56 protein-coding genes and 2 pseudogenes (1 of these 58 cut by a window edge) are annotated in these 55348 nt (G+C 71.7%); 28 read left to right on the forward strand and 30 right to left on the reverse strand.

What is annotated here, in order from left to right; all coding sequences use genetic code 11:
• Nucleotides 1–317: transposase (locus BMY19_RS23260; RefSeq protein ID WP_139215684.1), on the forward strand; the 317-nt coding region annotated here is incomplete at its 5' end.
• Nucleotides 318–330: 13 nt separating this feature from the next.
• Here BMY19_RS23260 and BMY19_RS23265 read toward each other — a convergent pair.
• The gene (locus BMY19_RS23265) at nt 331–1902 is read right to left on the reverse strand and encodes an ABC transporter substrate-binding protein (RefSeq protein WP_056524301.1); all 1572 of its coding nucleotides are present in this window, start codon (nt 1900–1902) and stop codon (nt 331–333) included.
• A 229-nt stretch (nt 1903–2131) separates the two neighbouring features.
• Nucleotides 2132–2500 carry a hypothetical protein gene (locus BMY19_RS23270; RefSeq protein WP_139215685.1) on the reverse strand — a complete coding sequence of 123 codons (369 nt, stop codon included), beginning with the start codon at nt 2498–2500 and terminating at the stop codon, nt 2132–2134.
• 811 nt (nt 2501–3311) lie between these two features.
• Between BMY19_RS23270 and BMY19_RS23275 the strand changes: the two genes are divergently transcribed.
• From BMY19_RS23275 to BMY19_RS23285, 3 genes are all read left to right on the forward strand, one after another.
• A complete protein-coding gene (locus BMY19_RS23275; protein WP_091682176.1) occupies nt 3312–4211 on the forward strand; it encodes a LysR family transcriptional regulator in 900 nt (299 codons plus the stop codon).
• 227 nt (nt 4212–4438) lie between these two features.
• Nucleotides 4439–5890, forward strand: coding sequence for an aspartate ammonia-lyase (gene aspA, locus BMY19_RS23280; protein ID WP_100253099.1), 1452 nt, complete (start codon nt 4439–4441; stop codon nt 5888–5890).
• An 82-nt stretch (nt 5891–5972) separates the two neighbouring features.
• Complete coding sequence (locus BMY19_RS23285; protein ID WP_056524126.1) at nt 5973–7322, forward strand: dicarboxylate/amino acid:cation symporter; 1350 nt, start codon at nt 5973–5975, stop codon at nt 7320–7322.
• Nucleotides 7323–7457: 135 nt separating this feature from the next.
• Here BMY19_RS23285 and BMY19_RS23290 read toward each other — a convergent pair whose 3' ends face one another.
• Both BMY19_RS23290 and BMY19_RS31425 read right to left on the reverse strand, forming a co-directional pair.
• The gene (locus BMY19_RS23290) at nt 7458–8303 is read right to left on the reverse strand and encodes an aspartate dehydrogenase (protein ID WP_100253100.1); all 846 of its coding nucleotides are present in this window, start codon (nt 8301–8303) and stop codon (nt 7458–7460) included.
• Between the two features lie 279 nt (nt 8304–8582).
• Nucleotides 8583–8822 (reverse strand): annotated as a pseudogene (locus BMY19_RS31425) (ribbon-helix-helix domain-containing protein); the annotation flags it as partial.
• 263 nt (nt 8823–9085) lie between these two features.
• Between BMY19_RS31425 and BMY19_RS31430 the strand changes: the two are divergent.
• The 3 genes and pseudogenes from BMY19_RS31430 to BMY19_RS23305 all read left to right on the forward strand — a co-directional run bounded on the left by BMY19_RS31430 (nt 9086) and on the right by BMY19_RS23305 (nt 11665).
• Nucleotides 9086–9383 (forward strand): annotated as a pseudogene (locus BMY19_RS31430) (lactoylglutathione lyase).
• 68 nt (nt 9384–9451) lie between these two features.
• Nucleotides 9452–9988 carry a gluconate 2-dehydrogenase subunit 3 family protein gene (locus BMY19_RS23300; protein WP_244534995.1) on the forward strand — a complete coding sequence of 179 codons (537 nt, stop codon included), beginning with the start codon at nt 9452–9454 and terminating at the stop codon, nt 9986–9988.
• 108 nt (nt 9989–10096) lie between these two features.
• Nucleotides 10097–11665 carry a GMC family oxidoreductase gene (locus BMY19_RS23305; protein ID WP_100253102.1) on the forward strand — a complete coding sequence of 523 codons (1569 nt, stop codon included), beginning with the start codon at nt 10097–10099 and terminating at the stop codon, nt 11663–11665.
• A 114-nt stretch (nt 11666–11779) separates the two neighbouring features.
• Here the strand turns inward: BMY19_RS23305 and BMY19_RS23310 are convergent, their stop codons facing one another.
• Nucleotides 11780–12052: an usg protein gene (locus BMY19_RS23310; protein WP_020095930.1), complete on the reverse strand. Its 273-nt coding sequence runs from the start codon at nt 12050–12052 to the stop codon at nt 11780–11782.
• Between the two features lie 357 nt (nt 12053–12409).
• Nucleotides 12410–13306, reverse strand: a complete 897-nt coding sequence (locus tag BMY19_RS23315) for a LysR family transcriptional regulator (protein ID WP_100253103.1) — start codon at nt 13304–13306, stop codon at nt 12410–12412.
• 114 nt (nt 13307–13420) lie between these two features.
• Here BMY19_RS23315 and BMY19_RS23320 point away from each other — a divergent pair, with 114 nt between their 5' ends.
• On the forward strand, nt 13421–14206 hold the full coding sequence (locus BMY19_RS23320) for an SDR family NAD(P)-dependent oxidoreductase (protein ID WP_020095932.1): 786 nt from the start codon (nt 13421–13423) through the stop codon (nt 14204–14206).
• 118 nt (nt 14207–14324) lie between these two features.
• Here BMY19_RS23320 and BMY19_RS23325 read toward each other — a convergent pair whose 3' ends face one another.
• The 3 genes from BMY19_RS23325 to BMY19_RS23335 all read right to left on the reverse strand — a co-directional run bounded on the left by BMY19_RS23325 (nt 14325) and on the right by BMY19_RS23335 (nt 18156).
• Nucleotides 14325–15986 carry an ABC transporter permease gene (locus BMY19_RS23325; RefSeq protein WP_091682162.1) on the reverse strand — a complete coding sequence of 554 codons (1662 nt, stop codon included), beginning with the start codon at nt 15984–15986 and terminating at the stop codon, nt 14325–14327.
• A 16-nt stretch (nt 15987–16002) separates the two neighbouring features.
• Nucleotides 16003–17028, reverse strand: coding sequence for an extracellular solute-binding protein (locus BMY19_RS23330; protein WP_100253104.1), 1026 nt, complete (start codon nt 17026–17028; stop codon nt 16003–16005).
• 81 nt (nt 17029–17109) lie between these two features.
• The gene (locus BMY19_RS23335) at nt 17110–18156 is read right to left on the reverse strand and encodes an ABC transporter ATP-binding protein (protein ID WP_100253105.1); all 1047 of its coding nucleotides are present in this window, start codon (nt 18154–18156) and stop codon (nt 17110–17112) included.
• Nucleotides 18157–18749: 593 nt separating this feature from the next.
• Here BMY19_RS23335 and BMY19_RS23340 point away from each other — a divergent pair.
• The gene (locus BMY19_RS23340; RefSeq protein WP_139215686.1) at nt 18750–19166 is read left to right on the forward strand and encodes a hypothetical protein; all 417 of its coding nucleotides are present in this window, start codon (nt 18750–18752) and stop codon (nt 19164–19166) included.
• 56 nt (nt 19167–19222) lie between these two features.
• Here the strand turns inward: BMY19_RS23340 and BMY19_RS23345 are convergent, their stop codons facing one another.
• The 4 genes from BMY19_RS23345 to BMY19_RS23360 form a co-directional block, all read right to left on the reverse strand.
• The gene (locus BMY19_RS23345; protein ID WP_100253107.1) at nt 19223–19441 is read right to left on the reverse strand and encodes a hypothetical protein; all 219 of its coding nucleotides are present in this window, start codon (nt 19439–19441) and stop codon (nt 19223–19225) included.
• Complete coding sequence (locus BMY19_RS23350; RefSeq protein ID WP_020095938.1) at nt 19425–19634, reverse strand: hypothetical protein; 210 nt, start codon at nt 19632–19634, stop codon at nt 19425–19427. Before BMY19_RS23350 ends, BMY19_RS23345 begins: the two co-directional genes overlap by 17 nt.
• Before the next feature lie 13 nt (nt 19635–19647).
• Nucleotides 19648–19872: a hypothetical protein gene (locus BMY19_RS23355; protein WP_091981226.1), complete on the reverse strand. Its 225-nt coding sequence runs from the start codon at nt 19870–19872 to the stop codon at nt 19648–19650.
• A gap of 241 nt (nt 19873–20113) precedes the next feature.
• The gene (locus BMY19_RS23360; protein WP_026605361.1) at nt 20114–20434 is read right to left on the reverse strand and encodes a PsiF family protein; all 321 of its coding nucleotides are present in this window, start codon (nt 20432–20434) and stop codon (nt 20114–20116) included.
• Nucleotides 20435–20604: 170 nt separating this feature from the next.
• Here BMY19_RS23360 and BMY19_RS23365 point away from each other — a divergent pair, with 170 nt between their 5' ends.
• Both BMY19_RS23365 and BMY19_RS23370 read left to right on the forward strand, forming a co-directional pair.
• Entirely contained in the window at nt 20605–22086 is a 1482-nt protein-coding gene (locus BMY19_RS23365; RefSeq protein ID WP_348529861.1) for a carbohydrate porin, read from the forward strand.
• A 202-nt stretch (nt 22087–22288) separates the two neighbouring features.
• Entirely contained in the window at nt 22289–22555 is a 267-nt protein-coding gene (locus BMY19_RS23370) for a hypothetical protein (RefSeq protein ID WP_100253109.1), read from the forward strand.
• A gap of 385 nt (nt 22556–22940) precedes the next feature.
• Here BMY19_RS23370 and BMY19_RS23375 read toward each other — a convergent pair whose 3' ends face one another.
• On the reverse strand, nt 22941–23501 hold the full coding sequence (locus BMY19_RS23375; RefSeq protein WP_210186930.1) for a TetR/AcrR family transcriptional regulator: 561 nt from the start codon (nt 23499–23501) through the stop codon (nt 22941–22943).
• Nucleotides 23502–23669: 168 nt separating this feature from the next.
• Here BMY19_RS23375 and BMY19_RS23380 point away from each other — a divergent pair, with 168 nt between their 5' ends.
• From BMY19_RS23380 to repB, 5 genes are all read left to right on the forward strand, one after another.
• Nucleotides 23670–24068 (forward strand): RidA family protein, encoded by a 399-nt coding sequence (locus BMY19_RS23380; RefSeq protein ID WP_100253111.1) that lies wholly within the window; start codon nt 23670–23672, stop codon nt 24066–24068.
• A gap of 1432 nt (nt 24069–25500) precedes the next feature.
• Nucleotides 25501–26589 (forward strand): replication protein RepA, encoded by a 1089-nt coding sequence (locus BMY19_RS23385; RefSeq protein WP_100253112.1) that lies wholly within the window; start codon nt 25501–25503, stop codon nt 26587–26589.
• 191 nt (nt 26590–26780) lie between these two features.
• The gene (repC, locus tag BMY19_RS23390; protein WP_100253113.1) at nt 26781–28118 is read left to right on the forward strand and encodes a plasmid replication protein RepC; all 1338 of its coding nucleotides are present in this window, start codon (nt 26781–26783) and stop codon (nt 28116–28118) included.
• A 121-nt stretch (nt 28119–28239) separates the two neighbouring features.
• Complete coding sequence (gene repA / locus BMY19_RS23395; RefSeq protein ID WP_020096188.1) at nt 28240–29415, forward strand: plasmid partitioning protein RepA; 1176 nt, start codon at nt 28240–28242, stop codon at nt 29413–29415.
• A 4-nt stretch (nt 29416–29419) separates the two neighbouring features.
• On the forward strand, nt 29420–30496 hold the full coding sequence (repB, locus tag BMY19_RS23400; protein WP_091927590.1) for a plasmid partitioning protein RepB: 1077 nt from the start codon (nt 29420–29422) through the stop codon (nt 30494–30496).
• Nucleotides 30497–30622: 126 nt separating this feature from the next.
• Here repB and BMY19_RS23405 read toward each other — a convergent pair whose 3' ends face one another.
• From BMY19_RS23405 to BMY19_RS23415, 3 genes are all read right to left on the reverse strand, one after another.
• Nucleotides 30623–31078 (reverse strand): hypothetical protein, encoded by a 456-nt coding sequence (locus tag BMY19_RS23405; RefSeq protein WP_139215687.1) that lies wholly within the window; start codon nt 31076–31078, stop codon nt 30623–30625.
• A gap of 168 nt (nt 31079–31246) precedes the next feature.
• Nucleotides 31247–32275: an amidohydrolase family protein gene (locus BMY19_RS23410; protein ID WP_056524304.1), complete on the reverse strand. Its 1029-nt coding sequence runs from the start codon at nt 32273–32275 to the stop codon at nt 31247–31249.
• A gap of 149 nt (nt 32276–32424) precedes the next feature.
• Nucleotides 32425–33573: an NHL repeat-containing protein gene (locus BMY19_RS23415; protein WP_100253115.1), complete on the reverse strand. Its 1149-nt coding sequence runs from the start codon at nt 33571–33573 to the stop codon at nt 32425–32427.
• A gap of 271 nt (nt 33574–33844) precedes the next feature.
• Between BMY19_RS23415 and BMY19_RS23420 the strand changes: the two genes are divergently transcribed.
• On the forward strand, nt 33845–34624 hold the full coding sequence (locus BMY19_RS23420; protein ID WP_091682102.1) for an alpha/beta fold hydrolase: 780 nt from the start codon (nt 33845–33847) through the stop codon (nt 34622–34624).
• Nucleotides 34625–34806: 182 nt separating this feature from the next.
• A complete protein-coding gene (locus tag BMY19_RS23425) occupies nt 34807–35220 on the forward strand; it encodes a thioesterase family protein (RefSeq protein WP_091927586.1) in 414 nt (137 codons plus the stop codon).
• Between the two features lie 73 nt (nt 35221–35293).
• Here the strand turns inward: BMY19_RS23425 and BMY19_RS31435 are convergent, their stop codons facing one another.
• From BMY19_RS31435 to BMY19_RS23450, 5 genes are all read right to left on the reverse strand, one after another.
• Entirely contained in the window at nt 35294–35578 is a 285-nt protein-coding gene (locus BMY19_RS31435; protein WP_244534996.1) for a helix-hairpin-helix domain-containing protein, read from the reverse strand.
• Nucleotides 35579–36131: 553 nt separating this feature from the next.
• Nucleotides 36132–37079 (reverse strand): PDR/VanB family oxidoreductase, encoded by a 948-nt coding sequence (locus BMY19_RS23435; RefSeq protein WP_100253117.1) that lies wholly within the window; start codon nt 37077–37079, stop codon nt 36132–36134.
• A 14-nt stretch (nt 37080–37093) separates the two neighbouring features.
• The gene (locus BMY19_RS23440; RefSeq protein WP_100253148.1) at nt 37094–37663 is read right to left on the reverse strand and encodes an MOSC domain-containing protein; all 570 of its coding nucleotides are present in this window, start codon (nt 37661–37663) and stop codon (nt 37094–37096) included.
• 20 nt (nt 37664–37683) lie between these two features.
• Nucleotides 37684–38073, reverse strand: coding sequence for a Rid family detoxifying hydrolase (locus tag BMY19_RS23445; RefSeq protein WP_042670561.1), 390 nt, complete (start codon nt 38071–38073; stop codon nt 37684–37686).
• Between the two features lie 93 nt (nt 38074–38166).
• Nucleotides 38167–39441, reverse strand: a complete 1275-nt coding sequence (locus BMY19_RS23450; RefSeq protein WP_170855219.1) for an MFS transporter — start codon at nt 39439–39441, stop codon at nt 38167–38169.
• A 257-nt stretch (nt 39442–39698) separates the two neighbouring features.
• On the opposite strand from BMY19_RS23450, the gene BMY19_RS23455 reads away from it, so the two are divergent.
• Complete coding sequence (locus tag BMY19_RS23455) at nt 39699–40307, forward strand: helix-turn-helix domain-containing protein (protein ID WP_020096176.1); 609 nt, start codon at nt 39699–39701, stop codon at nt 40305–40307.
• 60 nt (nt 40308–40367) lie between these two features.
• On the opposite strand, the gene BMY19_RS23460 is transcribed toward BMY19_RS23455, so the two are convergent.
• Complete coding sequence (locus tag BMY19_RS23460; RefSeq protein ID WP_100253118.1) at nt 40368–40607, reverse strand: Lrp/AsnC ligand binding domain-containing protein; 240 nt, start codon at nt 40605–40607, stop codon at nt 40368–40370.
• Between the two features lie 96 nt (nt 40608–40703).
• Nucleotides 40704–41489: an alpha/beta fold hydrolase gene (locus BMY19_RS23465; RefSeq protein ID WP_100253119.1), complete on the reverse strand. Its 786-nt coding sequence runs from the start codon at nt 41487–41489 to the stop codon at nt 40704–40706.
• A 126-nt stretch (nt 41490–41615) separates the two neighbouring features.
• Here BMY19_RS23465 and BMY19_RS23470 point away from each other — a divergent pair, with 126 nt between their 5' ends.
• From BMY19_RS23470 to BMY19_RS23480, 3 genes are all read left to right on the forward strand, one after another.
• On the forward strand, nt 41616–42248 hold the full coding sequence (locus BMY19_RS23470; RefSeq protein WP_020096173.1) for a GntR family transcriptional regulator: 633 nt from the start codon (nt 41616–41618) through the stop codon (nt 42246–42248).
• Nucleotides 42249–42343: 95 nt separating this feature from the next.
• Complete coding sequence (locus BMY19_RS23475; RefSeq protein ID WP_100253120.1) at nt 42344–43867, forward strand: aldehyde dehydrogenase; 1524 nt, start codon at nt 42344–42346, stop codon at nt 43865–43867.
• An 83-nt stretch (nt 43868–43950) separates the two neighbouring features.
• Entirely contained in the window at nt 43951–45357 is a 1407-nt protein-coding gene (locus tag BMY19_RS23480; protein ID WP_100253121.1) for an MFS transporter, read from the forward strand.
• 46 nt (nt 45358–45403) lie between these two features.
• Here BMY19_RS23480 and BMY19_RS23485 read toward each other — a convergent pair whose 3' ends face one another.
• Together BMY19_RS23485 and BMY19_RS23490 are read right to left on the reverse strand one after the other, a co-directional pair.
• Complete coding sequence (locus tag BMY19_RS23485; RefSeq protein ID WP_056524205.1) at nt 45404–45838, reverse strand: YybH family protein; 435 nt, start codon at nt 45836–45838, stop codon at nt 45404–45406.
• Between the two features lie 66 nt (nt 45839–45904).
• Complete coding sequence (locus BMY19_RS23490) at nt 45905–46405, reverse strand: lipocalin-like domain-containing protein (protein WP_100253122.1); 501 nt, start codon at nt 46403–46405, stop codon at nt 45905–45907.
• Nucleotides 46406–46866: 461 nt separating this feature from the next.
• On the opposite strand from BMY19_RS23490, the gene BMY19_RS23495 reads away from it, so the two are divergent.
• Complete coding sequence (locus BMY19_RS23495; protein WP_100253123.1) at nt 46867–48957, forward strand: prolyl oligopeptidase family serine peptidase; 2091 nt, start codon at nt 46867–46869, stop codon at nt 48955–48957.
• Nucleotides 48958–49676: 719 nt separating this feature from the next.
• Here the strand turns inward: BMY19_RS23495 and BMY19_RS23500 are convergent.
• The 3 genes from BMY19_RS23500 to BMY19_RS31020 form a co-directional block, all read right to left on the reverse strand.
• Nucleotides 49677–49910: a hypothetical protein gene (locus tag BMY19_RS23500; RefSeq protein ID WP_020095857.1), complete on the reverse strand. Its 234-nt coding sequence runs from the start codon at nt 49908–49910 to the stop codon at nt 49677–49679.
• Nucleotides 49911–50215: 305 nt separating this feature from the next.
• On the reverse strand, nt 50216–50563 hold the full coding sequence (locus tag BMY19_RS23505) for a hypothetical protein (protein WP_100253124.1): 348 nt from the start codon (nt 50561–50563) through the stop codon (nt 50216–50218).
• Nucleotides 50556–50723, reverse strand: coding sequence for a hypothetical protein (locus BMY19_RS31020; protein ID WP_020095859.1), 168 nt, complete (start codon nt 50721–50723; stop codon nt 50556–50558). The genes BMY19_RS23505 and BMY19_RS31020 overlap by 8 nt, the downstream gene beginning before the upstream one ends.
• Before the next feature lie 412 nt (nt 50724–51135).
• On the opposite strand from BMY19_RS31020, the gene BMY19_RS23510 reads away from it, so the two are divergent.
• Nucleotides 51136–51354 carry a hypothetical protein gene (locus tag BMY19_RS23510; RefSeq protein ID WP_020095860.1) on the forward strand — a complete coding sequence of 73 codons (219 nt, stop codon included), beginning with the start codon at nt 51136–51138 and terminating at the stop codon, nt 51352–51354.
• Nucleotides 51355–51428: 74 nt separating this feature from the next.
• A complete protein-coding gene (locus BMY19_RS31440; protein ID WP_244534997.1) occupies nt 51429–51926 on the forward strand; it encodes a hypothetical protein in 498 nt (165 codons plus the stop codon).
• A gap of 61 nt (nt 51927–51987) precedes the next feature.
• On the opposite strand, the gene BMY19_RS23520 is transcribed toward BMY19_RS31440, so the two are convergent.
• Nucleotides 51988–52902: a manganese catalase family protein gene (locus BMY19_RS23520; protein WP_100253125.1), complete on the reverse strand. Its 915-nt coding sequence runs from the start codon at nt 52900–52902 to the stop codon at nt 51988–51990.
• Between the two features lie 223 nt (nt 52903–53125).
• Between BMY19_RS23520 and BMY19_RS23525 the strand changes: the two genes are divergently transcribed.
• The 3 genes from BMY19_RS23525 to BMY19_RS23535 all read left to right on the forward strand — a co-directional run.
• On the forward strand, nt 53126–53335 hold the full coding sequence (locus BMY19_RS23525; protein ID WP_020095863.1) for a hypothetical protein: 210 nt from the start codon (nt 53126–53128) through the stop codon (nt 53333–53335).
• Between the two features lie 131 nt (nt 53336–53466).
• Nucleotides 53467–54639 carry an alpha/beta fold hydrolase gene (locus BMY19_RS23530; protein ID WP_100253126.1) on the forward strand — a complete coding sequence of 391 codons (1173 nt, stop codon included), beginning with the start codon at nt 53467–53469 and terminating at the stop codon, nt 54637–54639.
• Between the two features lie 129 nt (nt 54640–54768).
• Nucleotides 54769–55348 carry the 5' end (the start) of an MFS transporter gene (locus BMY19_RS23535; protein WP_100253127.1) on the forward strand. Its footprint extends 722 nt past the window's final position, so the window shows 580 of its 1302 coding nt (coding positions 1–580); the start codon lies at nt 54769–54771; its stop codon lies off the right edge, out of view.

Consider the following 55348-nt stretch of genomic DNA (forward strand, 5'->3'; position numbering starts at 1 on the left):
TGGCCGACATCACCATGGCGCTGCCCCTGCTGTGCGCTGTGGTGCCGCCCAAGCGTCTGATCGCCGACAAGGCCTACGACGCACAGAGCTTGAGAGATTGGCTGAAGAGCCACCGGGTGATCGCCACCATCCCATCCACGGCCACCCGGACGGTACCCTATAAGCACAGCCGGGTCGCCTACCGGCGGCGCAATCGGATCGAGCGGCTGTTCGGCCACCTCAAAAACTGGCGGCGCGTCGCGACCCGCTACGATCGCCTAGCCTGCAACTATCTCGCAGCCGTCGCGCTAGTTTCCTCTGTCATCGCATGGACCTGAATGAGTCCCCTACCTAGGCCGGCCTGACGTCGTAGAATTGCGGGAAGCCGTTGCGCACGCCCGTCAGGCCCCGATAGGCCGTCGCCTCGTAATAGGCGCCGAGCGGCAGGTACGGCACGTCGATGAAGAACTGTCGCTGGATCTCGGCGCAGATCGCCTTCTGCGCCGCAGAATCGGGCGCGGTGAACCACGCGGCGCGCAGCTCCTCGAGACGGGGCGCGCGGGGCCATCCGAACCAGGCCTGGTCGCCGTTGCCGCGGATGCCGAGCTGGCCGGCGGGATCGAAGTTGTTGGTGCCGTTCAGGTAAGTGACGAAGGTGCTCCAGCCGCCCTTGTCCGGGGGCTGGCGGCTCGCCCGGCGCTGCACCAGGGTCCCCCAGTCCATCGCGACGAGGTCCACGGCGAGCCCGCATTTCTGGAAGGCTTCGGCCGCGACGAGGGCCAGGGGATGGGTGGCCGGGTAATCGGTCGGGTCGAGCATGACGACGCGCTCGCCCCGGTAGCCGGCCTCCGCCAGGGCGCGCCTGACCGCGGCGTAGTCGCGGGGGCCGACCAGCCCGTCGGTGCCCGCGCGCGTCGCCATCGGCGCCTCGGGGCTGAAGACGCCGACATGGTCCTTCCACAGGGCGCGCTCGTCGCCCGCGACCGCGCTCATGAACTCGGTCTGGTCGATGGCGCCGAGCAGCGCCCGGCGGATCGCGGGATTGTCGAAGGGCGGATGCAGGTGGTTGAAGCGCAGGCAGCCGATGCCGCCGGCCGGATCGAGCACCTCCAGCCGGATCCCCGATCTGCTCCTGAGCAGCGCCTGCAGGTCCGGCGTCGGGTTCTGCCACCAGTCGACCTCGCCGGCCGCCAGCGCGCTCGCGGCGGTGGAAGCGTCGGGCACGATCCGCCACTCGATCCGCTCGAAATGGGCCCGCTTCGGTCCGGCGGTGAAGCTCGCCGCGCCGTCCGGGCGGGGCACGTAGCCGTCGAAGCGCTCGTAGACGGTGAGCGCCCCCGGGACGCGCTCGTCCGCCTTGAAGCGGAACGGGCCCGAGCCGACCATCTCGGTGACCTGCGTGTTCGGGTCGGTCTTCGCCAGGCGCTCCGGCATGATGCAGGGCATCGAGGTGCCGGTCTTGCCCAGAGCTGCGGGCAGCAGCGGGAACGGCCGCTTGAGGCGGAACTGCACGACGCGGTCGGAGGTCGCCGCGAGTTCGTCGGTGGCGTCGATCAGCGCCCGGCCGAAGGCGTCGCGGGCGGCGAAGCGGCGCACGCTCGCCACCGCGTCGCGCGCCAGCACCGGCGCGCCGTCGTGGAAGCGCAGGCCCTCGCGCAGGGTCAGGCGCCAGAGGCGGCCATCCGCCTCGACGGCGTGACCCTCGACCATCTGCGGCTGGAACTCGTAGCCCGCGGTCTGGCCGTAGAGGGTGTCGAAGACGAGGTAGCCGTGGTTGCGCGTCACGGTCGCCGTCGTCCAGATCGGGTCGATCACCGCGACGTCGCTTTCCGGGATGAAGCGCAGGACCTTGGCGGGCTGCGCGACGGCGGGCCGCGCGACCGCGGCGGCGGCCAGGGCGGCGAGGACCTCGCGGCGCCTCATCGCAGAGCGCTCGTGCTGGATGCCATCGGAGACCGTGCGCCCGTCACCCTCGTCGCGTTGCATGGTGCCCTCGGAGAGGCAGCGAGGCAAACGCGGGGCCGCGCCCCGGCGCGCGCGGCCGCGTCAGCGGGCGGTGTCCGGAGCACAGCGGCGGGGCAACTCGCGCCGCGAGCTCCCTGCATGACCCCGCGTCCGCCGGGCCGGAGCCTCCGTCCCGGCGCCTCGGGCCCTAGCGCTCGCGGTCGGCCCCGGAATCGGCCTGTTCGGGCGCGGTCATCTCCGGCGTCAGCAGACCGAGTTCGATCAGGAAGGCCCAAGTCGGTTCCAAATAGACGCCGATCTGGATCGCATCCGGGTCCGAATGCGGCGTCACATAGGTGCGCCTCTTGTACAGCTCGGACTCGCCGCTCGCCAACAGGTCCAGCAACGCGCACCGGCGCATCCAAGAGATGATCCCGCGCGCGTAGGCGTCTTCGACCAGCTTGAATCCGCCGATCACGGCCTGTTCGAAATCGGGATCCGTTCGGATCACGACTCTGCGGGGTGTTTCCTGCATGTGTGTCCTGCGACGCTCGTGGATCGCGGCCAGCCGGCTCATGCTGATCTTGCGGCCGGCCGCCGAGGCTGACCCAGACTCGGACCAGTCCTGTCCAGGCGCAGAGCCCGCGCGGGCGTTTCCGTCGCCATCATTTGTGGTGCTCGGGGCTCGACCGAAGGACGTAGCACCCTGTCGCGGGCCGCCGCGCCCGCGGCTGAGGCCCCGCGGTCACATCGCTGCGCCGTGTCGTTCGATGTGTCGCACGCCTGCACGATCGCCGCGGGCCGCCGGAGGGGCCGCTCGGTCGGGCGCTCCCCGAGCCGGCCGCGGTCCGCGCCGGCGGCCACGGCGACCCCGTCGCTCCGGCAACGCCGCCGGCGCGGGTGCTCCGGAACACGCCGGGCCTGAAAGCTTGAGCCTACATCGGGATCACACCGCGACGACCGACGCGAGCCCGATGGAGACGACGATGACCTGGACGAACCGCATCACCATAGCCGCGACCCTCATCGGCGGCGCGATCGCGCTGGTGACTTACGCGCAGGCCCTGAGTCTGCCGACGCACTTCGCCTGAGCCCGCCTGCCGGGGGAGCGCCCCGCGCCGCTCCTCCGACGCCGTCGTGACGGCCACCGTCGCGTTGAGACTTATCGCGCAGCCCACGATCGTGCCGCCTCGCTTCTCCGAGGGGCGCCTGGCGGACCGCTGAGCCGCTCCGGGCCGCGCCGTCGGCGCGCGGTTCTCGGCAGGATCGGCCACGATCGCCCAGGATCGGGCGCCGGACCGCGTCGGCGCGGACGCGCCCGCCCCGCTTGCCGGGCCCGCCCTTTCGGCGTTTCAAGACCGTGACCCCTGGACGTGGCCCGGCCGGCGATGGAACTGAAGTGGATCGAGGACTTCCTCAGCCTCGCCGAGACCCGTAGCTTCTCACGCTCGGCCGAGGCGCGGCACGTCACGCAATCGGCGTTCAGCCGCCGCATCCGCTCCCTGGAGGTCTGGCTCGGCACGGCCTTGCTCGACCGCAGCACCTACCCGATCACCCTCACGGCGGACGGGCGCCACTTCCTCGAGACCGCCGAGGAGGTGGTGCGCCTCCTCACCCTCAGCCGCGCCGACTTCCGCAACCGCAGCGAGCGGTCGAGCCTGCCCGTCGTCGCCATCACGGCCCTGCATTCGCTCTGCCTCTCCTTCCTGCCGCGCTGGCTCGGCGCGCTCCGGGGCGAGCTCGGTGCGATGAGCAGCCGCGTGCTGCCGGAGAACTTCAACATCTGCCTCCAGGCCCTGGTCGAGGGCGGCTACGACCTCATGCTGACCTATCACCATCCGGGCATCCCGATCCCGCTCGGGCCCGATCGCTTTCCCTGCCTCGTCGTCGGCCAGGACAGCCTCGTGGCCGTGGCGGCGCCGGCGGATCTCCCCCGCGACCGGGAAGGCCGCCTGCCGCTCCTGCAATATTCCCGCGGCTCCTTCCTGGGCCGGCTCGCCGCCATCGCCCAGGCCCGGGAGGGCGCGCCCGCGACCTATCCGGTCCACACGAACGAGAACTCGATGGCCGAGGCCCTGCGGTCGATGGCGCTCGCGGGACACGGGGTCGCGTGGCTGCCGAGGAGCCTCGTGGCCGGCGAGATCGCGGCGGGCGCGCTCGCCATCGTCAGCCCCGAGATGTCGATGGAGATCCGGCTGTACCGCAGCGCGGAGCGGGCCCGGCCGTTCCTGGAGGCCGTCTGGTCGGCCGCCGCCGCGGATTCGAAGAACTATTCCGGTTCGGAATAGTTCTGGTCGCAACTAGCATTGGCGGCCCGCCGGCACCGGGACTATCAGACGCCGGCCGGTCAGGCGCGGCCGCCCGTGAGGGCGGGGCGACTGGCGGCGACCCTTCATCGCGCACCGTCGAGAGCGTCGACGCCCCCTCACGCGGGCCGGTCGCTCACGCGCAATCGTCTGCCCAACCGTCCTGCCCTACGGCGCGCCGGATCGCTTCCGCGCGCGAGGAGAGAGCCGTGTCCGAGATCGCTTCCGCCGCCGCCACCCGCACCGAGCACGACCTCCTGGGCGACCGCGAGGTTCCGCAGGCGGCCTACTGGGGCATCCATACCCTGCGCGCGGTCGAGAACTTCCCGATCACCGGCACCACGCTGGCCACCTGCCCGGACCTGATCCGGGCGCTCGCGGCGATCAAGCAGGCGGCGGCGCTCGCCAACCGGGAACTCGGCCTGCTCGACGCGGCGCGCTGCGACGCGATCGTCGCGGCCTGCGAGGAGATCCGGGCCGGCGGCCTGCACGATCAGTTCGTGGTCGATCTCATCCAGGGCGGGGCCGGGACCTCGACCAACATGAACGCCAACGAGGTCGTGGCCAACCGCGCGCTCGAACTGCTCGGCCACGCCCGCGGCGCCTACGGGCAGCTGCACCCGAACGAGCACGTCAACATGGGCCAGAGCACCAACGACGTGTACCCGACGGCCCTCAAGATCGCCGGCATCGGCGCGATCCGTCGGCTCGTCGCCGCGATGGCGTCGCTGCGCGGCAGCTTCGAGGCCAAGGCCGCCGAGTTCTCGGACGTGCTCAAGATGGGCCGCACCCAGCTGCAGGACGCGGTGCCCATGACGCTCGGCCAGGAATTCGGCACCTACGCGCGCATGCTCGGCGAGGACGAGGCCCGGCTGGGCGAGGCCGAGCTGCTGATCCGCGAGATCAACATGGGCGCCACCGCGATCGGGACCGGCATCACCGCGCATCCCCTCTACGCGGCCGCGGTCCGCGCGCGGCTGTCCGAGATCACCGGCATCCCGCTCGTCACGGCCGAGGATCTGGTCGAGGCAACCCAGGATTGCGGCGCCTTCGTGCAGGTGTCCGGCGTCCTCAAGCGGGTGGCCGTGAAGCTGTCCAAGACCTGCAACGACCTGCGCCTGCTCTCCAGCGGTCCGCGCGCGGGCTTCGGCGAGATCAACCTGCCGGCCCGGCAGGCCGGCTCCTCGATCATGCCCGGCAAGGTCAATCCGGTGATCCCCGAGGTGGTGAACCAAGTGGCGTTCGAGGTGATCGGCAACGACGTGACGATCAGCTTCGCGGCCGAGGCCGGCCAGCTGCAGCTCAACGCCTTCGAGCCCGTGATCGCCTACAGCCTGTTCCGCAGCTTCGCGCATCTCGAAGCCGCCTGCCGCACGCTCGATCTCCACTGCGTGCGGGGCATCACCGCCAACCGCGAACGGCTGCGCGCCAGCGTCGAGCACTCGATCGGGATCGTGACCGCGCTCAACCCCTATATCGGCTACCGCAACGCGACGGCCGTCGCCATGGAGGCGCACGCGACCGGTCGCGGCGTCTACGACCTCGTGCTCGAGAAGGGGCTGATGGCCCGCGCGCAGCTCGACGCGGTCCTCCGGCCCGAGCGGCTGACCCGCCCGCAAGCCCCCGATCCGGTCATCGCCCGGGCCGTCGCCGGGGCCTGATCCAGAATCCGGGATCCGCGCCCGCGACGCCAGCGGTCGGATCCCGCACGCCGAACAACACGATCCCATGGGAGGACAACGGATGACGCACGCCGATACGGACCCGGATTCCACGACATCGCGCTCGGGCCGGCTCACGCTCTATACCGGGCTCGGGCTGGCACTCGGCATCCTCGTCGGCGCCGTCCTGCACGGACTGGCGGCCGGACCCGACGAGGCCAAGGCGTTCGCGGCGCACTTCACCCTCGCGACCGACATCTTCCTGCGTCTGATCAAGATGATCATCGCGCCGCTCGTGTTCGCCACCATCGTGGCCGGCATCGCGAGCTTCGGCGACGCCCGCTCGGTCGGCCGGGTCGCCGCGCTGGCCATGGGCTGGTTCGTCACCGCCTCGGTCGTCTCGCTCACCCTCGGGCTCCTGACCGCGAACCTGTTCCAGCCGGGCGCGGGCCTGGGCCTGCCGCTGCCCGACGCGGGGGCGCAGACCGGCCTGAAGGCCGCCTCGCTGAACCTGCGCGACTTCCTCGTCCACGTCTTCCCGACCAGCATCGTCTCGGCCATGGCCGGCAACGAGGTGCTGCAGATCCTGGTCTTCTCGATCTTCTTCGGCTTCGGTCTCAGCACGATCGACCGGCGCTACAGCGAGCCGATGGTGCAGCTTCTCGACGGCCTCGCCCGCGTGATGTTCAGGGTCACCGACACGGTGATGCGGCTCGCGCCGATCGCCGTCTTCGCGGCCATCGCGGCGGTCGTCACCGTCCAAGGGCTCGGCGTCCTTCTCGATTACGGCAAGTTCATCGCCAGCTTCTACGCGGGCCTGTCCCTGCTCTGGCTGCTGCTGATCGGTGCCGGCTGGGCCGTGCTGGGCCGCCGCGTGGTGGAGCTGCTGCGCCTGCTGCGCGCCCCGATGATCCTCGCCTTCTCGACGGCGAGCAGCGAGGCCGCCTTCCCGCGCACCGTCGAGGTGCTGGAGCGCTTCGGGGTGCGCCCGCGCGTGACGGGGTTCGTGCTGCCGCTCGGGTACTCGTTCAACCTCGACGGCTCGATGATGTACCAGGCCATGGCCGCCCTGTTCATCGCCCAGGCGTTCGGGATTCACATGGGCTTCGGCGAGCAGCTCACGATGCTGCTCGTCATGATGGTGACGAGCAAGGGCATCGCCGGCGTGCCGCGGGCCTCGTTGGTCGTGGTGGCCGCCACCGTGCCGATGTTCGGTCTCCCGGCCGCCGGCATCCTGCTGATCATGGGCATCGACCAGATCCTCGACATGGGGCGCACCGTCACGAACGTCCTCGGTAACGGGCTCGCCACCGCGGCGGTCGCCAAGTGGCGGGGTGAGATCGCGGGTGGCGTCCGGGAGGTGAGCGCGGAGCCCGCGGGGCCGCGCCTCGACCTCGCCGCGCGGCCCGCGGCCGGCGCCGCCCGCGCTTGACGGCGCCGCCGTGGCCCGCTCGATGGCGGACGGGATCGCGCCGCTCGCCGCTGTCACGGACCGCTCCGGCTCTGAGAGGCGACCGCGCCCGGGCATCGCTCCGGGCGCGGGGGCGCGGCAGCCGGGTCCGGTCTGTCAGGTTCCGACCCGGAGCGGGGCTGTGAGCTTGCGCAGGTAGGCGATGACCGACAGGGCCGTGATGCGGCCCGTGCGGGGGTTCTCGTCGGTCGGGACATTCTCGATCGTCATCGCGAAGCGCGCGGCGTCGGCCTCCACCTCGATGCGGTGCGTGTTGCGCTCCAGGCCGGGGTCGGCCCAGATCTCGAGCTCGGTCCGGTCGGGACCGTTGCCGGCCAGCGAGAGCGCGACCGCGACGTTGAGATTCGCCGGGAAGCCGCGGGCCGCCTCGCGGGGGCTGCCGGCGAAGATGCGCATCGGCTCGGTGATGCCGCCGATCTCGATGCCGTTCTCCGCGAGGTAGGGGGCGCCGACGAGGCCGCGCACGGGCTTGCGGGTGATCATCCGCACCGTGCGGATGGTGCCCTCCGCGGCGGCCGTCACGGCGTCGAGGCCGAGCAGCGCGCCGGTCGGGACGACGATCTGACCGCCGTGGGCGCGGGCCGTCGCCACGAGGTCCTCGTGATCGAGGAGCGCGCCGCAGCTCAGCACGATCGCGGTCTTCCCCGCCGCCACGAAGGGCCGCACGATCGCCGGGAGATGCTGGGACGGCGCGCATTCCAGCACGATGTCGGCCCGCGGCTCCAGGGCGTCGAACGCGGTGACGACCTCCGGCGGCTCCGCGAGCGCCGCGAGGGCGGCCCGGGCTCTGGCGGCATCGCGAACCGCGACGGCGGTCAGCCTCAGCCCCGATATGGCGCCCGCATCGAGCGCGCGCGCCACGGCCAGCCCGACGGTGCCGAGGCCGGCGATCGCGATGCGACCGCCGCGGATGGGCGACCTCGGGGCTTCCTGCAGCGGCATGTCGGGTATCCGTTCATCGGGGCCGGAGCGGCCGACCGCGCCAGCCCTCTGCATCGGCCATGCCGGGGGGGACGCGCCTCAGCCCTCGCCGCGGGCATCGCGCGGCCGGACCGCGTCGCCGCGCAGGGCGCGCGCGGTCCGCGCGACGTGTCCGACGCCGACGTCACGGTCGTCGATCCGGTCCAGGGCGCCATCGACGTCCCCCGCGACCCTGCCGCGCTGTTCCACGGCGCGCCGCTGCGCCGAGGCGAGGCGGTCCGCCTTCATCTCGAGGTGCCTCAGGCACGCGCACCGCAGGAGCGAGGCGAAATTGCGTGCCTCACCGTGGAGAGCGAGCACTTCGTCGTAGAGAAGCGTCACGAGGCGGGGAAGGGTCATGCCCTGAGCGGCGGCGATGTCCTCGAGCACGTTCCAGAACATCACCTCGATCCTGATCGAGGTCGAGTGTCCGCCGAGCCGGATGGAGCGGGTCTCGCCCTCGTAGTCGGCGGGCGGCATCCCCGAGTACAGATTGCACATGTCCACCCCTGCGATCCGCGCCGCTCACCCGCGGCGACCGCCCGCGCTTCCCCGGGATGAGGAACAATAATGCAGCGCGCGCCCGTTTCCACCGCCTTCCGGGCTCTGGCATAACGCGCTCCGCGGATCGTCGCGGGCCCGCTCCGCAGTAGCATGATACTACCACCGCACGCTGGAGCGGCTCTAAGTTTCCGCTCGGCGGGACCCCCCGGGGCCTTCGGCCTCGGGCCTCGACAGGGGGGATCATGCGCGACATGTCCGACATGCCCGAGCGGATCCCCGCGATGATCCGGGTCCGGGACGCGGCGCGCTCCGCGCGTTTCTACCGGGCCGCCTTCGGCCTCGACACCGCCGACCGGCCCGGCTTCGAAACCTTCACCCCGATCGATCTCGCGCATGCCGCGTCCGGTCTCGCGTCGGCGCTGACGGTCAACACGGGCCACGACGGCGCCTGCGGCCTGGGCGTGGGGGGTCGCCCGGGGCACGGCGCGCTCCTGCTTCATCGACGACCCGGACGAGCACAAGATCGAGGTGCTCGCCCGCGGTTGGCGCTTCGCCTGATGACCCGCGACGGCCCGCCATCGGCCGCCGCGGCACCGGCACGACCGACACGGACAGGGGAGGACGGGATGAGGATGCAGGAGACGGGCGCGCACCTGTCCCGCCGCGGCTTCCTGGGCGCCGCGGGCTCGACGCTGCTCGCGGTCGCGGTCATGCCGGACGGCAGCGTGACCGGGCGGGCCTGGGCGCAGATGCCGAAGGCGACGAAGCCCGAGACCTTCGCCTCGCTCGTGCAGATGTCGCGCGACTGCTACCCGCACGACCGCGTCGCCGACAGGTACTACGCTGCCGCGGTGCAGATCCTCGACGACGCGGCGCGGACCGCTCCAGGAGAACTGACGCTCCTCGAGGACGGGATGGCCGCGCTCAACCGGGCGGCCGTCGAGAGGCACCGCCTGCCCTACGCCAAGGTTCCGCAGGACACGGACCGGGCGGCCCTCCTCGAGACCATCGAGCCGACCACGTTCTTCCAGAAGGTGCGGGCCAACCTGATCGTCGGTCTCTACAACCAGAAGGAGCTTTGGCCGATCTTCGGTTACGAGGGCGCCTCCTTCGACAAGGGCGGCTACCTGGAGCGCGGATTCGACGACATCGACTGGCTCTGACGGCGGCCCGGCGCCCGCGCCGGCGGCCGCGCGCGACACGCATTAACCGCTCGGTCCGACCATCCCGCGCGAAGACGGGACGGGGCCGATCCGCGGCAGGAGGAAACCATGTCAGCTCCCTACGACCTCAGCGACGGCTCCGTCTTCGTCATCGTCGGCTCGGGCGCCGGCGGCGGGACCCTCGGGACCCAGCTCGCGCTCAAGGGCATCGACACCGTCATCCTCGAGGCGGGCGACCGGCACGAGACCTTCGACTTCGTCAACGACGAGTGGGATTCGTTCGCCCAGCTCGCCTGGAAGGACGAGCGGCACGCCACCCGGCCGTGGCCGATCGCCAAGACGTTCCCCAACCTGCCGGCCTGGATCGTGAAGGCCGTCGGCGGCTCGACCGTGCACTGGGCGGGCGCGTCGCTGCGCTTCCAGGAGCACGAGTTCAGGACGCGCACGCATTACGGGGCGGTGAAGGGGGCCAACCTCCTCGACTGGCCCGTCGACCTCCCGGAGATGGACCCCTGGTACGCCATGGCCGAGAACCGGATGGGCGTCACGCGCACCAACGGCATCCCGGGCCTGCCGGGCAACAACAACTTCAAGGTGCTCGAGGCCGGCGCCCGCAAGATCGGCTACACGGAGGTGCATACCGGCCGGATGGCCATCAACTCCGAGCCGCGCGACGACCGCGCCGCGTGCATGCAGCTCGGTTTCTGCTTCCAGGGGTGCAAGTCGGGCGCCAAGTGGTCGACGCTCATCGCGGAGATCCCGAAGGGCGAGGCCACGGGCCGGCTCGAGGTCCGTTCGGGCTGCCAGGTGCTGCGGATCGAGCACGATCCCGGCGGCAAGGTCACCGGCGTGGTCTACGCCGACAAGGACGGTGTCGAGCACCGGCAGAGAGCGCGGGCCGTCGCCGTGGCCGGCAACTCCATCGAGAGCCCGAGGCTGCTCCTCAATTCGCACTCGGCGAAGTTCCCCGACGGTCTGGCCAACGCGTCGGGGCAGGTCGGGCGCAACTACATGCGCCACACGACCGGTTCGGTCTACGCCATCTTCGAGAAGCCGGTCCACATGTACCGCGGCACCACGATGGCCGGCATCGTGCGCGACGAGGCCCGGCACGATCCGAGCCGCGGCTTCGTCGGCGGCTACGAGCTCGAGACGCTCTCCCTGGGCCTGCCCTTCATGGCGGCGTTCCTCGACCCGCAGACGTGGGGCCGCGACTTCACCGGCGCCCTCGACAAGTACCGGAACATGGCGGGCCTCTGGATCGTGGGCGAGGACATGCCCTGTTCCGACAACCGCATCACCCTGTCGGACGACACGGATGCCTACGGGATGCCGGTCGCGTCGGTCCATTTCGCCGACCATCCCAACGACGAGGCGATGCGCGAGCACGCCTACAGGCAGGGCAGCGCCCTCTACGAGGCCGTCGGCGCGGTCCGCACCATCCGCACCCCGCCCTATCCGTCGACGCACAACCTCGGCACGAACCGCATGAGCGAGAAGCCCCGGGACGGCGTCGTCAACCGCTTCGGCCAAGCCCACGATGTCGAGAACCTGTTCGTCTCGGACGGCTCCCAGTTCACGACCGGCGCCGCGGAGAATCCGACCCTCACCATCGTCGCGCTGGCCCTGCGGCAGGCGGACCACATCGCCAAGCGGATGAGTCGCGGCGAGATCTGAGCGCGGACCCGGCACCCGCATCCGGCCGGCGCAGGCGATCTCCGCGATCTCCGCGACCATCGCGATCGCGCTTCCCGCGCGGGCCCGCGGAAAGCTCGGCTCCCGCCCCCGGCGTCAGTGGAGGTGAAACTCGCTGCCGACGGCCCGCAATTCCGCGGGCCTGATCAGGCGGCTGTGGGCCACCTTCACCGAATGCAGCGGCCCATCGAGGGCGCCCTGCCAGAAGGCCAGGAAGCGCTTCAGCTCCGGGAAGACGGGGAAGAGATCGTGCTGCTGCCAGATGAAGGTCTGGAGCAGGTGGGGATGGTCGGGCAGGTGATACAGGATCTCGGCTGTCGTCAGGCTGTAGCCTTCCAGCTGACGACGGAAGGCGGTCGAAACGCTCATGGCGGCCCCTCCTGCGCGCATCGTGAGAGTGACCCACGACGAAGCAAGAAAGTTGCCGGCTGAGCTGTTAACAAACGCCGAATCGCCCGCGATCTCAGTCGGTTAGCACTCAGAGCGGCCGATGGCTGCCAGAGCGGTTCGGGGTCGCGCGCACGCGCGCGCTGCACCGAGGTCGGGCCGCGCAGGACGGGCTCGGCGACGCTCGGTTCCAGCGTCCGGACCGCGAGCCGGCCTCTCCGTCGCGGGATCTGATCCTGTTTAGGACCCAAGCGTCTCAAATATTGCGCGTCTTCGAGCAATGAAAATAAATATTACTGCAGTCGAGGCATCGCTCGTGAAGCGTCTGCCGCGCCGATGTCATTCCTCCACCGTCGCGTGGGCGGCGAGGAAATCGACGAAGCTTCGGATGCGCAGCGCCAAGCGCGCGTGGCCGACATAGAGGACGTGGACGTCCTCGGCATCGCCGGGGTTGAACGCCTCCAGCACCGGCACGAGCCGACCGGCCGCGAGATCGGCCGCCACATGGAACCGGGCGAGGCGGGCGATCCCGGCGCCGCCGAGCGCCATCAGGCGCACCACCTCGCCGGAATTGCCGTAGAAATTCCCCTGGATCGGCCGCTGGTTGAGACCGGCTCCGACGCGGAACGGCCAGGTATCGAGGGAGCGGCGGAAGCTGAAGTTGAGGCACTTGTGCGCCGCGAGGTCGTCGGGATGCTCCGGGACACCTTCCCGCGCGAGATAGGCGGGGGCGGCGACCACGATCATCCGGCTGCGCCCGAGGCGTCGGGCCCGCAGGCGGGTGTCGCGGAGTGGGCCGATCCGGATCGCGACGTCCGCCTGCGTGGCGGGCAGGTCGATCACCTCGTCGGTCAGGGCGAGATCCAGGCTCATCCGCGGGTGCTGCGCGAGAAAGCGCGGCAGGACCGGCAGGACGACGTGGGTCCCGTACGGGACCGAGGCGTTCACCCGGAGCCGCCCGCTCGGCTCGGCGGCGGTCTGGGTGAGGCCCCGCTCCATCGCGTCGAGTTCCGCCATCAGCTCGGCGGCCCGCTCGCGGTAGGCCTCGCCTTCCGGGGTCAGGGTCAGGGATCGGGTCGTGCGCCGGAGCAGCGCGACCCCGAGGCGCGCCTCGAGGCGGGCGACGGCCCGGCTCACGGCGGAGGGGGTTTGCCGCAGGGCCTTGGCGGCCGCCGCGAAGCTGCCGCACCGCGTCGCCTGGAGGAACGCCTCCATGTCCCCGAGCCGGTTGTCCATCGCGCCGCCACTCGTGCATTGAAGTCACGATCATCGTGCCGCGATGCCTGCTACTCAGCAATCCGGCGGCCGTCCATCTCCTCGGGACCGACACGGCAACGAGGACGAACCGTCATGGATCTGCAGCTCACGGGACGAAGCGCCCTGGTCACCGGCTCGACCGCCGGGATCGGTCTCGCCGTGGCCAAACGGCTGGCCGCGGAGGGCGCGGAGGTCATCATCGCGGGGCGCCAGCAGGCCAAGCTCGACGCGGCCGCGGCCGCGGTCGCCGCCGCGGGCCGCGCGCGCGCGATCCTGGCCGATCCCGCCACGGCCGAGGGCGCTGCCGCGCTCGTGCGCGCGGCCCCCGCGGTCGACATCCTCGTCAACAATCTCGGGATCTACGAGGCCAAGGCCTTCCCGGACATCGCCGACGACGACTGGCACCGCCTGTTCGCGGTCAACGTCGTGTCGGGGGCCCGGCTCGCGCAGGCCTATCTCCCGGGGATGCAGGCGCGCGGCTGGGGGCGCGTCCTGTTCGTCTCGAGCGAGTCCGGGATCGTGCCGCCGCCCGACATGATCCACTACGCCGTGACCAAATCGGCCCAGCTGACGATCGCCCGCGGACTCGCGCAGCTCACCAAGGGCAGCGGCGTCACCGTGAACACGGTGCTGCCCGGGCCCACGCGCTCCGACGGGATCGGCGATTTCCTGAAGAGTGTCGCCTCCGATCCCGACCTGTCGCCCGAGGCGATGGAGGCGGAGTTCTTCCGGCTCCATCGGCCGCTGTCGCTGATCCAGCGCCTGATCGAGCCGGACGAGGTCGCCGCCATGATCGCCTACCTGGCGAGTCCCCTCGCCGCCGCGACCAACGGCGCCGCGCTCCGGGTCGAGGGCGGGATCGTGCCGACCGTCGCCTGACCGCCGAGGCCCGCGACGCGGAGACGGGCGCGCGGCGCGGGCCGGATACCGGCGCGGGGAGCGGCCGGCGCGAAGGGCGGGCGATCGATTCCCGACCTCTCCCCGGCCTCTCCCCGACCTATCCCCGGCCGGTCCGCGGCTCTTCCCCGGCCAACCGTCCCGGCCCGATCGCGTTCCGGTCGAGCCTGAGCAGGAGCGTCACCGGGAGGAGACCGATCATCACGATGAGCACGGCGGCGACGGCGCCGTCCTCGTACGTGCCGCGCGCCGCCTCGCCGTAGAGATGCGTGCTCAACGTCTCGACGTTGAGGGGACGCAGGAGCAGCGTCACCGGCAGTTCCTTGGCGATGTCGACGAAGGCGAGGAGGCCGCCGCTCAGCACCGCGGGCCAGGCCAGCGGCAGCTGCACGGTGACCAGCGTGGCGAGCCGACCCCGCCCGAGCACCCGCGCGGCGTCGGGGATGGTGCGCGGGATCCGCGCGAAGCCGGCCTCGCTGGCGCCCACCGTGACGGTCAGGAAGCGCAGGGCGTAGGCGATGACGAGGGCGGCGCCGGTCCCGAGCCCCACCCGTGCGGTCGTCAGGCCGGCCTCGAACAACCCGGCCTCGACCAGCGCCAGAGGACCCAGGAGCCCGACCGCCAGCACGGTCCCGGGCATGGCGTAGCCGATCCCGGCCGCGCCGATGAGCAGGCGCCCGGCCCGGGCGCTCAGCAGGGAGGGAACGGCCGCCACCGCCAGGCCCGCCAGCACCGTCACCGCCGTGGCGAGGCCCGCGTAGTAGACCGTGTTGAGGGCCTGGGCGGCGAGCGCGTCGGGCAAGCCGCTCGCGTCGATCCGGCGCCACGCCTCGAGGCCGAGAGAGCCCGCCGGCACCAGGAATCCGATCGCGACGGGGGCCGTGCCCAGGGCCAGGGCCGCCCCGGCCCGCCAGCCGTCCAGCCGGCGGCGCGCGCCGGCCGTGTGGCGGCGGGCGCCGCCGGCATAGCCGCGGCCGGCCCGCGCGAGCCGTTCGAGGCCGACGACCGCGACCACCGCGGCCAGCATCACCAGCGCGATCTGCGCGGCGCCGGGCAGGTCCGAGCGGTTCACCCAGGTGGCGTAGACCTGCACCGTCAGCGTGCGCACCCCCAGGAACTCGGCCGCGCCGACATCGTTGAGCGCCTCCATCAGGGCGAGGCCGGTGCCGAGGGCGATCGCCGGCCGCGCGAGCGGCAGGGCGATTCGCAGGAAGCTGCGCCACGGCCCGGCCCCGAGCGTGCGCGCGGCTTCCAGCAACGAGCCGGCCTGCATCAGGAACAGCGCGCGGGTCGGCAGATAGACGTAAGGGTAGAGCACGAAGCCGAGCAGCAGGCTGCAGCCCGGCAGCGAGCGCAGGTCCGGCAAAGCGAGATCGCGCGGGCTCGACAGGCCGAGCAGGCCCCGCAGCCCGACCTGGAACGGCCCGAGCGGGTGCAGCAGGTCGAGATAGGCGTAGGCGACCACGTAGGTCGGCATCGCCAGCGGCAGCAGCAGGGCGGCCTCGAGGAGGCGCCGACCGGGGAAGTCGAACGCCGCGACCAGCCACGCCGTCGCGGTCCCGAGCCCGATCACCAGGAGGCCGACGCCCGCGAGCAGCAGGGCGGTGTCGCGGATCGCTTGCGGCAGCACGTAGGCGGCGAGGTGCGGCCACAGCTCGCCGCCGCCCTCGGACGCCGTGAAGCCCAGGGAGATCACGGGCGCGAGCAGCAGCGCCGCCAGGGCGACCGCCCCCGCCCAGCCCAGAGAGCGGGTCACCGACATCCGGCCCGGCTCGAACTCAGTTGTCGAAGCCGACCTTGTCGACGAGCAGGCTCGCCGCCTTGCGGTTGCGGGCGATCTCGACGAGCGGCGTCGGATCGACGCTCAGCGGACCGAGTTCCGCGAGCAGCGGCTCGATCGGGGCGCCGGCCTTCACCGGATACTCGTAGTCGACCTTGGCGTAGAGCGCCTGCGCGGCGTCGGAGACGAGGTACTCGAGGAGCTTGACCGCCTGGTCGCGGTTCGGCGCGTTCTTGGCGACGACCGCCCCCGACACGTTCACGTGCGTGCCCCCGCCCTCGAAGGTCGGCAGCACGACCTTGATGGCCGCGCCCCATTTCTGCTGGTCCGCCCCGCCGCGACCCGAGCGCATCAGTCCGACATAGTAGGAATTGCCGAGGCCCACCTCGCAGAGGTCGGCCGCGATGTCGCGGGCCACGTCCCGGTCGCCGCCCGTCGCCTTGCGGGCGAGGTTGTCCTTCACGCCCCGCAGCCACGCCTCCGTCTTCTCCGCGCCGTGGCGGACGAGGAAGGCGGCGATCAGGGCGGTGTTGTAGGGATGCTGGCCCGAGCGCAGGCACACCTTGCCCTTCCAGCGCGGGTCGGCGAGCGATTCGTAGGTCGCGGCCGCGAGATCGTTCAGGCCCGTGTCGGCGTAGAGCACGCGCGCGCGCATCGAGAGGGCGAACCAGCGCCCGTCGGCGCCGCGCAGGGGCGCCGGCACGGCCGCTTCGAGCACGGGCGAGCGCACCGGCTGGGTCAGGTCGCGGTCGACGAGTTCGATCAGGTTGCCGATATCGACCGTCATGAGGACGTCGGCGGATGAGCGCGCGCCCTCCGCGGCGACCCGCTCGGCCAGCCCCTTCTCCACGAAGACCGTGTTCACGGTGACGCCGCTCTGCGCCGTGTAGGCGTCGAGCAGCGGCCGGATCAGGCCCGGCTCGCGGGTGGTGTAGAGGTTGACCTCGGCCGCGTAGGCAGGTCCGCCGAAGCAGAGAGACAGGCACAGGCTCGCCCAGGCTCCGGTTCTGCAGACGTTCAACATGATAAACCCCGTTCGTCGAGCGACGAGCTGGTGCTATACAGTAAGAATGCGCCCTGCAAGGCGGATTTATTTAGATATATTCTAATTACAATCTGACAACACTTGGACTCCGTCCGACAGCGGGAAGACGTGGGCGCGCCCGGGCAGCAGCTCGATGCCGACCTGCTCGCCCGGGACGGCCTCCGGCGGGAGGTCGAGGCGCAGCGGCGCGCCGAGGCCCGCGACCGCGATGTCCAGGCGCAGACGCGGCCCCGCGAAGGCCCGGCCCAGGATCCTGGCCGGCACGCCGGCGCCCGCCGGCCCGAGGCGGATCGCCTCCGGGCGCAGGCAGACCTTGACCGCGCCCTCCAGCACGGCGTCGGGCCGGGGCAGCGTGCCGAGGGGTGTCGCGACGTGGCCGTCGACGGCGCGGCCCGGAATCTCGATGATCTCGCCGAGCGCCCGGGCGGCGAACGGCGTCGCCGGCGCGGCGTACAGCGCCTCGGCGCTGCCGCTCTGGACGATCCGACCCCGGTGCATCAGGACGATGCGGTCCGCGCAGGCGACCGCCTCGGCCGCGTCGTGCGTGACGAGGATCGCGCCGATGCCGTCCCGCCGCAGGACCGCCAGGGTGTCGGCGCGGACACGCTCGCGGGTGCCGGCATCGAGGTTCGAGAACGGCTCGTCGAGGAGCAGCACCCGCGGACGCGGGGCCAGGGCCCTGGCGAGCGCCACCCGCTGCGCCTCTCCGCCCGACAGCGTGCCCGGATAGCTGTCGGCGCGGTGTGCCAGCCCGACCTGATCGAGGCGCTCGCGGGCGATGTCCCGCGCGTCCGCGCCGCGGAGATGGGCGAGGCCGAAGCGGACATTGGCCAGCACGGTGAGGTGGGGAAACAGCGCGTAGTCCTGGAACATCAGGCCCACGCCGCGGCTCGCGGGCGGCGCGTTGCGGCCGCGCCCGGCGACGCGGCGATCGCCGAAGGCGATCTCGCCCGCGTCCGGCGCGTCCAGGCCGGCGATGAGCCGCAGCAGCGTGCTCTTCCCGCAGCCGGAGGCGCCGAGCACCGCCAGGATCTCGCCCGGACCGAGCGTCAGCGACACGTTGTCCAGCGCCAGCGTCCGGCCGTAGCGTCGGCTCACGCCCGACACCGCGAGTTGCCCCGCGGCGGGACCTGAACCGGCGCCGGGCGACGCGTCGGTCGGAGAAGTCTTGCGGCGTCGAAACACGGGCAGGAGATCCGGCGGGCGACGGGCCCTCGATCGAGAACGGGTGGAGTCACCGTTCTCATCCGGCCCTCCGGCACGGCGCGGCCCGCCGGGCGGTGCGGCTCCAGGGTGTCGTTGGTTGGGCCGCCCCGGTACCTGACGCCCGGCTGTCTCGGCCCCGGTCTCCGGCGCCGCGGGGCCGGGGGCGTAAGAAGGCTTGCCGCTGGGTCGTGCCCGGAAGTCCTGCCCGCGAGACTTGCCGCGGGGGCGTGTCCTCCCGGCTGCGCGACCACACCGTATCGGTCGGCTCAGCACGCGACACGGCGGACGGTGCACGGCGCAATCGGTCATCGGCGCGCCGGGAGCCGCTCTTGCTGAAGGACAGCGTTGTCCGGTCGATCGCGGCTCGGTGCCGACAGGTCAGGCGCGCGGAGATCCCGCGTTCTGCATTCATCAAATCAATCGAATTTGAAAGGTCATGGCAGCACTATTGAATTGGTTCGATGCCATACTCCTCGCGTGCGGTGGGGGACATCATGCGCGCGTGGCTGGTGGCAGGTGTGGCGTTCTCTACACTTGTGGGTAGCATCGACACCGTCGAGGGACGCGGGCGTCTGTTCTTCGGGCGGTCGTCGACGGCGCAGCGACCCGCGTTGCCTCCGTCTGTCGCCGCGACCGACACGGCCCCGAGCGGCCGTGCCGGCTACCGTCCCACCATCGCGATCGCGCCGGCCCCCATCGCTGCGGCCGTTCCTGCGGCGGCCGCGGCAGCGGTGGCGAACACCCCGGCCGAAGCGCGCGAGCCGGAGCTTCGGCCACAGCCCACCCTCCTCCGCCCGCCGCCCGAAACGCCGCGTGTCCAAGCGGTGCGCGCCGTCGCCCCGAGTTGCGAGACCGGGAGGCGCGTCGGCGGCGTCGACAGGGCGGAAGCCGGCTTCTGCCTGATCAACTAGGTGTTTGATCCCGCCGGTCGATCCCTCAGCGGACAGGCTCCCGGTCTGGCCGGGGATTACTGCGCGCGTCCCGGCCCGTCTCTCAAGCCGAGCCGCAGAGCCCGCGCGAACAGGTCGCTGAGCGTGATCCAGTCAGCACCGTCGATCCGCCAGCGCGCGCAGTCGTCATCCGGCTCGACCGTGTACCCGCGGCACCGAAGCACGGCGACCGCGTCGAGCACCGGGTCATCCCCTTCGCCCAGGCGGGCATCCTCTCGGTCATGGGCGTGGGTCAAGGCTGACGCTCATCACATCCGCGAGTTGAAAGAGGAGGTCGCCCACGACACCGATCGGCAGCAGGACGCAGAACTCACTGTCGTCGGGCGACCGCAATCGGATCGCCAGTGTGCCGCCGCCGTCGATGACCTCGACCGAGCGCACCGCCGCAGCACCCAGCACGTAGGGGACCGCGCTGTCCGAGACCGTCATCCTCGGAGGCCGATCACGCGATTTCCATCTCGAGCGCGACGTCGGCCAGATAGGCCGCGATGCGCGCGCTCGCCCGGGTGTCCGACGCTTCGATGATGAGGCCGGCGCCGCCGGGCGGGCCGTCATAGCGCCGGAGAACGGATTCGGCCTTGAGCGCCGCCTCGCGCTCCGAGGTCGCGCGCAGGACGCGCCGATCGCCCTCGATGCGGATCAGGATGCGGAAGGGAGCGCGCTTCATGCTGGGACCGCCTCGGCCATCTGACCCGCGCCGTCGCGGCTCGATGGGTCAGTTACGGCGAGGCTGGCAAAACCGTTCCGCGACGGAGCGGGGGGAGAGTGAGGGGGACGTCGACCGCTTCGTGGAAGCCCGAGTGACGTTCAGGACGCCCGAGATCGGTCGGTATCTCGAACGGCATCCGTTTCACGCAGCCCTGACATTGGTCAGAAGCCGAACAGGGACGCGGTATGGGCGCAGGCGACTAACCTCTGAGGCACGTGCTCATGAACGCCTTGCGCTCGGCGCCCTTGAGGCTCTTGGCCGAGGCATCCGCATTGCAGCTCTTCATCTTCATCTGCTGCGGCGTCAGCTCCTTGGCCGGCGCGGCGCTCTTTCCCGCGAGGCAATCTGCCATGAAGCTCTTGCGGGCGGCGCCCGACAGCCGTTGCGTCCCAGCATCCACGTTGCAGGATTTCATCCGATCCCGCTGCGCGGTCTGAGCCGCCGAGGGTGCGGGGGCCTGCGCTCGGACGGACACCGTGCAGGCGAAGACGAGGGCCGAGGCGAGAGCGAGCGTACGCACGGTGGAGGACCTCCGGTGATGCGGAGAACCCTAGCGACCTGCGGTTGTACGAGCCAGCGTCAGTGCCGCGTCTGTCCCATCAATTCGCGGCGATGTCTCGCCACCGCCGTCGTCGAATGGTCACGAGGCTATGCCTTCGTTCGCCGAGCCCGATGTCTCCAGAGGTCCTGGTGCGCTCTGTCATCTGCGCCCTCGCTGGCATCACGCTCGTTCTCGTCGCGCCGGTCGGCCGTGCCTTGGCCGAACCGGCCGCGGATCCGCTGGCGACGGCCGCGCGGGTCGCCGCGGAGGGCCTCGCCATCGGTTCACCCTCCGGCGCAGGCGGCGATCCGCAGACCTCGGTCGCTCAGCCCGTGTTCTCGGCCGGTCGCGCGGCGGAGGTCACGACCTCGTTCCAGCCCCTCCTCGGGGCCGCCGGCGATCCCGGCGGGTACCGCGCCTTCCTGGAGAGCCGCGGGATCACCTTCGGCCTGATCAGTGTGGCCGAGACCTACCGCAACCTGCGCGGCGGCCTGCGGCGGGGTTCCACGGGCCTGACGCTGCTCGATCTCGACGTCGATGTCGATCTCGACACGCTCGCCGGGTGGAAGGGGGCGACGGCCCACGCCACCGTCTACCAGATCCAGGGCAGCGGAGCCTCCCGCAGCCGCGTCGGCAACCTCATGACGATCAGCGAGATCGAGGCCCTGCCGGCTTCGCGGCTCTCGGAGCTGTGGCTGGAGCAGAGCCTGTTCGACGACAGGCTGTCCGTCCGTATCGGCCAGCTCTCCGCCGACACCGAGTACATGGTGAGCCAGACCAGCATCCTGTTCACCAACGGTACCTTCGGCTGGCCGGAGATCTTCGCCGCGAACATGGTGGACGGAGGGCCGGCCTATCCGCTCTCGGCGCCGACCGTCCGCCTGAAGTACGTCCCGACGCCCGATCTCTCGTTCCAGGCGAGCGTGATCGACGGCACACCCGGCGGCGGCCGTCCCCGCTCGGGCGTAGACCCGCAGCGCCGCAATCCGAACGGTATCCGCTTCCCCGTCTCCGACCCCCCGCTCGTCATCGCCGAGGTCGCCTACGCCTACAACACCCGTCCGGGTTCCGAAGGCCGGCCGGGCACCGTCACGCTGGGCGGCTGGCATCGCTTCGGCCGCGTCGATGCCCTCACGCCGGATCCGGTGAGTGGCCTCGATCGGAGGGTTTCGGGCAATTCGGGCCTCTACGGGCTCATCGACCAGACGATCTACCAGGAGCCGGACGATCCCAACGACGGCGCCAGCGTCTTCCTGCGTGCGTCCGTCTCGCCGGGGGACCGCAATCTGGTGGATCTCTACATCGACGGCGGCATCGCCTATCGCGGCCTGATCCCCGGACGGTCGGACGACACGCTGGGCCTCGCCGTCGGCATCACCCGCATCTCCCCGGCGGCACGCCGGCTCGATGCGATCGCCGCGCTCCAGAGCACGACACCCGCACCGCGCCGGAGCGCCGAGATCTTGCTCGAGGCGACCTATCAGGCCGTGCTCGCGCCGGGCATCGCCCTGCAGCCGACCGTGCAGTACGTCGCCCATCCGGGTGGCGGGATCGCCAATCCGCGCGATCTTGACGGCAAGCGGGTGCGCGGCGCCGCGGTGTTCGGCCTGCGTGCCATCACCCGCTACTGAGGTGAACGCGGCCCGCTTGCGTGCCCCCGCGCGCGCCGAGCGCGTTGCGGTCTCGGGAGGAGCGCGGCGGTTCGGCGCGAGCTCACGTCCGCGGGTGCGGGACGTCGCGCGCGGGAAGCCGCCTGTGTGGCCGCGGTATCGGAACGCCCCGTCGGCTGACGGGTTTGTGAGCCGGCAGAAGGGGTCAGGTGAAGGTAGCGGTATGGCATCGATCCGGGAGATCGCGGACACGCTGAGGAGGATCGCCGCGCCGGGCATGAAGCCGAAGGCGATCCGTTCCGCCATCCGTGAGCGGCATCCGGAGGCGAGCAAGAAGGAGATCGTCCGCGCCGCGTTCTACGCCGTGACAGAAGCGCCGACCGCTACCGAGGGCGCGACCGCGGAGCTTCACGACTTCGCGCTGGCTGAGCGCATCGCCGAGGACAACGCGGACGTGGTCTTGAAAGCGAGCAAGCGCAAGAGGAAGTAGCGCTCGTCGGACGCATCGGACCGATCGCCGGCGCACTGAGCAGGGCGCGCATCGTCCGGTCGCTGCACGCTGGAGATCCGCTTCCGGGACACGTGCCGATACGCTCTGACGGCAGGGTCGGGTCGGTGGGAGGCCGTCCGCCTTTGCAGCGGTCGCGCTCCACGGCGGCCATTCCGCTCTCGGCCAACATCCGCCATCGCGCGACGCCCGCCTGAACGTCTCAGACGGATGGCTTCCGGCTGGTCCGCCTTCGAGCGACATGGGTTCGAGGCAGACGTCGTTGTCATCTCCTCTCTCGCTGTCTGCGCGCGGGCCACCCTGCAAGGTGTCCCCCGACGAACGCGTCGTGCGCCCGAGGATGACGCGTCCAGACCGGCGGGACGGCCTACTTCAGGAGGCCGTTCGCCAAGCACCGGAAGGCCTCGGTGGCCCTGGCGAGGACGGCCGGCGGATCGTCGGACGCGGCGACCCAGAGCGCGGCGTTGAGCGCCGCGCCGTTGATCAGGCGCGCCGCGGCCTCGGCATCGACAGGCTTGACCGTCCCGGCCTCCACGAGGGCCTGGATCGTCTCGGTCGTCGTGCGCAGGCAGGCGGTCTGGCCCGGCCACCGCGACGGATCGCCCAGCACTGCCGGTCCGTCGAGGAGCACGATGCGCTGGATCTCCGGCTCGAGGGCCAACTCGATGTAGGCGACGCCCTCGTCGAGGAAGCCGAGCCAGGGCGTTGGCGCCCTCTCGCGCGCGACCCGCGCCTGAGCGACCATCTCGGCGTCGAGCTGCGCGATGACGGCCTGAAGCAGGCCCTTCTTGTCGCCGAAGTTGTGATAGAGCGCGCCACGCGTCAGGCCGGCCGCTTCCGTCAGCTCATCCATCGACGCCGCTGCGTAGCCCTTCTCGGCAAAGGCTGCACGCGCCGCGCGGATCAGCCGCGCGCGGGTTTCCTCCATCTTCAGCGCGCGCCGTCCCGATGCCACAGGATGCCTCGATCCTTCGCGTATGCCCGCATGTGTTGACATACGCCGCGTATGTCTTGATATTTCTACATACGCGGCGTATGTGAATGGTGCCGCGAGGTCGATGGAAGCCGTCGGCACCCTTCGCAGAGGACACGCGATATGTCGAAGCGCGATGCAGTCTTTCCGCCCGGACGGCAAGCCCTCTACGACAGGCACCGCTACTCGGCCGCGATCCGGTCCGGCGACCTGCTTTTCGTCTCCGGCCAAGTCGGCAGCCGCGAGGATGGCTCGCCTGAACCGGATTTCGGTGCGCAGGTTCGCCGTGCCTTCGACAGGCTGAACGCCGTTCTCGCGGCGGCCGGCTGCAGTTTCGACGACGTGGTGGACGTGACAACCTTCCACACCGACCCTGAAACGCAGTTCGACACAGTGATGGCGGTACGCGACGTAATGATCGGCGAACCGCCCTATCCGAACTGGACTGCCGTCGGCGTGACCTGGCTCGCGGGATTCGACTTCGAGATCAAGGTCATCGCCCGTCTTCCTACCCCGGTCTGAGTCGGCGTTCGGCTCGGACGATGCCGGGAAGAGTCGCCAAGCCGCTTGTTCCTCCACGGTCCCGATACCGGCATCATCGTCGATGAGACAGATTTAGACGATCGCTCCTGACCCTGTACGAACTTTGAACTTGGATCACCGCGTGGGGCCCATCACCCGGCGAGGAGCCCCGCCGATTGGACCACCACAACCGCGAGCATGCAGACCGCCGCCGCGGCCGCCGCGTACGACACGATTTTCGTGAATCCCTTCATGGATCTCCTCCTGACAAATCGGATCTTCGGGCGTCGACAGAGATCGCGGCGCGCGACCCCGCTCCGGGAAGGCAAGACGGCCCGGATCGCCGCGTCACACACCGTATCGGGGTGTCACGTCGTCAACGCTCCTCGGTGGCGAGCGTAAACAACGACAGGAAGATTCGGTTCACCTCGGATGCGCGCGTCCTGTCCTCGAGCGACAACTTGCCGCCCGCGACGCGGCACGTCCTGGAACTTCGCAGGCGATAGGTGAGCGGGACGCGCGGCCCGCGCAGGGGCGCACGGGGCGTCCATGACCGGCCCGGTGCCGACGCCCGTCGCGCGAGCGGCCCGAAGGCGCCCTCCCCTCCCCTCCCGGTCCCGCTCCGTAGCGCTCCGATGTGTCGGGCGGTCACCGACCGCGTCGTCGCGGGCCGCGACCGGATGCCCGACCGTCTCTGGGCCACGCGGACCTTGCCGGTCAGCGACGCCACTGGCCGACGCGTCGCCGCACCACCATCCTGATCCTGCGGTGCGCGGCTCGCATCTGGGTCGTCCCTGCCGATCGGTTCACGCCGCCTCACGGGCGCGCGGGTTACGGTCCGCCGCTGGAAGCGCGTCGGCGAGGTCCCGAGCAGGCCGGGTCGCCACCCTTCGTGCGGCTGATCGCACGCCTCGCGTCTCTGTCCAGTGGCGTCCGAGCGCGCCCGAGACGCGTCGCCGGTCAGTGGCTCCCCAACGCGCTGGTGCCGGGCCTGCCGACGCGACCGCTTACAAAAATCAGCGCCCCCGGTCCGCTCCTGAGAAAACTCAGCGCGGCCCAAGCGGTGTCCGACGGCGCGGGACTTACAAAAATCAGCGCAGGTGGACGCGCCTGCCGCGGTTTGGAAGGTCGCCAAGCGCCCTCACCCGTCACCGACGGCGTGCGCCACGCTGACTTTTGCCAGCGGACGGTCGGGGAGCGCTGATTTTTCGCACTCGCGCCGCCGCGACCGGCGCCAACGGCGGTCGCAGCCGTGCCGGGACGCCGTCGCGGCTCGACCGCCGGGCGGCCGCGGGTCGCCGACGCTGAGTTTTGTAAAGAATCCCGGTCGGGGCGCTGAGATTTGGAAACCCGATGATTGCGCCCGGTCGGCGACTCGCGACTGATAGGCTCCAAATTGCCCTGTGCTCGGCACGAGGAGAGCGAGACCGGCATGAACGCGGCAGAGACCCGCCAGCTGAGCCTGTGGGAGCAGAGCCTGCTGCGCCCCGAGGCCGGAGCCGACCGGCCGACGACCGGGCTCGGCCCCGCGCTCGACGGCCGCATGGATGTGTCGTTCCTCCACAAGGGCTTCTGCATCGCCGGCCTGCCGCTGCGCCGCCCCAAGAACACGATGGAGCCGTGGAACCGGCGCGACGGTCGCTTCTCGCTGACCGTCGAGCCGGCCCGGTTCGTCCTGCCCAACGGGCGCCAGATCGAGGTGGGCGTCCCGTTCGGACCCAAGGCGCGCCTCCTCTCCATGTGGCTGGCCACGGAGGCCCGCGATCCGCGCCGGAGCGCCGGCGACCGCTGGATGGAGATGGGGCGGATCACCGAGTGGTTGAAGGCCGTCGGCTTGCCGGTCACGGGCGGCGAGCGGGGCTCGATCGGGCCGACCAAGGACCAGCTCGTCCGGCTGAGCTTCCCCATCTTCACGATGGTCCTGAACGGCGACGAGGGCGGCCACGTGTTCAAGCGCGAGAGCCTGATCGAGGGGGGCGCGTTCAAGGATGACGACCTCGAGGTCTGGGCCGCCGGGGGACACAGCGCCATGCGCTGGCCGGAAGCGCTGATGCTCAGCCAGAACGCCTACGACCGCTTCACGCGGCACTCGATCCCGGTGCCGACCGCCAGGCTGCGCCAGGTCGCCCACAACGCCATGGCGATCGATATCCTCGTGTACCTCTGCTACCGGCTGCCGCTGCTGTCGCGCGGGGAGAGCGAACTGCTGACCTGGCGCGATCTGATGGCGCAGTTCGGCTCCTCGGAATTCGCCTCCCGCTTCAAGCAGGCCTTCTCGGAATCGATCAAGCGCACCCTCGACGCGTACCCGGAAGCCAACGTCGCGATGACGGCCGAGGGTCTGGTGCTGCGGCACTCGGACCCGGCGGAGCTGCGGCGCGCCTTCGTCGCCGTCGCGGGGGGCCCGACCCGTCGCGCCCGCGCCGCGCCGCGGGCGCGCAAGGCCGCGCGGGTCCCGGATCAGACGGGCCCCTGCGAGAGCGCGGACCTGCTGACGCCGGCCGGTGCCGCGCGCGCCTGACGGCGGCCCACCCCCACCCCTCTAGACGGAGCAACCCGGCAAAAGAAAAGGCCCCCGAGACGTTCGCCCCGGAAGCCCTCTCTGTCGTCTGGACAACCTCAGAGAATCACTCCCGGACATCGCTGTCAACCACGCGACGCGGCCATCGCCTCGGCGGGCGCTGCTCTCTTGCCTCATCGCGGGCGAGGACCATGCTTCCCGGACACGAACCCACGACGCCCTTCGGGCGGCGACCGCTCTCGCTCGGCATGATGGCCGCGCAGGCGGCGGCCAAGGCCTGCCCCGACGACGCGGTCGGGCACAAATGGCGCATCTTCCGCGACGTGACCGAGGCGAAGGATCACCTCGCCGTCTCGGACCGCGCCCTCGCGGTGCTGAGCGCGCTGCTCACGTTCCATCCCGAGACGGCGCTGTCGCCCGGCTCGCCGCTCGTGGTCTTCCCGTCGAACCGCGAATTGTCGCTGCGGTCGCACGGCCCGTCCCCGGCGACGCTGCGGCGCGCGCTGGCCCAGCTCGTCGCGGCCGGCCTAGTGATCCGGCGGGACAGCCCGAACGGCAAGCGCTACGCGCGCCGCGACGGCGCCGGCGCGATCGCGCGCGCCTTCGGGTTCGACCTGACGCCGCTCGTGGCGCGCGCGGGGGAATTCGCCGCGCTCGCCCGGGCGGTGCGGGCGGCCGCGCGCCGGCGCCTGCTCCTGCGCGAGGAGATCGCCCTGCACCGCCGCGACCTGTCGAAGATCCTCGCCCTGGCCGCCGAATCCGGATGGCCCGGGCCCTGGGCGGCGCTCGCGGACCGGTTCGCGGCCTGCGGCGGCATGCCGGGTCGGACCGCCGGCGAGCCCCACCTGTACGCCGCCGCCGAGCCGCTGCGCGCGCTGCGCCGGGAGGTGGACAAGTGGCTGCCAAGTTTGGCGAATGCGACGGAAATGGTCGGCACTGCGTCTCACGGTGAGCGCCACCATCAGAATTCAGATCCAGATCCTGCTGACGATTCTGAACGGTGCCCCCGGCGAGGCCCGGCCGGAGCCGCGCGATCCGACGTCGCTCCCGCGCCCGGCCAGCCGCGTCCCCTCCCCGCGCCGGTCCCCTCTTCCCTCCCCTCGCCCCTGCCTCTGCCGATGGTGCTCGAGGCCTGTCCCGACGTCGTGCTCTACGCCCGCGACGGCATCCGGAGCTGGTCCGATCTGGCCGGCGCGGCGGAGGTCGTTCGTCCGGCGCTGGGAATCGGCCCGGACGTCTGGGAGGCGGCCCTGGCCGCGATGGGGCGGGACCACGCGCTGGCGGCGCTGTCGGCGATCCTCCAGCGCGCCGAGTCGATCGGCGCGCCCGGCGCCTATCTCCGCGACCTGACGCGGAAGGCCCGCTCCGGCCGGTTCTCGGCCTGGCCGATGCTCTTCGCCCTGTGGCGCCAGCGCCGTCGAGCGTCATCCGACGGCCCAAGCGGTCCCCTCCGCGTCGCGGAAGTTGACCGCGGTCAACACGCTCGCCCGCTCGGAGGCGGGGCGGCGCGAGCGTCAACATTCTGTTAAGGTTGACTGTGATCTTGTCACGGTGCGGCGGCGTTTGCGGCCGCGAAAACCGTGACAGGAGTTCGGAACCGTGGCCAGCCCCGCGGCGCTCGCCGCCCTACCCTCTTCGGGGTCAACCTCCATGGCGATGCACGATCTGATCGCCGGCGACGCGCAGGCGCTGTCGGCCAAACTGCAGTCGCACCGGCAGCGGCTTTTCCCGCCCGAGGCGCGCAAGCAGCTGCGGCGATTCTCGTCCGGCGAGGCCGCCAAGCTGATCGGGGTCGACGACGGCTACCTGCGGCGCCTCTCGCTCGACGGCAAGGGACCCGCCCCCGAGATCGGGCCGTCCGGGCGGCGATCCTACTCGAGCGCCGACATCCAGGCGCTGCGCGGCATGCTGGACGAGGGGGCCAAGACCGGCCGGCGGTACCGGAAGGAGCGGCGGGCCGAGGAGCATCTCCAGATCATCGCGGTGGTGAACTTCAAGGGCGGCTCGGGCAAGACCACCACGGCGGCCCATCTCGCGCAGCACATGGCGCTGCAGGGCTACCGCGTCCTCGCCGTCGACCTCGATCCGCAGGCGAGCCTGTCGGCCCTGCACGGGATCCAGCCCGAATTCGACGTGCGGGACAACGAGACCCTCTACGCCGCGATCCGGTACGACGCGGCGCGCCGTCCCCTGACCGACGTCATCCAGAAGACCTACTTTCCGGGCCTCGACCTCGTGCCGGGCAATCTCGAGCTGATGGAGTTCGAGCACGAGACACCGCGCGCCCTCCTCCAGCGGAGCAGCGACGGCGATTCGCTGTTCTTCACGCGCTTCGCCCAGGCCCTGGCGCCGGTCGCCGACCGCTACGACGTGGTCGTGGTCGATTGCCCGCCGCAACTCGGCTACCTGACGCTCTCGGCCCTGTGCGCGGCGACCAGCGTGCTCGTCACCGTGCATCCGCAGATGCTCGACGTGATGTCGATGTGCCAGTTCCTGCTGATGACCTCCGAGATGCTCGGGGTCGTCGCCAAGGCCGGCGGCGACATGAACTACGACTGGATGCGCTACCTCGTCACGCGCTACGAGCCGACCGACGGCCCGCAGACCCAGATGGTCGCGTTCATGCGGACCCTGTTCGGGGAGCGCGTGCTCACCAACGCGATGCTGAAGAGCACGGCGGTCTCGGATGCCGGCATCACCAAGCAGACCCTGTTCGAGGTCAGTCGCGACCAGTTCACGCGGGCGACCTACGACCGCGCGATGGAGAGCCTGGACGCGGTCAACGGTGAGATCGAGGCGCTGATCCGCACGGCATGGGGACGCTGATCCGATGGCCCGCAAGAACCTCCTCGCCGGCCTGCTCGATCCGGCCGACCAGACCGAGTTGACCGCGGTCAACTCGCCCCGCGACGACGCGGCGGCCGGGCGATCGGAGCGGGGCCCCGCCCCGGCCGTTCCCAGCTTCACCGGCCGCGGCGCGGTCGGCGCGATGAGCCGGTCCCTGGAGCGCCTGACCTCCGAGGTCGTCTCGGCGCGCGCCGCGGAGGACCAGCTCAGGTCCGGCAGCGTCGCGGTCGATCTCGATCCGGGCCTCGTCGACCCGTCGCCGGCCCCCGACCGGCTGCCGGTGATCGACGGCCCCGGCGAGGACGCCTTCGTGGCGGTCATCCGGGCGCAGGGGCAGCAGACCCCGATCCTGGTGCGGCCCCATCCCACCGTCAGCGGGCGCTATCAGGTCGCGTTCGGCCACCGGCGGCTGCGGGCCGCCGCCGCGCTGGGGCGGCCGGTCCGCGCGCTGGTGCGGACGCTCACGGATGCCGAACTCGTCGTCGCCCAGGGTCAGGAGAACAACGCGCGGGCCGATCTCAGCTTCATCGAGCGGGCCGCCTTCGCCCTGACGCTGGAGCGGCTCGGGCACGGGCGCGACGTGATCATGGCCGCCCTGCTCGTCGACAAGACCGAGCTGTCGCGCCTGATCGCGGCGCGGCGCGCCCTGCCCGATTCCGTGATCGCCGCCATCGGTCCCGCCCCGAAGGCGGGACGCCGCCGGTGGATGAGCCTCGCGGATCGCCTCGCCAGCCCGGAGATGCGGGCGCGGGTCGATGAGATCGTCGCCGCGGACGCCTTCGCGACCCTGTCCTCCGACCAGCGGTTCGTGCGCGTGTACGCGGCCGTGGCGCCGGTCCCAGCCCCGGCGCCGCCGGTGGTCCGCGCGGGGCCGGAGGTGGGGCTGGCGGAGGACGGGCGCCACTTGGCGCGCGTCGAGCGGACCCCGACGACCGTGGGCCTGATCATCGACGAGACGCTCCATCCCGCCTTCGGCGACTTCCTCGTCGCGCGCCTCCCCGAGCTGTTCGCGGCCTACGAGCGCGAACAGGCGCGCGGCCCGGAGCGATCCGGGCTCTGAGGTCGCGCCGCGCGGGCCTCGCGCCGCCGGGGCGGACCGGTCGCGAGGCCGCCGGTTCCCGAGATCCGCCGCGCGCGATCCGCCCGCACGGGGGAGGGGGCTCCGGCGCGCTGCGTGAGGCGCCGGCTACCTGCAGGCCTCGGCCCGCTTGTCGATCAGGCCGCGCAGCCCGGAGAGGCTGATCTCCTCCGTCATGGCCTCGTGCCATCGGTCCAGCAGGCGGATGCTGAAGCGTCGACCGGCCAGAATATCTTTCAATACGTCCCCATTCAGCGTGATCACTCCGGCGTCCTGCATCTGCGTTGTGGGAAACATCGCGTTTGAAACAGGTCCGTCGTCGATCCGATACTGATAATTGAAGATGGAATTCTTCGGTAGGCCGGTGACCTCGATGCGGTCGCCGACGATCTGGATGCGCGACCGCGCCTTCGGCGCCAGAACGCAGGCGACGTCGCCGCTCGACGGGGCCGCCGATTTCCTGAGCACCCAGTCGCCCTCGCCGGCGACCGTCTGTCCGGCCTCCTGAGCGTGGCCCAGGCCCGCGACAAGGCAGAGCGCGACGGCGCAGATCGTGACCCTCATGAACGACATCCCCGCTTCACCCGCCGGTCCGGCCCTGGGACCAACATCGTTCGCGCGGCGGCGCCGTCGATCTGAGACACATTCGCCCGGTCACCGGCAGGCGCGCGCCGGCGGATCCGCGATCGGGTCCGCCCCGCCTCTGCGACTCCTCCGGGGCCCTCGGCGGCCCTACGGCGTCACGCCGGCCGACCGGAGCCGCGCCGCGAGGCGCGGATACACGCGCAGCGCGTTCCCGGCGTAGATCTTGGCCCGGTCCGCGTCCGGGATCGCCGCGGCCTCGACGTAGCGCTTGGTGTCGTCGTAGGCGTGGCCGGTCTCGGGATCGACCCCGTTCACCGCGCCGACCATCTCGGAGGCGAACAGCACGTTCTCGCGCGGGACGACCTTGAGCAGCAGGTCGATGCCGGGCTGATGGTAGACGCAGGTGTCGAAGAAGACGTTGCGCATCAGCTCGGACAGCGGCGGCCGCTTCATGTCCTGGGCCAGCCCCCGGTAGCGCCCCCAGTGATAGGGCACGGCACCGCCGCCGTGCGGGATGATCAGGCGCAGCGTCGGGAAGTCCTTGAACAGGTCCGAGGTCACGAACTGCATGAAGGCGGTGGTGTCGCCGTTGATGTAGTGCGCCCCGGTCGCGTGGAAGTTGGGATTGGCCGAGGCGCTGACATGCACCATGCCGGGCACGTCGAGCTCGACCATCTTCTCCCAGAGCGGGTACCAGAACCGGTCGGAGAGCGGCGGATCGGTCCAGTAGCCCCCGGACGGGTCCGGGTTGACGTTGCAGCCGACGAAGCCGAGCTCCTTGACGCAGCGCTCGAGCTCGGCCGTGCAGTTCTTGGGCGAGACACCCGGCGATTGCGGCAGCTGGCAGACGCCGACGAAGTTCTGCGGCATCAGGCTCGTCACACGGTGGATCATGTCGTTCGACACGATCGACCAGTCGAGGCTGGTGCGGGCCGTGCCGATATGGTGGCCCATCCCGCCGGCCCGCGGCGAGAACAGCGCCAGGGAGATGCCGCGCTCGGACTGGAGCTTGAGCTGCCGCCCGCTCACGCTGGCGCGCACCGCGTCGTCGCTGACTTGCAGGTCCGACGGCTTGGGGGACTGGCCCGGGTCGTTGAGCGCGCCGATCTGGCGCTTGCGCCAGTCCAGCATGGCGGCCGGCTCGGTGGTGTAGTGCCCGTGGCAATCGATCACCAGACCCGTGTAGCGCGACGGCTCGGCCCGCGCGGCGCCGGCCGTCAGAGCCGCCGCCCCCAGCCCCGCGAGGCGGCCCAGGAAGCCGCGCCGGGGCAGGCAGCACGCGCAGCCCGCGCCGGCGACCGGCGTGGCCGGATCGGCCGCCGCGATCATCGCGCGCCGCCCTCCGGCAGGGCGGCGCGTTTGCGCAGCACCATGTCGCCCCGGAACAGGAACTTCTGCGCCCGCTTCCCGGTGTCGACCTCGGTGGTGAAGACGTTACCCTTGGAGTCGATCGCGAGGTTGTGGACCCAGTGGAAGTCGCCGGCCATCCGGCCGTTGCGGCCGAAGCGGCCGAGGATCTCGCCGGTGTCGCGGCTCAGGGTGCGGACCTCGTTGTTGGCCCCGTCGGCGTTGAGCAGGTAGGTCTGGCGCTCGTCCGGCCACAGGGCGAGTTCCCAGACCGAGCCGTTGGCCCGGGTGTTCTTCTCGACGAACATCTCCTTCACGAAGGTGCCGTCCTTCCGGAACACCTGGATCCGGTCGTTGGTCCGGTCACACACGTAGACGAGGCCGTCGCGGGCGACCTGCACGCAGTGCACCGGGTTGGCGAATTGCTGGGACGGGGCCGCCGCCGGATCGTAGGCGCCGAGCTTGTCGTCGGTCGGCGGCTTGCCGTAGGCGCCCCACATCCGCTTGAACGCGCCGGTCTCCGCGTCGAACACGATGACGCGGTGGTTGTAGTAGCCGTCGGCCACGTAGAGCTCGTTCGTCTCCGGATCGACCATCATGCCGGCCGGCTTGCCGAGACGGCTCGTGTCCCGGCTGTCGGTCTGCGGCCCCTGCTTGCCGATCTGCAGCACGAACTTGCCGTCCGGGGTGAACTTCAGGATCTGGCCGTCGGTGTCGCCGTTGCCGGCGAGCCAGACGAAGCCCTTGTGGTCGATGTGGATGCCGTGCTCGTTCTGGGGCCACTGATAGCCCTCGCCCGGGCCGCCCCAGGACTTCACCAGGCGCCCGGCCTGGTCGAAGACGAGGACCGGCGGCGCCGGCTTGCAGCAGCGGGTGCGGGGCGGATCGAGGCTCGCGGCCTTCTCGTCGTCGGTGAGGGTGCGCGGCCGCTGGATCACCCAGACATTGTCCTGCGCGTCGACCGCGACGCCCGCCGCCTGACCCATGATCCAGTCGTTCGGCAGGTGCTGCGGCCAGGCCGGATCGACCTCGAAGCGCAGCGGCTCCTCGGCGAAGGCCGGAACGGCGAATGTCAGCACTGTCAGCGAGGCCGCAGCCGTCAGCCGACGCAGCACGCGTCGCAGCATCTCGGTTTCCTCTCCCGGTTTTTACTCAATTCGTGCCGCCATGAGAGGCTGAAAGGCCGCCCTCGTCCAGCATCGCGCAGCATATCCGGGTAACATCCCGGGACGCTTGCGCCCGGATGTGCCCGTCCGCGCGCGGTCCCGGCCGCCGCCGGGTCGCGCCGAGATGCGCGCCGAGATGCGCCCTGGGCGGCCCGAGGCTGTATCCTTCCCGCGCCGACGGCGAACAGGGACGGTACGTCCCGCATCGACGAGTCCGGATGGAGGCGCCCCCATGATGACGCGCAGAACGCTGACCCGCACCCTTGCCGCCGGCGCGGCCGCCGCGCTGCTGCCCGGACCGGCCACCGCCCAGGACCTCCCGCGGGCGCGCAACGTCGTGCTGGTCCACGGGCTGTTCGCCGACGGGTCGTGCTGGTCGGAGGTGATCCCGCACCTGCAGGCGGCCGGCCTCTCCGTCACCTCCGTGCAGAACCCGCTGACCACCCTCGCGGAAGCGGTGGCCTCGGCGCAGCGCGTGCTGGCCCGCCAGGAGGGACCGACCGTCCTCGTCGGCCACTCGTTCTCCGGCATGATCGTGACCGAGGCCGGGATCGACCCGAAGGTCTCGGCGCTGGTCTACGTGGCGGCGCGGGCGCCGGACGCGAACGAGGATTACGCGGCGCTGGCGAAGGCCTACCCGACCCCGCCCGCCTCGGCCGGCATCGTGTTCGACGGCGACGAGGGGCGCCTGAGCGAGGCGGCGTTCCTGCGGGATTTCGCGGGCGACCTGCCGGTGGAGAAGGCGCGGGTGCTGTTCGCGGTCCAGCAGCCGTTCCGCAAGGTCCTGCTGACGGGACGGACCACCCAGGCCGCCTGGCGCTCGAAGCCGAGCTTCTACGCGGTGTCGACCGAGGATCGGACCATCGACCCGGACCTCGAACGGTTCATGGCCAAGCGCATGAACGCGCGGACCGTCGAGCTCCGGGCGAGCCACCTGTCCCTGATCTCGCGCGCTCCAGATATCGCGGACCTCATCCTCGAGGCGGCCGGCCAGCCCCGCCGTCGGCGCTGACCGGACGCGACTCTCTTGCGGGCGCTCGTCCCTCCCCACGGTTCCCGGTCCGGGGTTCCCGTGCCTGGCCGGGCGGCGGGGAGGGGGCTGGGCTGCGTGCGGCGAAGGTCCCGGGATGTCCGGACGCGGTCCCTCGGCCCTACCTATCGGTCATCGGGCCGAAACGGATCTGGAGCGCGCGCATGCAGGACATCCCGTTGGGGGCGAAGGGGAGCTTCGCCATGCTGGTCGGGCCGTCACATCTGGCCAGCCAGTTCAAGGACAACATCCTTCCGCCGGTCTTCGCCACGCCGATGATGGTCCTGATCATGGAGAACGCGGCGCTGAACGCCGTCCGCCAGTACCTCGATCCCGGCGAGAGCGCCGTCGGGACCAAGGTGGACGTGACCCACATGGCGGCGACCCCGGTCGGGCACCGCGTCCGGGCGGAGGCCGAGGTGGTCGGCGTCGCCGGACGCCAGATCCAGTTCCGCGTCGCGGCCTGGGACGAGTCGGAGCAGATCGGGGCCGGGACGCACGAGCGGATGATCGTCGACATCGAGCGGCTCGGCAAACGTCTCGCCGCCAAACAGCCCGCCCCGTCGAAGCGCGCGTAGAGTCCGCGCCGCTGCGCGGGTCCGACTCCGCTGGGACCGGCGAGCCCGGCTCGGTGCCGACGGGCTTCGACCCTCAATCCGGGCGGCCCGCGCCAGCGGACTCGGTCTGCCGCACCGCGACGGCAGCCCTGATCGCCTCGTAATCGGCCTTCTTCAGGACACGCCGGGTCACGAGATCCTCCGGGGAGCCGTAGGGCCGGAACGCGACGATCCGGCGCCCGATCATGCCGGCCCCGAGGGCGTTCAGCTCCTCGACGGACGCCGTGTTGAGGTCGACGCCCTGGCCCGGAGAGGCCGGCGGCTGGCCGGAGCCCGGCGCGCCCTCGACCTGCTGCGGCGGCGCCGCCGGCTTCGCCACCCCGCTCGCCGCGGGGGCATCTGGCGATGCGGGCGGCGATGCGGGCGGGGTTGCCGCCAGGGACGACGGGGGGGCGGTTGTCGCGTTCCGCGGTGCCGGGGCGACGCGCTGGGCGGATCCGGCGTTCGGCCCCGGATAGACGGACCGGATGGCCTCGCCCTGCGGGTCGATCCCGGATCGGTCCTGCTTGGACACGGGAATCGGTGTGGACGCCTGCCTGTCGCGGCTCGCGTGAGGGCGGGGCCCGTAGGAGATCCAGAGGCCCGCCAGGACGACTGCGGCCGCCGCCAGACCGGCGCTGATGGACAGCGTGGATCGGCTCATTCTCACAACCTCCTCTTGGCGGGCGGGGCACTGCCCCACGGCGATGGCACTGTCGAGGCGGGCTAACCCAGCCCGAGCGGCATCGCCATCCGCCGCGTGAGGTTCGCTGATCCGAATCGTGCGGCGCGCTGGCGCAGCTCACGGTCGCGCGGGCCGCGCGGCGAGGCGGCCGGCGTCGTCGCCCGCGCGGGGCCGCACGTCTGATAACGCCGCAGCGCGGGTCCGGCCGTCAGAGCTCGAGCGTCACGGCGTCCCGCGCACGCGAGACGCAGGGCATCATGCGGCTCCGGCGCTTGGCGAGCGGCAGGACCGCGTCGCGGTGGAGGACCGCGCCGTCGCGATAGCCGCACTCGCAGGCGCCGCAGACGCCGAGCTCGCAGGAGGAGGGCAGGTCGAGCCCCGCGCCGCGCAGCACGTCGAGCAGCGACCGGTCGGCGGGCACGTGGAGCACCTGCCCGGTGGAGGCGATGCGCGCCTCGAACGGCTCCGGTACGAAGCCCTCGTCGCGCAGCGGCTCGAAATGCTCGCTGTGCACCCGCTCGGCGGGCCAGCCCCGCGCGACCAGACCCTCCTGGACCGCGTCCATGAGGCGCCGCGGCCCGCAGGCGTAGGCGTGGGTCCCGGTCTCGGCCGGGCCGAGGGCGTCGGGGTCGAAGCGCCGCCCCTCGGACCCGAACCAGCCGATGAGCCGCGGCCCGCAGACCGCCCGGACATCCGCCAGCAGCGGCGCTACCTCGGGGGAGGGGGCGCAGAGATGGAACGCAAACTCGGCCCCCGACGCGGCGAGCACGCGCGCCATGGCGAGCAGGGGCGTCACCCCGATCCCGCCGGCCACGAGCAGGTGGCGGCGCGCGCCGGGGTCGAGGGGGAAGTTGTTGCGGGGCGCCGAGACGTGGGCGAACGCCCCGGGCGCGAGCGTCTCGTGCGCCCAGGCCGAGCCGCCCCGGCCGGCCGCCTCCCGCTTGATCGCGATCTCATAGCGGCTCCGGTCGGCCGGGTCGCCGCACAGCGAGTACTGCCGCACCCGCCCGTCCGGCAGGCGCAGGTCGACGTGGGCGCCGGCCGTCCAGGCGGGGAGTTCCGGGCGCGCGGGATGGACCAGACCGAGGTGCAGCACCTCCGGCGTCGTCGCGACCGCGTCGGCGACGCGCAGCTTCATGATCAGGCGGGCCGTCATCGCGCGCAGCTCCGTCAGTCCAGCAGCGCGATCGCGTCGCCGGGCCGGATCACGCCGCCGCTCTCGATCCCGCAGTTCAGGCCCGAGCGGTTGTAGAGCGGCAGGTAGACCGGCATTCCGAGCAGCTCCTCGAGATAGCGGCAGGGGAAGTTGAGGCGCCCGCCCCGCAGGATCACCGCGCCGACCCGGAAGCGCCGGCCGACCAAGTGGTTGAGCGGCACGCCGCGCACCGTGAGGTTGCGCCGATGGTCCCCCGGCAGGAGGCGCAGCGGCCCCTCCTGCAGCGGCGGGTCGTTGCGGTTGAGGGCGTCGAGGGCCTCCTGCTCGATCAGCGTGACCTCGCGCACGTCGGGCTTGGGCGAGTAGGTGCCGGTGCCGAGGAAGTAGCGGTCGCCCTCGATCCCGCGGCCGGCCACGCACACGGCCTTGGACACTTCCTCCATCTCGTAGCTCGCCGCGGGGGCGATGTGGATGTGGGTCAGGCTGCCGACCCAGCCGGCGGCGCCGCCCGGAACCCGGACGGCGGCCGATCCGGCCGCGTGCGCGAAGGCCTCGACCATGCGGGGTGCGGTCTCGCCGGTCATCGTGCTGGTCGCCTCGGTTGTCATGCGGCCTCCGTGGCGAGCGCGATCGCCTCGATCTCGACCCGGGCGTCGCGCGGCAGGCGCGCGACCTCGACCGTGGAGCGCGCCGGGGCCTCGCCCGGGAAGTGCTCGGCGTAGACCGCGTTCATCGCGGCGAACTCCGCCATGTCCTTGAGAAACACGGTCGTCTTCACGACGCTCGCGAGGCTGGCGCCGCCCGCCTCGAGCACGGCGGCGAGGTTGGCGAGGGAGCGCCGGGTCTGCGCCTCGATCCCGTCCGGGAACGCGCCGGTGGCGGGATCGATCGGCAGCTGTCCGGAGGCGAAGACCAGCCCGCCGGCCCGGATCCCCTGTGCGTAGGGCCCGACCGCCGGAGCGGCCTTCTCGGTGCGTATGGTGTGCTTCGTCATGCGGTCGATCTCGCCTCGGTCTGTTTCAAATAGTGGACGATAATCCACTGTATGGGAAGCCGCCGCGCGCGTCCGGGGCGGCGGCTCATCCGGTCAGTCGATCGGCTTGCGCGCCGTCTCCGGGGCGAGGAGCGTCGCCGTCAGGGTGATGCAGGCGAGGGCGATCAGGTAGACGGAGATCGGCCAGGTCGCGCCGGAACTCCAGCCCAGCAGGGCCGCGGCGATCAGCGGGGTGAAGCCGCCGCTGAGGGCCGCGCCCACCTGGAAGCCCAGCGAGGCGCCGCTGTAGCGCAGGCGCGCGTCGAACAGCTCGGACATCCAGGCGGCGCCGGTGCCGAACATGATCCCCTGGCCGAAGCTCAGGGCCACCGCGACGGTCAGGGTGATGATCGTCGGGTCGCGCGTGTCGAGCAGGGTGAACAGCGGGAACGCGAAGGCGATCGAGAACAGGCAGGCGGCGACGAACAGGGTCCGGCGGCCGTAGCGGTCCGACAGCCAGCCGAAGGCCGGCAGGGTGAACAGCTCGATCACCGCCGCCACCAGGATGCCGTTCAGGATGATGCTGCGCGACAGCCCGAGCTGGCCGGTCACGTAGGAGATTGAGAACACGGTCACGACGCTGACGTAGGCGATCTCGGAGACCTTGAGGCCCACGGCCTTCAGGAAGGTGCGCGGGTGCTCGGTGAGGATCTCCATGACCGGCAGGCGCGCCACCGCGGACCGCCGCTTCACCCGCTGGAACGCGGGGGTCTCGTGCAGGCGCAGGCGGATGAACAGCCCGAGGCCGACCAGCAGCGCGCTGGCCAGGAACGGGATCCGCCAGCCCCAGGCGAGGAAGTCCGCCTCCGGCAGGAAGCCGCACAGCGCGAAGGCCCCGATCGACGCGATGACGCCGAGGGGGTAGCCGAGCTGGACGATGCTGCCGAAGAAGCCGCGCCGCTCCGCCGGGACGCTCTCCACCACCATCAGGACCGCGCCGCCCCACTCGCCGCCGATCCCGATGCCCTGGACCAGGCGCAGCGCCACGAGCAGGATCGGGGCCCAGATGCCGATCTGCGCGTAGGTCGGCAGGCACCCGATCAGGAACGTGCCGAGGCCCATGATGATGATGGTCAGGGACAGCATCGCCTTGCGGCCGATCTTGTCGCCGAAATGCCCGAAGATGACGCCGCCCAGGGGGCGCGCCAGGAAGCCCACCGCGTAGGAGCCGAACGCCGCGATGGTGCCGACCAGCGGGTCGAAGCTCGGGAAGAACAGCTTGTTGAACACGAGCGCCGTGGCCGTCCCGTAGATCAGGAAGTCGTACCATTCGACCGTCGTGCCGATGACGCTCGACCAGACGATCTGGCGCCGGTCGGCGACCGGCACCGGGCCGGCATCGAGAACGGGGGACGCCTCAAGGGGCAACGCGGTATCGGCCACGGCACATCCTCCACTGTGATGGATAAAAATCCATTCTTGTGGAGGCAAGCGGCGTGCCAGCCCGGCGACGCGCGTTCCGGAGTGCACTTCGGCGCAAGGTGCGGCGCAAGGTGCATTTCGGCAGCCCCTGCGCTAGGCGGGGGCGACTCTCTCGGTGCCGCGCCCCGGTCGCGCGGCCCGGACGCGGGCGCGGAAGACGGGGCATGACGGCGAGGACGATCATCGGGGCGGACCCGGCAGCGACGGAGACGTCCCCGCAGATCCACATCGCCGAGGAGATCCGGCGGCGCCGCAGGGAGCAGGGCCTGTCGCTGGAGACGCTGGCGGCGCGCTCGGGCGTCAGCCGCTCGATGATCTCCAAGATCGAGCGCTCCGAGGCCGTGCCGTCGACGGTGGTGCTGTCCCGCCTCGCGGAGGCGCTCGGCGTCACCTTCTCGCGGCTGATGGCGCCCGCGACGGAGCGCGAGATCCTGGTGATCCCGGCGAGCCGCCAGCCGATCCTGCGCGACGAGGCGTCCGGCTACCTGCGGCGCTGCATCTCGCCGGTCCTGCCCGGGCGCGGCATCGACTGGGTGCTCAACACGCTGCCGCCGGGTGCCAGCACCGGCGAGTTCACCGCCCATCGCCGCGGCGTGTCCGAGTACATCTACGTCCTGCGCGGCCGCCTGCGGGCGGTGATCGGCGAGCGCGCGGTCATCATGGAGACCGGCGACAGCCTGTATTTCGAGGCCGATGCCGGGCACGCCTTCACCAACGTCGGCACGGAGGCGTGCGAGTACTTCCTGGTGATCGACCCGTCGCGCGTCCGCTGAGCCGGGCCGTCCCGGACGTCCGCGGCGCGCGGGGCCGGCCGCCGGTCCCGGTCGGGCGCGTCAGTGGAAGGCCTTGAAGGCGATGATCGTCTCGGAATCCTTCACGCCGTCGAGGCGCAGGAGGAATTCGTTCACGAACAGCCCGATATCGACGCCGTTGTCCACGTGGAACTTGGCCATGATGTCGAACCGTCCGGCCGTGGAGTAGATCTCGGACGCGATCTCCATCGCGACGAGCGCGTCGGACACGGCGTAAGTCTTGCCGATCTCGCATTTGATCTGCACGAAAAATGTCTTCATGTCCGTCTCGCTGGATGGCGCGCCGCCGCGGCCGCGCGGATCGGGGCCGCCGACCCCGCCGGAGCGGCCGAGCCTAGCACCGTTCCGCGCGTCCGCTCAGGCGGCGCCCGGCCGGAGAAACGCCAGGACCTCGCGGGCGAAGATCTCGGGGGCCTGGAGCTGCGGGACGTGGGCGCAGTCCGGCAGCGTCACGAACCGCGCGTCCGGCAGCCCGGCCGCGAGCTCGCGGGCCATGGCCGGCGGGGTCGCCTCGTCCTCCTCCCCGACGAGCACCAGCGCAGGCGCGCGGATCTCGGAGAGGCGCGCGCGCAGGTCGAGGCCGGCCAGGGCCGCGCAGGCCGCCCGGAACACGTCGACGTCCGTGCGCAGGAAGGCGGCCCGGCGCTCGGCCATCAGGTCCGGGTGCGCGGCCTGGAACGCGGGCGCGAACAGCCGGCGCATGGCCGTGTCGGCGAGCGCCGCGAGCCCCTTCTCGGCCGCCGCGCCGGCCATGCCGCGGAACGCGGCCCGGCCGGGCTCCGGGAAGCAGGCGCCGCAATCGGCGAAGACGAGCCGGTCGAAGAGGTCGGGGTGGCGCAGGGCGCAGAGCAGCAGCACGAAGCCGCCGTAGCCGTTGCCCAGCCCGGCCGCCGGCCGGCCCCCGGCCGCCGCGCGCAATGCCGCGCCGACCCGGTCGGCGACGGCCTCGAGGCCGCCCGGCGCGGGCGCGGAGGCGCCGAACCCGGGCAGGTCGGGGAGGAGGAGCCGGAAGTCGCGGCCGAGCGCCGGGGTGACCCGGTCGAAGCTCGTCCGGTCGGCGAGCAGCGAGTGCAGCAGGACGAGGGGCGGGCCCTCGCCGAAAGCGGTCACCGCGACCTGGCCATCCGCGAACATCGCCTGCATCCGAGACCTCCCCCGCCGCCTCTGCCGGCGGCTCCACGACGCTGTCGCATCCGACGCGTTCGCTCGCAATCCGGTTGACGTGATATTTCACGAATGGCAGCATGTGTCGATCGAACGAGGCCGTGCGTGCTGCTCCGAGACAACATCTACGCGGCGATCCGCGCCGACATCCTGGCCTGCGTCCTGCGCCCCGGCGCGGAGGTGCGCGAGCAGGAACTGGCCCAGCGCTACGCCGTGAGCCGGCAGCCGGTCCGGGAGGCGCTGCTGCGCCTGGAGCGCGAGCGGCTCGTCACGGTTCACGCGCGTCAGGGATATCAGATCAACGCGATTTCGGTGGCGGACGCGCGCGATCTGCTGCGCATGCGCCTCGCCCTGGAGCCGGCCTGCGCGGCCGAGGCCGCGGCCGGCGCGCCCGCTTCCGTCCTGGCGTCCCTCGACGCGTTCCGCGCCGTCGCGGACGGCGCCGACTTCATCGCGGAGAACCGCGCCTTCCACATCGCCCTCGCCGAGGCGTCGGGGAACCGCCGCATGGCCGCGACCGTGCGCGACCTCGTCGAGCAGGCGGACCGGCTCGTCCGGGTCAGCCTCGACGGCATCCGCGGGCGCGACCCGGCGCAGCTGGTGGACGAGCACGCCGCCATCATCGACGCCGTGCAGCGGCGCGACGGGCGCGGGGCGCGCCGCCTCGTGCGCGCGCACGTCGCCCAGGCCGAGCGCCGCATCCTGACCGCCCTGGAACGCAGCGCGATCGTCCTCTGAACGAGCCCGCGCCCGGCGCGGAGCCGAGGGACGCGGTCGAACACGACACCGGGCCCGACCAGGCCCGACTACGGACCCGACACGGGAGAGACGCCATGACCCTGCACGCGCCGGAACCGACCGTCGAGACACGGGGCAACTTCATCGACGGGCGCGAGGTCGAGGCCGGCGACGGGACGCTGATCGACGTGCGCAATCCCGCCACCGGCGCGGTGATCGCCCGGATCCCCAATTCGGGGCCGGCCGACGTCGACCGGGCGATGCGCGCGGCCCGGGCGGCCTTCGAGGGCCGGGAATGGGGCGGGATGGACATCCGGGCGCGCGCCCGGCTGGTGAACCGGCTCGCCGACGCGTTCGAGGCCAACCTCGACACGCTCTACCGGCTGGAGACCACCAACAACGGCCGGCCGGTCAACGAGACCCGGGCGCAGCTCTCGCGGCTGCCGGACTTCTTCCGCTACTTCGCGGGCGTGGCGCTGGCGCGGCGCGACGACGTCATCCCGGTCGAGGGCAACTACCTCAACTACACCCGCCGCACCCCGATCGGCGTGGTGGCGAACTGCACGCCGTTCAACCACCCGCTGATGATCCTGTGCAAGTCGCTGGCGGTCGTGCTCGCCACCGGCTGCACCACGGTGGTCAAGCCCTCCGAGTACACGCCGCTCACGACCCTGAAGCTCGCGCAGATCTTCACCGAGGCCGGCCTGCCGCCGGGCGTGTTCAACATCGTGCTGGGGCTCGGCGCCTCGACCGGCAAGGCGCTGGCCGAGCACGGCGACATCAACAAGCTCGTGCTCACCGGCGGCACCGAGGCCGGCCGGATCGCCGGCTCCGCGGCCGCGAAGGTTTTCGCCCACCAGACCATGGAGCTCGGCGGCAAGACCCCCGTGATGGTGTTCGACGACTTCGACGTCGAGCGGGCGGTGAACTACGCGGCCTTCGGCGCCTTCATCGGCGCCGGCCAGACCTGCGTCTGCGGCAGCCGCCACCTCGTCCAGGCCTCGATCTACGACGAGTTCGTGGAGCGGCTCGCCGCCAAGACCGCCGCGATCCGCCTCGGCGACCCCTTCGACCCGGCGACCCAGCTCGGCCCGGTCATCTCCGAGCGCCAGCGCGAGCGGGTGCTGGCCTATGCCGGTTACGGCCGCGACCAGGGCGCCCGCGCGGTGGCGGGCGGGCGGGCGGCCCGGGTGCCGGGCTTCGAGGGCGGCTACTTCGTGGAGCCCACCGTGTTCGCGGACGTCACCGCCGACATGCGCATCTTCCAGGAGGAGGTGTTCGGGCCCTTCACCAGCGTCACCCGCTTCGAGGACGAGGCCGACGCGCTCCGGCTGGCCAACGACTCGCCCTTCGGCCTCGCCGCGGCCGTGCGCACCCGCGACGTCGCCCGGGCCCACCGGGTGGCGCACGCGGTCAAGGCCGGCATCGTCTGGATCAACGACCACCACCGCCTCGACCCGGCCTCGCCCTGGGGCGGGGTCGGCGACAGCGGGCTCGGCCGCGAGTGCGGGATCGAGAGCTTCAACGATCATTTCGACGTGAAGAGCGTGATGGTCGCCACCGGCGACGGGCCCTTCGACTGGTACCGCGCCACGGCCGGCCAGCGCCGCCTGAACTGACGTCCGGCGGCGCGGGGGATGCGAGGTCCGCGCCGGACGGACCCCTTCCGCGCCGGCCCCGAACCCGAGGAAGGAAACGCCCCATGTCCGAAGCCGTGAGCCCGGCGGTCAACGCCGGAGGCCGCCTCGACCGCCTGCCGATCGGCCCGTTCCACCGCCGCATCATGTGGCTGATCGGGATCGGCATGTTCTTCGACGGGTTCGACATCTACATCGCCGCCACCGTGCTCGGCGCGACCCTGAAGAGCGGCTTCTCGACCCTGCCGCAGAACGCGTGGTTCGTCTCGGCCACCTTCGTGGGGATGATGGCGGGCTCGTTCCTGACGGGCTTCTTCGGCGACCGCTACGGGCGGCGCTTCACCTACCAGGCCAACCTCCTGGTCTTCGGGCTGGCCGCCATCGGGGCGGCCTTCGCGCCCAACATGACGGTGCTGATCGTGCTCCGCTTCATCATGGGCGTGGGGCTCGGGGCCGAGAACGTCGTGGGCTACTCGACCATGACCGAGTTCGTGCCGGCGCGCTCGCGCGGGCGCTTCCTCGGCCTCATGGCGGTGTTCGTCGTCACGGGCCTGCCGGCCGCCTCCCTGATCGGCTACCTGATCATCCCGGCCTTCGGCTGGCGGGCGATGTTCGCGCTGGGCGGTCTCGGGGCGCTCGCCGTCTGGTACGCCCGCAAGAGCCTGCCGGAATCGCCGCGCTGGCTCGAGGCCGTGGGGCGCCACGCCGAGGCCGAGGCGCTGATGCGCGCGATCGAGGCCGAGGCGGCCCGCGGCGCGCCCCTGCCGCCCGCCGCCGCGGCCGCGCCCGTCACGCAGCTCGGGCTCGCCGCCCTGTTCCGGCCGCCGCTGCTGTCGCGCCTGCTGCTGGGCTGCCTGTGCCTCGTGGTGATCAACACCCTGCTGTACGGCTTCGTGACCTGGCTGCCGACCTTCTTCATCCGGCAGGGCCTCTCGGTGGCGACCTCCTTCGGCTACGCGCTGCTGATGGGGCTCGGCGCGCCGGTGGGCAGCGCCATCGGCGCCCTGACCGCCGACCGCTGGGGCCGCAAGCCGACGATCATCGGCGCCTCGGCGACGGCCATCCTGTTCGGGATCCTCTACCCGATGACCCTGGACCCGGTCCTGCTGCCGCTGGTCGGGTTCGGGCTGACGGTGCCGATCTACGTGCTGGTGGCCCTGCTGTTCGGGATCTACATCCCCGAGCTGTTCCCGACCGAGGTGCGCCTGCGGGCGTCGGGCCTGTGCAACACGGTCGGGCGCGGGGCGACCATCGTGACGCCCTTCCTGGTCGTTACCCTGTTCGAGACCTACGGCATCGCGGGCGTGACCGGCCTGATGATCGGGCTGCTCGCCCTGCAGATCGTGGCGGTCGCGGCGTTCGGCGTCGAGCCGCGCAGCCAGAGCCTGGAGAGCCTGGAGGCCGGCGTGGCGCCGGCCGAGGGCGGCCCGGCCGCCCGGGCGCGGGGCACGGTTCCGCGCCCGATCCACTGAGACCGGGAGGCGCTCCGCCCGGCCGTCCCCCGGCTGGGCGGAGCGATCAGTTCCAGGTGTGCAGGACCGTGCGCCAGGCGCCGTCGCGCTTCTCCAGCACGTTCACCCAGTTGCCCTCGAACTTCTTCTTCGCGCCCCCGTCCCCGGGGCCGGTCATCTCCCAGCGGCCGGACACGATGAGCAGGTTGTCCTTCGGCAGCGCGGATTTGACCGTCGTCTTGTGCTCGTCCCATCCCTTCGCCTTCAGCCCGGCGAAGAACTTCTGGATGCCGTCGCTGGTCTGCGGCGCGCCCTTCGTGACGACGATCGCGTCGGGCGTGTAGAGCTTGGCCAGCGCGTCCATGTCGCCGCCGTTATACGCCGCGTCCCACTGGCTCGCGGCGCTCTGCGCGTCGGCCTGGACGGTGTCCGCCCGGCACAGGCTCGGCGTCATCAGGGCGACAGCGAATACGGTCGCGTGCAGGACGTGGGGGCGCAGCATGTCTTCCTCCATCGTGAAGTGTTCTGGTCGATCACGGTGCGAAGGCGCGGGAGCTCCGGATCTTGACTAAGGGTACTTCTCCCAGGTGAGCGTGATGACGCTCATCCTGCCGTCGACGTTGAACTTGAACGGCACCGTCGTGAGGACGAGCCGCTCGTTCTCCTGCGCGACGTGCCGGACCTGGGAGGTCCCGGTCCAGGCCTCGTTCCAGGACGTGTCGATGTCGTGGACGATCCGGTCGCCCTCGAGCCGGTAGGTCCCGGCATAGGCGAAGAAGGTCTTGTGGAGCTTGATCCGGTCCGCGTCGGACATCTTGTCGTTGGCGATCGGCCGCTCCCGGCCTTCGTGGGCGCAGACCACCATCATGCGCCCGTCGTGGCCGTAATGGATCCAGCCGGTCGGCTTCGGGCCGCCGTAGGCGTCGATGGTCTCGCCCGTATCCACGATCCGGCGCGTGGCCGCGGCGAGGCGCCAGGTCCCGACGACCGCGTCCGCGTCCACCGCCCATCCGGGCGAGATGCCGAGACAACCCGAGACCAGGACGGCGGCGCCCGCGACGCCGACCATCGCCGTCTCGGCGAGCCGAGACCTACGCAACCCCTGTTCGACGACGCGCATCGCAGCGACCCCCGGTAAGGCCATGGGGACTCAGAGCACGAACCAGACCGTACGCGACAGAACCATCATTGAATACCATGATCGGTGCGAATGCAAGGCTTATGTGCTGATTTGATAAAAACGAAAACAGTCAAAGATCTGATATGGTCCGAATGACGCTGGAAAGATAAGTATAGATGCGCCCGAGAGACCTGCGCGGCCTGCCGGCCGAGTCGACGGCGCGCGTGGGGGCGACGTTCGGGAGGGGGATCGGCCGCCCGCATGCGGAAACGTCCTGATCCGCGTGTCCGGATCGTCCTTTCCACCTGCGCGAGGCGTGCGAACATCTGCGCGTCCGAGACGATTGACCGCTCATCGGGGGAATGCCGCGCGCCTATCGAGGGTGGCGCGCTGGGGCTACGCTCCCACTGATGTCCGCGGCAACCGACCCCCACCCCGACCCCAGGCCGACCCTCGCGCGGCCCGACGACGATCCGTACCTCTGGCTGGAGGAGGTCGACGGGCCCGACGCGCTCGCCTGGGTTGAGGCACGCAACGCGGAGACGCTCGCCCGCTACGGCGATGCCGGCTTCCTCCGCGACCGCGACATCGCCCGCACGCTTCTCGACCGGCCGGACCGCATCCCGTTCGTCCAGCGCTTCGGCACCTGGCTCTACAATTTCTGGACGGACGGCGCGCATCCGCGCGGCTTGTGGCGGCGCGTCGACGCGGCCGGCTACCGCGCCGCGGTCCCGGACTGGGAGATCCTGCTCGATCTCGACCATCTCGCGGCGACGGAGGGCGAGGACTGGGTCTGGGCCGGGGCGACGATCCTCAGGGACGCGCTCGATCGCGCCCTCGTGCGCCTCAGCCGCGGCGGCAAGGACGCGGCCGTGATCCGCGAGTTCGATCTGGACACCCGCACCTTCGTGGCCGACGGCTTCGTCCTGCCCGAGGGCAAGGGCGGCGCGACGTGGCTCGATCGCGAGACGGTGCTCCTGTCGAGCGCCCTCGGCCCGGGCATGGCCACGCGGTCCGGTTACGCGCGCACCGTCCGGCTCTGGCCGCGCGGCACGGACCCGCGCGACGCGTCCGTCCTGTTCGAGACCGCCGAGACCAGCATGGCGGTCTGGGGCGCGTCCGACCGGCAAGCCGGGACCGAGCGGATCACGGTCGTCGAGCAGCTCGGCTTCTTCGACGCGGCTGTCCATATCGGCGATCGCGGCGGCCTGCGCGCGCGCCTCGACCTGCCCACGCATGCCGGGGTCCAGCTGCACCGCGACCACCTGTCCGTGCGGCTGCGGCGGCCCTGGACGGTGGACGGCGTCGCGCACGACACCGACACGGTGCTGGCGATCGCGCTCCCCGACCTGCTGGCGGGAGGTCGCGCCTTCACGGTCCTCTGGCAGCCGGACGCGCGGCTCGCCCTGCAGAGGGTGTTCTGGTCGGCCGGGCGGCTGATCGTGGACGTGCTTGAGGACCTGCGTCCCACCTACCGCGTCTTCGAGCCGGGGCCGGGCGGCTGGACCGAGCGGCCCCTCGCCGGCCTGCCCGCCCTCGGCTCCGTCCATCTCTGGCCCCTCGACGGCGATCCGGAGCGGGCGGACGGAGCCCTGCTGGCGCTGGCCCACGACCCGGTGACGCCGCCGGCGCTGCTCGCCTTCCCGCCCGCGCTCGATGCCCCGGCCGTCCTGCGTCGGGCGCCCCCGGCCTTCGACGCGCGCGGCATCCGGGTGACGCGCCACGAGGCCCGGTCGGCGGACGGGACGCGCGTTCCCTACGTTCAGGTCGGACCGGAGGCCGAGACCGGTGCGGCCCCCGTCTACCTGACGGCCTATGGCGGGTTCGGGCTCTCGCGCCTGCCGGATTACCAGCCCGTGCTGGGCAAGCTCTGGCTGGAGCGCGGCGGCACCTGCGTGACCGCCAACATCCGCGGCGGCGGCGAGTTCGGCACCCGCTGGCACCACGCGGGCCGGCGCGAGGGCAAGGCCCGGGCGCACGACGACTTCGCCGCGGTGGCCGCCGATCTCGTGGCCCGCGGCGTGACGCGGCCGGGGCGGATCGCGGCCGAGGGCGGCTCGAACGGAGGCCTGCTGATCGCCAACATGCTCACCCGTTACCCGGAGCGGTTCGGGGCGCTGGCCTGCACGATCCCGCTGATCGACATGCGCCGCTACACGAAGCTCCTGGCCGGCGCGAGCTGGATCGGGGAGTACGGCGATCCGGACGACCCGCAGGACTGGGCGTTCCTGTCCGGCATCTCCGCCTACCACGCCGCCGAGGCCGGGCGGGCCTACCCGCCGATCCTGCTGGCCACGAGCCGCGGCGACGACCGGGTCCATCCCGGCCACGCGCGGAAGATGGCGCAGAAGCTCCGCGTCCTCGGCTGCGACGTCGCCTTCTACGAGCCCGCGACCGGCGGGCACGGCGCCGGCAAGGACAGCGAGCAGACGGCGGCGTTCCGGGCGCTGGGGCTCACCTTCCTGCGCCGCGCCATCGGATGGGATGACCCGGTCGCGTGAGCGCGGCCTCGACCCGAACGGCGGCATCGTCCGGGTCCGCATACGGGAACGGCGGGGCTCTCGCCCCGCCGTTCCCGCCGTCCGTTCGGGCAGTCCGTCGCCCGGGCGGCCCCGAGGACCGCCGCGGCTCAGAAGCCCATCAGCACCCCGGCCGAGCCGGTCACCGTCATCGCGAGGCCGCCCAGGAAGGCGCCGATCATCGCGTAGGAGAAGCCCTTCAGGACCATGTCGTGCACTCCTTTCATCAAGCGGCGGGTCCTCAGCCGGACCCGGTCGGTTCGTCTGCAATGATGATGCCGGATCGGCCGGCTGCGTGCGGTGCGAAGAGTCACGCTGCGCCGCGGAACCGTTCGGCGCGCGTTCAGGCGGCGACGGTGGGCGAGACGGCCGCCGGGCCCGTCTCGCTCACGCGAAATGGGCCGGCAGGCTGAGGGCCTGCGCGTAGGTCACGAGGGCGACCGCGCCGGCGATCAGGGTTGCCACCAAGGCGATGCGGTTGGTCCAGGTCATCGTCGTCTCCATCGGGTTCGCGACTGTGTTCGCGGTGTGATCCCGATGTACGCCCAAGCTTTCAGGTCCGGCGTGTCCCGGAACACCTGCAGGGCCGCCGCTCGCGCACGGATCCCGGGCCGCGCACCGGCCGGAGGCGGGCAGGGAGGCCGCCTCCGGGCTCGGAGGGCCCCGCAGAGCGGGACGGGACCCTGATCCGCCGGCCCGCTCTATCCAGCCCCCGCGCCCTGATCCGCGTTGGAGGCGACCGTGAAACCCTCGCGATCGAAGACGGTGTAGAGGATGCCGGCCGGATCAAGGCCGAGACCCCCGATATGCGCGATCGCCGCTTCCTTGGCCTCGGCCAGCGTGCTGAACGGGTCCGGCAGCTGATACATCCGTGAGGCCTGCTCGGCGCCGTCGATCCGCACCGGCGGCGTGGTGATCTCGACCGTGTAGGGCACGACGACTGTCCGCCTCGACCTAGTGGAACACGCCGAGGAAATACAGCAACAGGATGATCGGCAGCGGGATTCCCAGCAGCCACAGCAATCCACCGCGCAGCATTCGCGCCTCCTCTATGTCGACAATCGCACCGAAATATCGGCCGGTTCGAGATTGGAACGCGCGAACATCGGAAAGGGATGCACAATACTGGTGCGAATGCTCGGGGCGCACCTTCGGTAGAGCTGCGCGAGACCTGCGGGCGTCCCGCCCCGCGCGGGCGGCCGTCCGCGCCCGACCTCCGCCCGGCCGCGGGTGGGACGGCTCAGCGATGCAGCGCGGCGATCCAGTCCCTCAGCGGATCCACCACGTAGGCCATCCAGGTCCGCGCCCAGGCCAGGGCAGGGCGGTTCGCGTCGATCGGCCGGGCGGCCATCAGGGCCGCCACGTAGGCGTCCTCCTGCGGCTTGCACGCGTCCAGGGCGCCCCGCTCCCGGCCGGGCCTGCTCCGGTGCGCCGGCTGCCGGTCGAAGGCCTCGCGGACGCAGCCGTGCCACGCCCGCTCCAGGCCCGGCAGGTCGGCCGGCTCCGCTGCCAGCGCCGCGGCGGGCTCGGCCCCCGCCAGGGCCGCGAGGAGCGCCAGGCCGGCCGCGAGGGGCGAGCGCCTACTCATCCGACGCGCGCTCCGTCTGCGGGGCCGCGTCGGCGAGGGTCATCGCGCGCGCGGCCGTGCGCAACTCGTGGCGGGCCACGCCGTCCGCGAGCGCGACGAGGGCGACGAGCACGAGCCCCAGCATGAGGAGACGGCGGATGGTCGGGGCGGGGATGAGCATCGAGGGCGCCTCAGGGAGACGTCCGCACCGTAGCGGAGCCGTCGCGCGCCGGCTGCCACTCCGATGCCACATGAGTACGGAAAGCGAACGTCCGTCCACGAAATCCCGGCGGGAGCGCCCCGGCGCGCCCGCGAGTCGCGGATGCCGGCCATCGCCGCGCCGGATCGAGCCGCGGTGCCGGGCGCGCCCAAAAGGGGCCGGTCCGGCGCGACGAAGAGACCTCGCGCTTGATCCGATACTGACGATTGTGCGGCGTCGCACGCATTCGCGGCAACCGCCGGCCTAACATCCATGTTGAAGGATGACATTCGGCCCGACAGAGCCGAGGCGATCAAGACCGCCGGAACGACGATCTTCCTCACTCGCGACAGTTGACCGGATGACTTCGTGCCGAAGTCAGAAGAGGTTTGCCATGACCGTCCGCCTGTTCGCTGCCGCCGCGCTCGCCGCGACCCTCGCCGCCGCCCTCGCGACGCCCGCCTCCGCGCAGGGATCCGCCGCACGCCACGGCCTGTCCGACGTCACCGCGGTGATGCTGCCCGAGATCTCCGTCACCTACCACCGGCCCGTGCCGGCCGACCGCTCCGCCGGCCCGCACGTCGCCGGCCCGGCCGGCCGCCAGCCGCGCTGACCGGTCAGGCCCGGCGCCCGCAGGATTGCCGGCCTTCCGCGATCTGACCTGCACGAGGCCTGCACGGTGCCCGCATGATGCCCAGCGGGGAGGGCACGTCTCACGGCGCGAAGGCAGATCTCGATCCGGTCGGGCCGGGCGGCGACGCGCATTCGCCGAGCGCGCGCCCGGTCGACATGCACGCGCGATTAGTGTTGACGGCCGTCAATGCTATGCTCGGTGGTCCGTCCACGGTATGCATCGACTTCAGGAGCGCGCCGGGACGCGAAGGGCCGATTGCTATGACACGCTTGACCGTCGCCGCGCTGGTGTTCGCCCTCGCAAGCCCCGCGATCGTCGCGCAGGCCCAGCAGGACATCCCGATCCAGCAGGATCTCAAGCGCATGGATCGCCTCGATCAACGGCTCGGGCGCGAGGATACCGAGTTGAAGGTCGACCCCAACGTGACGCCGGACAATCCGGACGGTGTGGTCGGCTTCGACGGACCTCCGTTCAACTACGGGGATCCCGGCGTGATGGGTGACGGCCCCCTCCCGCCGGGATCGCCCGCCGACGACGACGACTGGTACTGACCGGGGACGGCGCGGCCCGCGGTTCTGAGACCGCGGGGCCCTGCCCGGTTCTCAGCGCGCCTCAGCGCCCCTTCTTGTAGAGCTTGCTGGCGATCTCGAAGATCTCCTCGGGGGCGTAGTTGGGCGCGAAGGCCCCGTAATTGCCGTCGAGTTCCGGGATCTTGCCGCCCTCCGGCAGGCCGTCGACGACCTCCAGGCTGCCGGGCGGATCCCCCGGCAGCGCGACCTCGTCGTTCGACCAGACGCCGGCCGCTTCCTTGTAGTCGTCCGGGCTGAAGCGGTAGAGGCGCCGGTGCGAGCCCTCCTGCAGATATTTCTGGCACTCCGGAATCTTGTCGAGAACGATGTTCGGGGTCGGCAGCATCTTCTCGATCTCGACGCCGGTCAGCTTCTTGAGCGCCAGCGCGTAGGCGTGCGCGTGCACCGAGCCGCGCACGAGCAGGTAGCCGCAGACCTCGCGGCCGGTCGGGTCCTTCAGGGTCTCGTAGACGCGCAGCTTGTGCAGGCGCGCGCCGCACTCCAAGTGGAAGTTGTGCAGCAGGTCGATGATGATGTTGCCCGTCGTCGTCACCATGTCGACGTTCCAAGACTGCGCGTTGGAATTGACCGGCGTCGCGCCGCCGCCGTTGCTCAGGAAGCTGCCGGCGAGCCGGATGTCCTGCATGTCGTGGAACGGGGCCTTCGAGACGTCGACCTCCTCGGTGTCGTCGCCGGGGCCGTTGTTGAGCATCGCGATGCCGGTCGAGACCAGCTCCACGTGCCCGAGCTCCTCGGCGAAGATGCTCGACACGAGGCTGTAGAAGGGGCGCAGCTTCGACTTGTTGCGGAAGTTGAAGCTCTGGAACATGTAGTTCCCGAGGGTCGACATCTCCCCGTACTTGCCGCCGAGCAGCTCCTGCAGCGCGGCCGCCGCGTTGGGATCGGGCTTCTTCGGCTGTGGCAGTTCGGCCTGAAGGCGGTCGAGCTTCATGAACATGCGAGCAGCTCCGTTCGCGCGGGGTGCGCATGACGGCATCTTCCCGCACGGACGATTGTTCCTGCGGCTGAGACGGCGCGGCCCGCGGGCGGCCTCCCGGCGGCCGGCGCCATCCGGCTGTGGACAGTGGCCTCGGCGCGGGCGCCCGGCCGCCATCCTTTCCGGAGCGGTAACCATGCCGGTCCTACCAGCCGCGACCCCGGACGGTGAGGCAGGTGGACGAATGGGCGACGACGTGGCGGCGATCCTGTTGACCCTCGTGACCGAGAATTCCGAGCTGCGCGAGCAGCTCGCCAGCGCGCAGGACATGCTGATGGAGACGGCCATCGATGCCGGGCAGCTCCATGCCCGGATCCAGGGCCTGGAGGCCGAGCGCGACGCGTGGCGGGCCGAGGCCGGGCACCGGCAGGCCCGCGCCGCCCTGACCGCCTGACGGTTCGGCGGCGCACTGACCGGGCGCGGAGGTGGGGCAGGGCCGGATGCGCGCGGGTCGGATTTCGCGGTCGGATCGCGGAGCGTGTACGCTCGGCGGCCGTCGAACAATCGGCACGGGAGCGCGCGGCCATGGTGACGAACGTCCTGCCCCCGCTCGATCCGGCCGCCCTCCCGGCCGGAATCCGCGCCCGCTTCGTCGAGGGCGTCAACGGCCTGCGCATGCACGTGCTGGAGGCGGGCGACGGCGGTCCCGACCGCCCGCTCATCCTCCTGGTGCACGGCTTCCCCGAGATCGCTTATTCCTGGCGGAAGGTCATGCCGGCGCTGGCCGCGGCGGGCTACCACGTCGTCGCCCCCGACCTCCGGGGCTACGGCCGCACCGCGGACGCGCCGGTCGCCTTCGCGGACGACCTCGCGCCCTACCGGCTGCACAACCTTCTCCTCGACCTGCTGTGCCTGATGAGCGCCCTGGAGCGCGACAGGGTCGCGGCGCTCGTCGGACACGATTACGGGTCCTGGGTCTGCGGCTACTGCGCCCTGGCGCGGCCCGATCTCTTCGGCATGGTCGCGCTCATGAGCGCGCCCTTCGCGGGGGCGCCGGGGCTCGATGCCCTGGCCCGCGGCCTCCGGACGCCGGCCGACGACCCGATCCACGCGGCGCTGGCCGCCCTGCCGCGCCCGCGCACGCACTACCACCGCTACTACGCGACGCGCCGCGCCGCCGCCGACATGGAGCGCAGTCCCCAGGGCCTCGCCGCGTTCCTGCGCGCCTATTTCCACCACAAGAGCGCGGACTGGCCGGACAATCGACCCCGCGCGCTCGCCGGCTGGACGGCCGAGGCCCTCGCCGAGATGCCGACCTACTACGTGATGGATGAAGGCCGGACGATGCCCGCGACCGTGGCGCCGGAGATGCCGGAGCGGGGCGGCGCGGACTGCGCCTGGCTGACGGAGGCAGAACTCGCCGTCTACGCGGCCGAGTACGCGCGCTCCGGCTTCCAGGGCGCGCTCCAGGGCTACCGGTGCCGCATGGATGGCAGCATCGACCGCGACCTCGCGCGGTTCGCCGGCCGGCGGATCGAGGTCCCCCTCCTGTTCGTGTCCGGGGCGCGCGACTGGGGCCCGTTCCAGGCGCCGGGCGCGCTGGAGCGCATGAAGGAGGCCGCCGGCGCGGGCCTGCTCGGCTGCCACTTCGTGGCGGGGGCGGGGCACTGGGTTCAGCAGGAGCAGCCCCGGGCCGTCGCGGACCTCCTGCTCGACGCGCTCGGTCACTGCGGGGCCGGATCCCGCCCCGGCGCGTAGGCGCCCGCCGCCGCACCGCGTCCGCTCCTATCGGGGCGCCGACGGCCCGGCTATGTCTCCCGCCAACCGACCGGAGGCCCGGTCGGATCGGGCGCCCGGCGTCCGTTCCGGATCCTCGAGGGGGCGACGATGGATGTGGAAGCGCGCGCCATCCGGCGGGTCAGCAGGCGGCTCCTGCCCCTCCTGATCACCTGCTACTTCATCTCCTACCTCGACCGGGTCAATGTCGGCTTCGCCGCGCTGACCATGAACGGGGACCTCGGCATCTCCGCCACGGCCTACGGGCTCGGGGCCGGCATCTTCTTCCTGAGCTACTTCGTCTTCGAGGTGCCGTCGAACCTGATCCTGGAGCGGGTCGGGGCGCGGGTGTGGATCGCCCGCATCATGCTCACCTGGGGGCTCCTGTCGGGCGCGATGGCCTTCATCGTCGGCGAGAAGAGCTTCTACGCCGTGCGCCTGCTGCTGGGCGCCGCGGAGGCCGGGTTCTTCCCCGGCATCATCTTCTACCTCACGCTGTGGTTCCCCGCGCGCTACCGCGCGCGGATCATCGGCGCCTTCATGGCCGCGGTCCCGCTCTCGAGCGTCATCGGCTCGCCGGTCTCGGGGGCGCTGCTGGGCCTCGACGGGGTCTGGGGCTTCAAGGGCTGGCAGTGGCTCTACGTCCTCGAGGCGCTGCCCGCCGTCATCCTCGCGGGCATCGTCCTGGCCT

It is taken from the genome of Methylobacterium sp. UNC300MFChir4.1 (assembly GCF_900110155.1).
In the GTDB taxonomy this organism is placed as follows: domain Bacteria; phylum Pseudomonadota; class Alphaproteobacteria; order Rhizobiales; family Beijerinckiaceae; genus Methylobacterium.

Bases quoted from the DNA above. Each gene is read 5' to 3' on its own strand.
- BMY19_RS23485 (WP_056524205.1), bottom strand. From the start codon at position 45,838: ATGCTGCGCCCCCACGTCCTGCACGCGACCGTATTCGCTGTCGCCCTG.
- BMY19_RS31440 (WP_244534997.1), top strand. From the start codon at position 51,429: ATGATGCCCAGCGGGGAGGGCACGTCTCACGGCGCGAAGGCAGATCTC.
- BMY19_RS23415 (WP_100253115.1), bottom strand. From the start codon at position 33,573: ATGCTGCGACGCGTGCTGCGTCGGCTGACGGCTGCGGCCTCGCTGACA.
- BMY19_RS23285 (WP_056524126.1), top strand. From the start codon at position 5,973: ATGACGCACGCCGATACGGACCCGGATTCCACGACATCGCGCTCGGGC.
- repB (WP_091927590.1), top strand. From the start codon at position 29,420: ATGGCCCGCAAGAACCTCCTCGCCGGCCTGCTCGATCCGGCCGACCAG.
- BMY19_RS23275 (WP_091682176.1), top strand. From the start codon at position 3,312: ATGGAACTGAAGTGGATCGAGGACTTCCTCAGCCTCGCCGAGACCCGT.
- BMY19_RS23290 (WP_100253100.1), bottom strand. From the start codon at position 8,303: ATGCCGCTGCAGGAAGCCCCGAGGTCGCCCATCCGCGGCGGTCGCATC.
- BMY19_RS23420 (WP_091682102.1), top strand. From the start codon at position 33,845: ATGATGACGCGCAGAACGCTGACCCGCACCCTTGCCGCCGGCGCGGCC.
- BMY19_RS23520 (WP_100253125.1), bottom strand. From the start codon at position 52,902: ATGTTCATGAAGCTCGACCGCCTTCAGGCCGAACTGCCACAGCCGAAG.
- BMY19_RS23465 (WP_100253119.1), bottom strand. From the start codon at position 41,489: ATGCAGGCGATGTTCGCGGATGGCCAGGTCGCGGTGACCGCTTTCGGC.
- BMY19_RS23525 (WP_020095863.1), top strand. From the start codon at position 53,126: ATGGGCGACGACGTGGCGGCGATCCTGTTGACCCTCGTGACCGAGAAT.
- BMY19_RS23490 (WP_100253122.1), bottom strand. From the start codon at position 46,405: ATGGTCGGCGTCGCGGGCGCCGCCGTCCTGGTCTCGGGTTGTCTCGGC.
- BMY19_RS23325 (WP_091682162.1), bottom strand. From the start codon at position 15,986: ATGTCGGTGACCCGCTCTCTGGGCTGGGCGGGGGCGGTCGCCCTGGCG.
- BMY19_RS23510 (WP_020095860.1), top strand. From the start codon at position 51,136: ATGACCGTCCGCCTGTTCGCTGCCGCCGCGCTCGCCGCGACCCTCGCC.
- BMY19_RS23355 (WP_091981226.1), bottom strand. From the start codon at position 19,872: ATGAAGCGCGCTCCCTTCCGCATCCTGATCCGCATCGAGGGCGATCGG.
- BMY19_RS23370 (WP_100253109.1), top strand. From the start codon at position 22,289: ATGGCATCGATCCGGGAGATCGCGGACACGCTGAGGAGGATCGCCGCG.
- BMY19_RS23460 (WP_100253118.1), bottom strand. From the start codon at position 40,607: ATGAAGACATTTTTCGTGCAGATCAAATGCGAGATCGGCAAGACTTAC.
- BMY19_RS23475 (WP_100253120.1), top strand. From the start codon at position 42,344: ATGACCCTGCACGCGCCGGAACCGACCGTCGAGACACGGGGCAACTTC.
- BMY19_RS23350 (WP_020095938.1), bottom strand. From the start codon at position 19,634: ATGACGGTCTCGGACAGCGCGGTCCCCTACGTGCTGGGTGCTGCGGCG.
- BMY19_RS23305 (WP_100253102.1), top strand. From the start codon at position 10,097: ATGTCAGCTCCCTACGACCTCAGCGACGGCTCCGTCTTCGTCATCGTC.
- BMY19_RS23315 (WP_100253103.1), bottom strand. From the start codon at position 13,306: ATGGACAACCGGCTCGGGGACATGGAGGCGTTCCTCCAGGCGACGCGG.
- BMY19_RS23435 (WP_100253117.1), bottom strand. From the start codon at position 37,079: ATGACGGCCCGCCTGATCATGAAGCTGCGCGTCGCCGACGCGGTCGCG.
- BMY19_RS23425 (WP_091927586.1), top strand. From the start codon at position 34,807: ATGCAGGACATCCCGTTGGGGGCGAAGGGGAGCTTCGCCATGCTGGTC.
- repC (WP_100253113.1), top strand. From the start codon at position 26,781: ATGCTTCCCGGACACGAACCCACGACGCCCTTCGGGCGGCGACCGCTC.
- BMY19_RS23340 (WP_139215686.1), top strand. From the start codon at position 18,750: ATGCGCGCGTGGCTGGTGGCAGGTGTGGCGTTCTCTACACTTGTGGGT.
- BMY19_RS31020 (WP_020095859.1), bottom strand. From the start codon at position 50,723: ATGCTCATCCCCGCCCCGACCATCCGCCGTCTCCTCATGCTGGGGCTC.
- BMY19_RS23380 (WP_100253111.1), top strand. From the start codon at position 23,670: ATGTCGAAGCGCGATGCAGTCTTTCCGCCCGGACGGCAAGCCCTCTAC.
- BMY19_RS23300 (WP_244534995.1), top strand. From the start codon at position 9,452: ATGAGGATGCAGGAGACGGGCGCGCACCTGTCCCGCCGCGGCTTCCTG.
- BMY19_RS23320 (WP_020095932.1), top strand. From the start codon at position 13,421: ATGGATCTGCAGCTCACGGGACGAAGCGCCCTGGTCACCGGCTCGACC.
- BMY19_RS23405 (WP_139215687.1), bottom strand. From the start codon at position 31,078: ATGAGGGTCACGATCTGCGCCGTCGCGCTCTGCCTTGTCGCGGGCCTG.
- BMY19_RS23480 (WP_100253121.1), top strand. From the start codon at position 43,951: ATGTCCGAAGCCGTGAGCCCGGCGGTCAACGCCGGAGGCCGCCTCGAC.
- BMY19_RS23330 (WP_100253104.1), bottom strand. From the start codon at position 17,028: ATGTTGAACGTCTGCAGAACCGGAGCCTGGGCGAGCCTGTGCCTGTCT.
- BMY19_RS23440 (WP_100253148.1), bottom strand. From the start codon at position 37,663: ATGACCGGCGAGACCGCACCCCGCATGGTCGAGGCCTTCGCGCACGCG.
- BMY19_RS23530 (WP_100253126.1), top strand. From the start codon at position 53,467: ATGGTGACGAACGTCCTGCCCCCGCTCGATCCGGCCGCCCTCCCGGCC.
- BMY19_RS23495 (WP_100253123.1), top strand. From the start codon at position 46,867: ATGTCCGCGGCAACCGACCCCCACCCCGACCCCAGGCCGACCCTCGCG.
- BMY19_RS23385 (WP_100253112.1), top strand. From the start codon at position 25,501: ATGAACGCGGCAGAGACCCGCCAGCTGAGCCTGTGGGAGCAGAGCCTG.
- BMY19_RS23265 (WP_056524301.1), bottom strand. From the start codon at position 1,902: ATGAGGCGCCGCGAGGTCCTCGCCGCCCTGGCCGCCGCCGCGGTCGCG.
- BMY19_RS23455 (WP_020096176.1), top strand. From the start codon at position 39,699: ATGACGGCGAGGACGATCATCGGGGCGGACCCGGCAGCGACGGAGACG.
- BMY19_RS23375 (WP_210186930.1), bottom strand. From the start codon at position 23,501: ATGGAGGAAACCCGCGCGCGGCTGATCCGCGCGGCGCGTGCAGCCTTT.
- BMY19_RS23270 (WP_139215685.1), bottom strand. From the start codon at position 2,500: ATGAGCCGGCTGGCCGCGATCCACGAGCGTCGCAGGACACACATGCAG.
- BMY19_RS23310 (WP_020095930.1), bottom strand. From the start codon at position 12,052: ATGAGCGTTTCGACCGCCTTCCGTCGTCAGCTGGAAGGCTACAGCCTG.
- BMY19_RS23445 (WP_042670561.1), bottom strand. From the start codon at position 38,073: ATGACGAAGCACACCATACGCACCGAGAAGGCCGCTCCGGCGGTCGGG.
- BMY19_RS23505 (WP_100253124.1), bottom strand. From the start codon at position 50,563: ATGAGTAGGCGCTCGCCCCTCGCGGCCGGCCTGGCGCTCCTCGCGGCC.
- repA (WP_020096188.1), top strand. From the start codon at position 28,240: ATGGCGATGCACGATCTGATCGCCGGCGACGCGCAGGCGCTGTCGGCC.